Genomic DNA, 45,210 nt, shown 5'->3' with positions numbered 1-45,210 from the left:
AAGAGAAAGAGACGGAGGAATAATTCATGCAACAGATGCAATTGGCTGAAGCTTGCTCACGAATGCTGACAGCGAAGTGCAAGGGAGACGAACATACAGTCGTAACAGGACTCGCGATGGATTCACGCCATGTGGCGCAGGGGGATCTGTTCTTCTGTATTTCTGGTACGGCCGAAGACGGTCATCGTTATGCAGAGCAGGCGGTTCAAGCTGGTGCAGCTGCACTTGTGGTAGAACGTGAATTGGAACTGCCAGTTCCTCAATTGATTGTGAAGAGTGCTAGACATGCACTTGCAGTACTGTCAGATGCGTTCTATGGTTCACCTAGCCGCAGTATGAATCTAATTGGCATTACGGGAACGAACGGTAAGACAACAACCACGTATTTGATTGAAAAAATCTTGAATGATGCGAAGCGAAATGCAGGTGTCATCGGAACGATTCAAATGCGTTATGCAGGCAAGGTATTCCCAATGTCGCGTACAACCCCGAATGCCTTCGAACTGCAAAAGTCGCTTCATGACATGGTGAACGAGGGTGTAGATGCCGTGGCTATGGAGGTATCTTCCCACGCACTCGTACAGGGACGTGTACAAGGCTGCCGTTTCCGTACGGCTGTCTTCACGAACTTAACACAAGATCATCTGGACTATCACGAGACGATGGAAGCATATCGTGAAGCCAAAGGCCTGTTGTTCTCACGGCTAGGCAATACATTCTCTGACGCTGAGGAAGATCGCTCCTATGCGGTGCTCAACGCAGATGATCCGGCCTCTGAATACTTCGCAAGCATGACAACCGCTGAGACGATCATGTATGGCATGACAGAGCAGGCGGATGTTCGTGCCGAGAATATTCGGATTACGGCAAAAGGAACGAGCTTCACAGTTCATTCATTCAGAGGCTCGGCAGACATTCAGCTGCGTATGGTTGGTAAGTTCAATGTGTACAATGCATTAGCAGCGATTGCTGTAGGACTCATTGAAGGCATCGAACTGGATGCGATTCGTGTGAGCCTTGAAAGTGTTGCTGGGGTTGACGGGCGTGTAGAAGCTGTTGAGGCAGGACAATCCTTTGCCGTGATCGTGGACTACGCGCATACACCGGATGGACTGGAGAATGTGCTGCAGACGGTGAAGGAGTTCGCTGAAGGACGTGTCATCAGTGTATTTGGCTGTGGTGGAGACCGAGATCGTACGAAGCGTCCGCTGATGGCCAAAATCTCGGCGAAATACGCGGATTATTCCATCGTAACTTCCGATAACCCTCGTACGGAAGACCCTGATTTGATTATTAAGGATATTGTAGCGGGCCTTCATGAAGTGAACTTGGATCCAAGCCGTTATGAATGCATCGTTGATCGCCGTGCTGCCATCACGAAAGCTATTGAAATGGCAAGCCCGCACGATGTAGTATTGATTGCGGGGAAAGGCCATGAAACTTACCAAATCATCGGCAAGGAAACATTTGACTTCGATGACCGCTTGGTGGCCAAAGAAGCGATAAGGGGCAAAGTTCAGTGATTGAAACGACGTTACGAGAAGTAGCGGACTTGTGTGGAGGGACACTCTCTGATCCCTCCTATGGAGACCGCACGGTAAAAGGGGTTAGCACGAACTCGCGCAAGATCGATTCTGGTGTATTGTTCGTGCCGCTTCAAGGGGAACGATTCGACGGACATCTGTATGTGGATCAAGCCTTGAAGGATGGGGCAGCGGCTGCGATGTGGCAGTCCAATCATGATGATATGCCGCAAGGCTATCCGCTCATTATGGTGGACAACACATTAGAGGCGCTTCAGCGGCTGGCACAAGCTTATTTAGCCCAGCAGCAGGTTAAGGTTGTAGCCATTACAGGCAGCAATGGCAAGACGACCACGAAGGATATGATTGCTTCTGTTCTTGCGGAACGTTATCGTGTTCACAAGACGGATGGCAATTTCAATAATCATATTGGCCTTCCGTTAACGATATTGTCCATGCCGAAAGATACGGAAATTGCAGTTCTCGAAATGGGGATGAGCGGAAGAGGTGAAATTGAACTTCTGTCTTCCATCGCTCAGCCTGACGCAGCAGTCATTACAAACATCGGGGAAGCGCATCTGCTGCAGCTTGGTTCCCGGGAAGAGATTGCGCGTGCTAAGCTAGAAATTACTAGCGGACTACGAGAAAATGGAGTGCTCATCTGTCATGGAGACGAACCACTCGTTGACATGGCACTTTCAGAAGAAGCGACGAAGCGGCCTGAGCATATGTCAGTTATTCGCTTCGGTGCAGGTATGCAGTGTGATGTTCGACCAGAGCATATCGATCTTCATGAGGCGGGGACGACATTCACGGTTGCGGCATCAGGCAGTCAGAAGGCGTTGACTGTCGAGCTTCCGCTCTTAGGCAAGCACAATGTCATTAACGCGTTGGCTGCTATTGCAATAGGCCGCTTGTTCGGTCTGGCTGACGAGCAGATTGCGCATGGTCTTGGCAATGCACAAATAAGCGGGATGCGATTTGAACGGACGATTACGTCTGGCGGATGGGTGTTGTTAAATGATGCCTATAATGCAAGTCCGACTGCGACGAAGGCGGCGCTTGACGTGCTTGCTGGACTGCAGGGCGGCAAGCGGATTGCGATTCTTGGCGATATGCTAGAGCTAGGCCCTGATGAGGCGAGGCTCCACTATGAAGTAGGAGCATCCATAAGCCCGGGCAGCTTGGATCTATTGCTCACGTATGGCGAACTGGGCCGTGAAATTGGATCGGGTGCCCTGCAACATTTTGCAGAGAACGCCGTTTATTCATTTGATGATAAGGCAGCATTGAAGGCTTGCCTGCTGCAGCATGTTCAGGCGGGTGATACCGTGCTTGTGAAGGCATCCAGAGGAATGAAACTAGAAGAAGTTGTTAATGAATGGACTAGTGTCCATCATTAATGGGGTGTGTAACGGGAGGTGTAAGGATTGGACTTCAAGTTGATGTTAATGACAATCGGTGTATCTTTTCTCCTAGCCGTCATATTGGGCCCGTTAACGATACCGCTTCTTCGTAGGTTGAAGTTTGGTCAGCAGGTTCGTGACGATGGTCCGAAGGCTCATTTGAAAAAAGCAGGAACGCCAACGATGGGTGGCGCAATTATCTTACTTGCGTTTGCTCTCTCTTTCCTTAAATTTTCGGTGATGGATACCGATTTCTATGTGCTGCTTATCGCAACACTTGGATTTGGCTTAATTGGATTTTTAGATGACTATATTAAAATTATTTTTAAACGTTCGCTCGGTTTAACTGCAAAGCAGAAGCTGATTGGACAGCTCATATGTGCGGGACTCATTTGCTTCCTGTTGTGGCAGTCCGGTCACAGTACAGTTATTTCGATACCAGGGACGTCTCTAGGGCTTGATTTCGGATGGTTCTACTATCCGTTCATCGTCCTGATGATGCTTGCCGTGAGCAACGCGGTCAACTTCACAGATGGCTTGGATGGCTTGCTTGCCGGTACAAGTGCGATTGCCTTCTCGGCATTTGCAATCATCGCGATGCAGGCATCGGAAATATCGGCTGCGGTCAGCGCAGCAGCTATGGTTGGTGCAGTACTCGGGTTCCTCGTGTTCAATGCGCATCCAGCTAAGGTATTCATGGGCGACACAGGCTCGCTCGGGATTGGTGGAGCCATTGCAGCGGTAGCGATTCTAACGAAGACAGAACTGCTCATCATTATTATTGGCGGTATCTTCGTCATTGAAATGCTGTCGGTAATTATTCAGGTCGTATCCTTCAAGACACGCGGCAAGCGCGTGTTCAAGATGAGCCCGATCCATCATCACTTTGAACTGTGCGGATGGTCGGAATGGCGAGTAGTTATTACGTTCTGGCTTGCGGGAATCGTATTAGCCGGACTTGGATTATGGATCAACAAGGGGATGTAACGAATGAATCACCCAGAAACGTATCAAGGGAAGCGCGTCGTCGTACTTGGCTTAGCCAAGAGCGGCGTCAGCGCAGCGCAATTGTTCCACAAGTTCGGTGCGATTGTCACCGTCAATGATAAGAAGGATCGCGACAAGTGCCCCGAAGCCTCGGTATTAGAAGCTTTGGGCATTTGTGTTGTATGCGGGCATCATCCAGATAACTTGATCGATGAGCAGGTAGCGCTTGTAGTCAAAAATCCGGGAATCCCCTATACGGCTCCTCCAGTAGCCCGCGCTGTGGAACTCGGCATCGAGGTCGTAACGGAGGTGGAGGTTGCGTATCAGCTGAGTCTAGCTCCGATTATCGGGATTACGGGAAGCAATGGGAAGACGACAACGACAACATGGGTAGGCAAGACGTTGGAAGCTGCAGGAATGAAGCCGATTGTTGCAGGCAACATAGGCACTCCGCTTTGTCAGGCGGCTCAGGATGCGAACGAGGACAATACACTGGTTGTGGAACTCAGCAGCTTCCAGTTGAAGGGGACAAGCGCTTTTCGCCCTCGCATTGCATGCTTGCTTAACATTGCTGAGACACATCTTGACTATCATGGCTCGATGGAGGATTACGTCAATTCGAAGGCACGATTATTCGCCAATATGGGAAGCGAAGATATTGCGGTGCTGAACGCAGATGATGAGACTTGCTGTAGTCTTGCATCCGATATTCAAGCGACGAAGTGGTGGGTATCTTCGATGAAGCGCGTGGAGCGCGGCGTATTCGTAGAGCCATCCTATGAGGTTGAGGCGAAGGAAGAGGAGCGAATGATCGTCTATGCAGATGGCACAGGCCAAATGCATCGGATTCTTTCTGTCGTGGAACTCGGCATTCCAGGAAGATATAACGTGGACAACGCCTTGGCAGCGTGTGCCATTTCGATTGCAGCGGGTGTAGAGCCTTCAGCACTTGCAGAGCCTCTGCGTTCGTTCCAAGGGGTAGAGCATCGTCTTGAATTCGTATGCGAGCAGGACGGTGTGAAGTACTACAATAACTCCAAGGCTACGAATACGAAGGCTACCCTGATGGCATTGGGCGCATTCGAACGCAATATTATTCTTATTGCGGGTGGACTTGACCGAGGGCTGGACTTCCATGAGCTGATCCCCATTATGGGAGAGCGAGTAAAGGCAGTTGTTACGATGGGCCAAACACGTCACATTATGAAACAAGTTGCCGAGAAGGCAGGTTTAACGGATATATCTGTCGTCGACAATGTAGATCATGCAGCCGACGCAGTGAAGGAAGCTGTCGATATGGCGCACGCTTATGCGAAGCCAGGCGATATCATTCTCTTGTCACCAGCATGTGCAAGCTGGGACATGTTCCCGTCTTATGAAGATCGGGGACGCATGTTTAAAGCGGCGGTGCATAGTCTGTAGTAGGGGGGTGTTCAAGCCCCTACATTGTCCTAATAGAGGTGTACCGCATGGTCAAAGCACGCACTGCGCCCGATTTGTGGCTAATCGTCTCGGTACTGTCCCTGCTATCGATCGGTATGATTATGGTATACAGCGCCGGTGCTGTTCTCGCCTTCCGGGAATATGGAGATTCGTTCTACTTCGTTAAGCGTCAATTGCTGTTTGCTCTGCTGGGGATTGCTGCGATGTTCGTTACGATGAATACGGACTATCGCGTATGGAAGCGATATGCGAAGATTGGACTTCTTATTTGCTTCGTGCTCCTGATTGTTGTTCTCATTCCGGGAATCGGCAATGTTCGGGGTGGGGCGCGAAGCTGGCTAGGCATCGGTTCGTTTGGCATACAGCCGTCCGAGTTTATGAAGCTCGGGATGATTCTGTTCATGGCCAAAATGCTCTCCGAGGAGCAAACGAGCATTACGAGCTTTACAAAGGGGCTGCTGCCGCCGCTTGCGATTATGGGAACGGCGTTCGGACTTATCATGCTGCAGCCGGATCTCGGTACAGGAACGGTCATGGTTGGTGCGGTGCTGCTTGTTATTTTTGTGGCGGGAGCTCAGATGAAGCATTTGCTGTCGCTTGCTGCAGTTGGGGTAGCTGGGTTCGTTGGACTCGTGCTCGCTGCGCCCTATCGGCTTCTGCGGATTACCGCATTTCTTGATCCTTGGCAGGATCCGCTGGGGGCTGGATACCAATCGATCCAGTCGTTATTTGCTATAGGGCCAGGCGGTCTTATGGGACTTGGCCTCGGTGCAAGCCGCCAGAAATATAGCTATGTGCCTGAGCCGCAAACTGATTTTATCTTCTCGATTTTAGCAGAGGAACTAGGATTTTTAGGTGCAGTTACGGTTTTGATTTTATTTCTTATCTTAGTGTGGCGAGGTATGCGAACTGCTCTGACGGCGCCTGATAAATTCGGCAGCCTGCTGGCGGCAGGCATTGTTGGAATTGTGGCAGTTCAAGTGATCATCAATATTGGTGTCGTAATTGGACTCATGCCAGTTACGGGAATAACGCTGCCATTAATTAGTTATGGTGGCTCGTCGCTGACCTTAATGCTGACTGCACTAGGAATTTTACTGAATATATCACGTTATGCGAGGTGAAAGTCATGCGCGTCGTGCTCAGCGGTGGCGGGACAGGTGGACATATCTACCCGGCAGTCGCCATTGCAAGGGAATGCGAGAAGCAGTATCCCGGCAGCGCTTTTTTATATATCGGAACAGAGAAGGGATTGGAGAGCCGTCTCGTTCCTGAAGAGGGCTTGGATTTTCGGGCGATTGAAATTACAGGATTTCGCCGCAAGCTTTCAATGGAAAACTTCAAGACGATCATGCGTTTCATTCGCGGTGTAGGCAAGGCCAAAGAAATGCTGAGAGAATTCAAGCCTGATGTAGTCGTTGGAACGGGTGGATATGTGTGCGGTCCCGTTGTATACGCTGCAGCGAAGCTTGGAATTCCGACCGTCATTCATGAACAGAATGTGATTCCAGGCTTGACGAATACGTTTCTAAGCCGATATACGAGTACAGTTGCGGTTAGCTTCGAGCAATCGGCTCCGTATTTCAAGAAAGCAAAAAACGTAGTTTATTGTGGGAATCCGCGAGCAACGGCAGTGATGGAAGCGGAGAAAGCACGCGGCTTCGCGACTCTCGGATTGCCGAGCGACAGCCGAATTGTCCTCATCGTAGGCGGTAGCCGAGGTGCAAAGGCAGTGAACGAAGCGATGATCGGCATGGTGCCATTACTGAAGCAATTGCCGGATGTACACTTCGTGTATGTGACGGGGCAGAACTATTATGAAAATACACGGAAGGCTGTGCTGCAGACGAGTGATGCAGTTCGCAATCATCTGCATGTCCTGCCTTACATCAGCAACATGCCTGAAGTGCTTGCGGCAACAACGCTCGCTGTCAGTCGAGCGGGAGCTTCTTCACTTGCAGAGATGACTGCTCTCGGAATTCCTTCCATCTTGATCCCGTCGCCAAATGTGACGAACAATCACCAGGAAGCGAATGCGCGCTCCTTGCAGGATGAGGGAGCAGCCATTATGATTACCGAGAAAGAACTGTCGACAGAAGCTTTGTTCGGCCATATCAAGTCGTTGATGACTGATGAAGCGAAGCGAAAAAACATGTCTGACGCTGCCAAGTCTTTTGGACAGCCAGACGCAGCTGCAAGAGTAGTAGCTGAATTACAACGATTATCGGGCAAGTAAGCTTGCCCGATTTTTTTGTGCCTCATTTACGAGCTTAAGGGGTTTGATGCAGCTATTGTCCTGAAATTGTCAGGACGTCATATAGTAGAAGAATCGGGAATGGGCTCCTGTCACACAACGTTTCGCCCGAACATAATATACTCTATACATCGTGACAGATTCCCCCAGACCGCTGCCTCGTCGTACACTCTTCAAGATTGCACGGCTTGTGAATATGAACCTAAGTATAGCTGGCGGCAGCTCACAATCCTTGTGAGATGGTGTGGCGTGGCTTTGCCACGGAAGCGAGGAAGGCAAATTGGTATGCTGGAGCGACCCTCCATTCATGAAGATGGAGCTATCCACACACAGTGTAGAGCTGTCGAGGCTTGAATATGCTGAGCGCATTCATGAACGGTCTGAAGCGCCGTATCCATGAGTGCAGGAGCGAACGGGTCGGATGTGTCACGAATAATTGATACTGCTGAGATTGAACTGGGATAGGGAAATTGGTGAGTGAAATGACGGAAACTGTGCATTTTTCGCATACGGCCCTCTGCGCTGCTTAACAGGTTTGTCGGAAATGCGACGCTAAGCTCTTCAGCATAGGGGATGCCAATTTCATTGTTATCACCGGTCAAGCAACAGCGTCAGACGTGCTTGCCCTTATAGCGTGCATTCAACAGATGATTCAAGAGATACAATCATGCAGCGTTGGTGCCGAAAATCGAGTAGTGGGTGAGCGGTAATCTCGGAGGTGACACATTGGACAAATTGGTGATTGAGGGTGGAAGGCCTCTATCTGGTACGATTCGTATCCAAGGAGCTAAAAATGCCGCTTTACCAATTATGGCAGCCTCGATTCTAACCGATGGCATCGTTAGGCTAGAGAACGTTCCGCAATTGCTAGACATCGAAGTCATGCAGCACATTATGCGAAGTCTGGGCTGCAGGACGATCCAAGATGGAGGGACGGTCTCCATTGATACGTCAGGCGCTCATTCCACGCATGTGCCGGAGGATTTGATGCGCCAGATGCGTTCTTCTATTTTCTTGATGGGGCCGCTGCTTGCAAGGTTTAAGGAGGTTCACATCTATCAGCCAGGTGGCTGTGCAATCGGTGAGAGGAAGATTGATCTGCATCTGCGTGGACTGCAGTCATTAGGCGCAGAGCTGGAGCATTGCGGCAATCGAATCACATGCCGTGCAGAACGGCTCATTGGGACAGATATTCATCTTGATTTTCCAAGTGTTGGTGCCACGGAGAATGTGATGATGGCAGCCGTTCTCGCAGAAGGAACGAGTGTCATAACGAACGCAGCAAGAGAACCGGAAATTGTTGACTTGCAGCATTTTCTGAACAGCATGGGTGCACAGGTGTCAGGAGCCGGTACAGACACAATTGTCGTTGAAGGCGTTACGAAGCTAAGAGGAAGCCAATATGAAGTGATGCCTGATCGCATTGTAGCGGGTACGCTCATGATAGCCGCTGCGGCAACCCGAGGAGCAGTAACGCTGACCAATGCGCATGCGAGCCACTTGACTTCGCTAATCCATATCCTGCGCCGCGCCGGTGTTCAGATCGCAACGAGTGATGGTATAATCAACGTAACTAGCTTTGGTAGAGCGAAGGCTGTAGAGCGAATTGTAACGTCGCCATATCCTGCGTTCCCGACTGATTTGCAATCTCAGCTGATGGTGTTACTGTCACTTGCTGATGGGGTAAGTGTGATGAAGGAGACGGTATTTGAAGGCCGTTTCCGGCATGTCGAGGAACTCGCCAGAATGGGAGCAGATATTCGGGTTGATCTGAGTAATGCATTTATCAAAGGTGTGCCAGAATTGTATGGTTCGACAGTCGAGGCAACCGACCTGCGCGCAGGAGCGGCGCTCGTTATTGCTGGGCTTGCCGCAAGCGGTCGTACCGTCGTAGAGAATGTTCATCACATTGATCGCGGATACGACAGTATCGAGCATATGTTTACTAGGCTCGGCGCGAAGATTGAACGAATCACGTCTGTGCCTAAGCTTGATATTGCCAACGGATAATGCAATAATTTATACTCGGTCCCCTTCTTTGATACGGAAGGGGACTGTAGTAATTCTCATATTGATGTTTCTAGTTACTTTGAAATGTGTATTGATAGAAGGGGATGAATCCAGTGTCATTGAGAACGATACCCCCGCTGCCTGATAAGCCGGTGAGGAAGAAACGGATAGGTGTCAGAGTGAAATGGCTGCTCCTCTTCCTTCTAGTTGTGCTGCTTGTTGTCCTGTTCTTCAGGTCATCAATCAGTAAAATAAAAGAAGTTCGCTGGATTGGGAATCACCTCGTCAGTTATGAACAATTAAGCAGCAGCAGTGGTGTGAAGCCGGGTGAACCGTATTTCGGAACGAGTGAAAGTTCTGTTGCGGAACGAATCAAGGCGGAGTTCCCATTTGTCAAATCGGTTCAAGTGGACAAGCAGTTCCCAAGTGTCATTGAAATTTATATTCAAGAATATGCTCCAGTTGCTTATGAGTTGACGGAAGATGGGAGCATCCAAGCATGCTTGGAGAACGGTGCGGTGATCTCGCTGAAGGACAAGCAGAAGCTTGTACTGGAGAAGCCGGTTCTTACACAGTGGGAAGGTCAAGCCGAATTGAAGACCGAGCTAAGCAAAGCACTTGCGGCTACGCCAAGAGGGCTGCTGGCTGATATTTCGGAGATCCGCTACTACCCGTCCTCTTCTTATCCTGATCGGATTAAGATGTATACACGTTCTGGGTTCGAAGTGGTTACGACTGTGCCTCTACTTCCTGATAAGATAGCTTACTTGAGCGGTGTCGTGGAATCTCAGTCTCCTGGACGGATAACGATGCTGAAGGCAGACTCGTATATTCCGTATTCCAGCCTGCCAAATGACATCGAGGCTATCGAGGGAGCCAAAGAGGACAAGGGAGAAGCTGAAAGCTCAGAGCAGAATAAGGAAGGCACCGGCTCGGAGAATACAAATGAGAAAGTACGTGGATCTGAGCAGGAAAAAGGAGCTGACGCAGAGAATGATATAAAGGAACCTGAGAAAGGCCAAGAAACAAACAAGGAAACGGAATAAGACAATGGTTCATCCATGAATGAGCAAAATATGGAGAGATAAAAAAACTCTACTCAATAAACGGAAAAAATGCTAGAATAAAACTTATGGGTATTTCCGTTCTCTCCTTCTTTTTTCTTCACGTTTTTAAGAAAGAAGACGGTTACTGCTTATATGGAAGGAATTTGTCTTCAAAAAATTTGTAGAAAAAAGAGGGAATGACTAAACTTTGTTGAATACATACAAAGTGTCCGGGGATACAAACATACCAATTGATTGGGAACTAGGAGGTGCCACGGGTTGAGCAGCAATGACATCATTGTGAGTTTGGACATCGGTACATCCAAAGTGCGCGCTATCATCGGGGAAATTAACAACGGAACGCTGCAAATTATCGGCGTTGGATCTGCTGACTCAGAAGGTATTCGCAAAGGTGCGATTGTAGATATTGATCAGACTGTCCAGTCAATTCGTAATGCGGTGGAGCATGCGGAGCGAATGGTCGGCATTGAAATTACGGAAGTGTACGTAGGCATATCAGGCAATCATATCGGCTTGCAATCCAGCCATGGAGTTGTCGCGGTATCGAATGAAGACCGTGAGATTGGCGAAGAGGATATTGAGCGTGTGCTCAAAGCAGCAGAAGTTATTGCTTTGCCACCAGAACGTGAAATCATCGACGTGGTTGCAAAGCAATATGTTGTTGATGGACTGGAGGATATTCATGATCCTCGAGGCATGATAGGTGTTCGCTTGGAAGTCGATGCCACGATTATAACTGGGGCGAAGACAGCTGTACATAACTTGTTGCGTTGTGTGGAGAAGGCTGGCTTGCATGTCAAGGATCTAATATTAATGTCTCTTGCCGGAGGGCAGTTGGCATTGTCTAAAGATGAGAAGATGATGGGCTCCGTCCTTGTAGATGTCGGTGCAGGTGCTACAACTATTGCTGTGTTCCAAGATGGAACGCTTGCTGCTACGTCTACATTGCCTATTGGCGGGGACTTCGTTACGAACGATATCGCATATGGTCTTCGAACCATGTCTGACCATGCAGAGAAAGTAAAGCTGAAGTTCGGCTGTGCATGGATTGAGGACGCGCTAGAGGATCATGTGTTCAAAGTAACGCGTATCGGCAGCAATGTGGAGAAGGAATTCAATCAAGTATTCCTTGCCAACATCATCGAACCGCGTATGGAAGAAATATTCCAGCTTGTCAAAAATGAAGTGAAGCGACTAGGCTTCACGGAACTGCCAGGTGGATATATTCTGTCTGGAGGCACAGTATCTATGCCTGGAGTTCTGAAGTCCGCCCAAGCTGCCATGCAGACTTCGGTACGAATCGCGGTACCTGACTTTATTGGTGTACGCGATCCAGGATTCGTAAGCGGTGTTGGGGTATTGCATCATGTGTTGCGCTCCGTTCGTCCACGCAGTGCAGGTGGCGCCAAGAAAGCGGCAACTCGGAAGCCAACTCCAATGGAATCATCAAACAAACCTAGCTTCATTGATCGGTTAAAAAATATGTTTAGTGAATTCATTTAATAAAAGTTGACTTCAGGCCATCGGTGCACAATGAAGAGGAGATGGAGGACTCATGTTGGAATTTGAATTTGAGATGGAACAGTTGGCCCAAATTAAAGTTATTGGTGTCGGTGGCGGCGGTAGCAACGCGGTTAACCGAATGATTGATAATGGCGTTCAGGGCGTTGAATTTATTACAGTAAATACGGATGCGCAGGCGCTTCACTTTGCGAAGTCCGAGCACAAGCTGCAGATCGGCGACAAATTGACGCGCGGTCTTGGTGCAGGTGCGAACCCAGAAGTAGGGAAGAAGGCTGCAGAAGAATCCCGCGAGTTGATCAGCAATACGCTGAAAGGTGCAGACATGGTATTCGTTACTGCCGGTATGGGAGGCGGAACAGGTACTGGTGCTGCTCCTGTAATTGCTGAGATCGCGAAGGAATGCGGCGCATTGACTGTTGGTGTCGTTACGCGTCCATTCACATTCGAAGGCCGCAAGCGTTTTTCGCAAGCAGAAATCGGTATCGAAGCATTGAAGGAAAAGGTAGATACGCTTATCGTAATCCCGAATGACCGTTTGCTAGAAATCGTAGACAAGAAGACACCAATGCTGGAAGCTTTCCGCGAGGTTGATAACGTACTCCGTCAAGCTGTGCAAGGTATTTCTGACTTGATCCAGGTACCAGGTCTTATCAACTTGGACTTCGCGGACGTGAAGACGATTATGACTGAGCGTGGTTCTGCCTTGATGGGGATTGGTGTTGCGAACGGTGAGAACCGTGCTGCTGAAGCTGCACGCAAGGCGATCATGAGTCCATTGCTCGAGACTTCCATTGATGGTGCTCGTGGTGTTATCATGAACATTACAGGTGGCGCAAATCTGTCCTTGTATGAAGTCAATGAAGCAGCAGAAATCGTTACGGAAGCTTCCGATGTGGAAGTAAATATGATCTTCGGTGCGATCATCGATGAGAATATGAAGGACGATATTAAAGTTACGGTTATTGCGACAGGATTCGAGAGCAAGCCGGCTGCGCCAATTCCAGGACGTCGTCCAGCTACTGGCTCGACTAGTTCAAGCTCTGGCGAATCTCAGGAATCTCGTTCCTCGTCTACCTTGCGCCCGTTCGGCAATCAACCAGCGTCTGATCAGCTGGATATTCCGACGTTTTTGCGTAACCGTCCACGCAGCACAAATAACGAATAATACGTACTACTTTACTATAAGCGTCTGCCCGTTAAGGGCAGACGCTTTTTGCATTTTCCACAACTATCTCCGACGGCGACTAGCGCTGTTATCTAATGGTCCTTCCCGATGAAGATTGGAATGATCGACAAAAAAAGTGCCATTCCACACCCATCATTAGACAGACTTCGAATACATCACTCTTTATACTAATTAATAACTTCCCAATAGTTGGCGGCAGAAAAAGGAGGGAAGCGCATTGACCGTCATCTATGCCGATCTTCTTTTCGGCCTAAACTTAGTATTGGATTGGACGCTGCTGCGAATGACTGCGAAGATCCGCGGAATCCAGTTTTCGCGCTGGCGGATCGTTGCCGCAGCAGGCTTGGGTACTGCGTATGCAGCAGTGCTCTTTATTCCTTCTTATCCGATCCTCTATACGTATGTTGGCAAATTACTCTTATCTATTCTTATGATCATCTTGGCGTTTGGATTTCAGAATGCCGGATATTTTCTTAAAAATGTTGCTGTCTTTTATTTTTCGGCCTTTGTCATTGCTGGCGGGGCATTTGGGCTGCAATATTTGCTGCAGGATGCGCGGGCTTGGACAATATCCGATCGTGCGACACAATGGATGGATGCTCATCGCACTACCTTTCAAGCTGGAATCGGCTTTCTCGTAGTAGCTCTTCCTGCCTCTTACGCATTATTCCGTCTCGTATGGCGACATAGTACAAGACAGCAGCAGGTAGTGAAGCAGCTGGTGCAATTGGATATCTATATAGGCGATACAGTTCGACATTGTACAGGACTCGTAGATACGGGAAATCATCTGCGAGACCCACTAGGAGGAGCGCCTGTAGTGGTAACGGAGTCGAGGCTGTGGGAGGGCGTTCTGCCTTCTGAATGGTTGAAGAGGCTTCGGTCAGAGCAGCCATTTGATATGCTTCAGTCTTGGAAGGGAACAAGTGAAGACGGAGGAATGCTGGACGAATCCCGGCTACGGCTCATCCCTTATCGTGGGGTGAATCGTGACATGCAGTGGATGATGGGACTGCGTCCGGATTCGGTTCGGATAAGCACGGAGAACGAGACTTATCTATGTACGAAAGTAATTATCGGGTTGGATGGCGGGACATTGTCACATGATGGTGCCTTCCAAGCTATCGTGCATCCAGATTTGCTGCAAACTTCAGAGAATGAGTCTGCCTATCATGCTATGCCGGATTCTACTCACCGCGCTTCGTAAGCGGCCTGCTAGGATGAACATTGCTATTATTCTATCGATTATACTGATGTACCTATACGAACGACCCTGTCATCACTAAGTTGTAGGAGGATTGGCGATGCGTTTGCAATGGAAACTGAGGATGCAGCTTCACTATTATCGGCTGTTATTCTGGCTAGGACTGAAGCGGGATGAGATTTATTATATTGGCGGAAGCGAGGCGCTGCCTCCACCATTAACAAGGGAAGAAGAGGAATTTTTGCTGTCACGGCTGTCGACCGGGGAGTCAGCAGTACGAGCAATGTTGATTGAGCGTAATTTGCGTCTCGTTGTTTATATTGCGCGCAAATTTGAAAATACAGGCATCCATATTGAAGATTTGGTCTCGATCGGTGCTATTGGACTGATTAAGGCTGTTAACACCTTTGATCCAGAAAAGAAAATCAAGCTTGCTACGTACGCATCGCGCTGTATCGAAAATGAAATTTTGATGTATTTGCGACGTAACAGCAAGACAAGAACGGAAGTATCCTTCGACGAGCCGCTCAATATTGATTGGGATGGCAACGAATTGCTGTTATCGGATGTGCTCGGAACAGAGAACGATACAATTTATAAAAATATTGAAGAGCAGGTTGACCGCAAACTGCTGCACAAAGCCTTGGATAAGCTAAGTGATCGGGAACGAATGATCATGGAGCTGCGCTTCGGATTGACAGATGGAGAAGAGAAGACACAGAAGGATGTGGCCGATATGCTGGGCATATCCCAGTCGTATATTTCCCGGCTTGAGAAACGGATTATTAAGCGTTTGCGCAAAGAATTTAATAAGATGGTGTAAACGTTTCACTGCTTGAACGGGTGCGGAATACGGCTCAATCGGAACTAATCAGGCGCAGGAAACGCAGGAATAAAAAAGCACCCCGGGGAGATAATGTACATTAATGTTTCATCCCTGGGAGGTAATACGAATGACCCGAAACAAAGTCGAAATTTGCGGTGTCGATACATCGAAGTTGCCCGTCCTCACGAACGCCGAAATGAGGGAATTGTTCGTGTCATTACAGGAGCGAAATGAGCTATCGGCTCGGGAGAAGCTGGTAAACGGTAATTTGAGGCTCGTATTGAGTGTGATCCAGCGATTTAACAACCGAGGCGAATTCGTTGATGACTTATTCCAAGTTGGCTGTATTGGATTAATGAAAGCCATTGACAACTTCGACCTTGGTCAGAATGTTAAATTCTCTACATATGCGGTTCCGATGATTATCGGAGAAATTCGCAGATACTTGCGGGACAATAACCCAATCCGGGTGTCCAGAAGCTTGCGGGACATCGCGTATAAAGCATTGCAAGTGCGTGACTCCTTAACCAATCAGAATTCTCGTGAACCGACGATTCACGAAATCTCGGAGGCGTTGAATGTTCCGAAGGAAGATGTCGTGTTCGCACTTGATGCGATTCAAGATCCTGTGTCCTTGTTCGAGCCAATTTATCATGATGGCGGCGATCCGATTTATGTGATGGATCAAATTAGCGATGAGAAGAATAAGGACGTGTCATGGATCGAAGAGATCGTGCTGCGTGAGGCAATGCGGAAGTTGAACGAACGTGAGAAGATGATTTTATCGATGCGTTTTTTCGAAGGCAAAACCCAAATGGAAGTTGCAGACGAGATTGGCATTTCACAAGCGCAAGTATCTAGGCTAGAGAAATCCGCAATCAATCAGATGCAGAAGCATGTTCGCACGTAAATACCTAGTTTGAACAGATAAGCCGTCCGCGGTTAAGCGGCGGCTTTTTTTTATGTCTGTCAGGGCATTTTGCCCAATGCATTCATATACTAAGGTATGTACGCTGGCTACGGTCAAATTCCTAGTGGAATGGTGATTGCGATGAAAATTTCTGATTTTCAAACGAAGGATGTAATCAACATTATCGACGGCAAGAAATTAGGTCAAGTAAGCGATGTAGAGCTCGATATGAAACAGGGAAGAATTGAATCCATCGTTGTTCCCAATTACAGTAAGTTCATGGGGTTGTTCGGTGGCGGAAGCGAGTTGATCATTCCTTGGCGAAATATTGTTAAGATCGGCGCTGATGTCGTTCTGGTGAAAATGGAGGAAATGAAGCAGGCGCGAACTGAAGAATATGACAGCACTGCCTTTGTACAGAAACAATAGGCTTCACCGTTCGGTTTGTGGTAAACTGTACGGTGAGGTGATTATCGTCATGGAACCATTTCAATTACAGAAGCCTGAGGCAGCAGAAGGGCCTGTCCTATTGAATGTCAAGAAATGGACAGAGGCTTATCCAGAGTTGACGGCTGGTTTCACAACAAGAAATGGCGGCGTGAGCAGTGAGCATTTTAACTCATTGAATTGTGCGCTGCATGTACACGATAATGAGGCAGATGTCATCCATAATCGCGAGCTTGTCGCCAAAGCGTGCGGCATGCCATTTGAAGCATGGACATGTGGTGAGCAGGTGCATGGAAGTCATGTTCATGTCGTTACAGAGGAAGAACGAGGAAAAGGAAGGCTGAATCGTGAAGATGCGATTCAAAATACGGATTCTTTGGTTACTGATGTTACGGGAGTTCTATTGACTTCATTTTATGCCGACTGTGTTCCATTGATGTTCTTAGATCCGATCCAGCGCGTGGTCGGTCTTGCACATGCAGGGTGGAAAGGAACCGTCAGCAATATTGGCGCTGCAACGGTACATAAGATGCAGGATCAGTTTGGCTGCCGTATTGAGCATATTCAAGCAGCGATTGGACCATCGATTGGCTCCTGCTGCTATGAGGTGGACGAGCGCGTAATTGGCGAAGTGCGGCGTGTGCTCGCAGGCGATCCACAAGCGGAGCAAGTTCAGAATGATATCATCCGTCCGACAACATCTGGGCATGCTATGCTTGATTTGCGTGAATTGAATCGACATTTGTTGATCCAAGCAGGAATTTTGGCAACAAATATCGAATGTACTACACTGTGCACCGGCTGCAATATAGATATGTTCTATTCCCACCGAATGGAGGGCGGGACGACCGGTCGCATGATGAGTTGGATTGGCTGGAAGAAGGGATGACAGAATGACGCTGCAGCAACGAATCGAAGCTATAGGGCGGAACATTCGCTGCTTCATTCAGGTGAATATCTAGGGTGAGGAATCCAAGCATGGATTAGAACCGGAACAAGCCGCGGCATTTGTGGAGCAATTGCGCGCGTTTCCTCATATTGAGCCGATTGGACTAATGACGATGGCTCCATACGAAGCTGAACCGGAACAGACGAGACCCTTATTTCGCAGATTACGGCATATTACGTGAGTTGCGAGGCGAATTTGGATCATCGTTGTCCATATCATTGCCGCACTTATCGATGGGGATGCCCAATGATTTTGAAGTCGCTGTGGAAGAGAGGGCGACATGGCTGAGATTTGGATCCGTCCTAGTTGGGAAGGAAGGGGAAACGTAATGGGTGTAATGAACCGATTTATGAATTTTCTAGGACTTCAAGAAGAAGAAGAAATCATTGAGCGTGAGAAGGTAGTAACGGATATGAACGAGCAAGAGGTAGAAGCGCCGAATTTTGACCAGCGCAAATCCTCTAAGGCTGCTAATGTAGTGAGCATACACTCACAGAAGTCCTCCAAGATGGTGCTATATGAGCCGCGTTCTTATGATGAGGCCCAAGAGATTGCGGATCACTTGCGTTCACGGCGCTCGGTTATCGTGAATTTGCAAAGAGTTCGGAAGGATCAAGCTTTTCGGATTATTGATTTCTTGAGTGGCACGGTCTATGCATTAAGCGGAAACATATCCAAGGTTGGTGGAAATATATTCGTGTGTACCCCCGAGCAGGTTGAAATTCAAGGTTCCATCACAGAAATCCTACACGACGATTACGAAAACATGCAAACGAGGTGACCTTGTTGGAGTATCAGATAGCTGAATACGTGTATTACCTGTTCAACATATACAGATGGTTAATTATTGTTTATATTTTGATGTCTTGGGTACCTAATGTACGCGAGAGCTTTATCGGCGAAATTCTAGGCAAGATTGTTGAGCCTTATTTGGCTCCGTTCCGCCGTATTATCCCGCCAATCGGCGGGATGCTGGACATTTCCCCAATCGTGGCATTGTTCACGCTTGAGTTCGTGTACAGAGGTGTAATTGCTGTACTTCAGTATTTTATTTAGCAATAGGTGAGTGCTAGTGATGACAGCAAATGAAAATATTTATACGCACTTTCACCCTGATGAGCGTGTGTTTGTCGATCGCGCTGCGGAGTGGGTGGAACGTGCGGCGCAAGTCCACGAGATCCGTCGTACTGATTTTTTGGATCCGAGACAAGCTTTCATTGTGGCTACATTGGTCAATCGGAATGCTGATGTTCAGCTGCGCTTGGATGGAGGGCATGAGCAGGCCGAACGCAAGCGTGCGCTCATTGCTCCCGATTATGTATACGCAGACGGAGAAGAAATGGGGATGCAAGTCCTTCAAATTACTTCTTCCGACCGCAATTGGGGGCAGCTTGAGCATGGCGATTTCTTGGGAGCTGTGCTCGGGCTTGGCATAAAGCGAGACAAAATTGGCGATATTCACGTTAACGATGATCGTTGCCACATTGTGATCACAGAAGAAATTGGGGCTTTTCTCGATACACATCTGCGTCAGGTACATCGCGTGAATGTAATGACCGAGATTGTCCCATTATCCGAGCTTCGGACTGCTCATGCAGAGCTGAATATGATGTCCATAAGTGTTGCATCCCTTCGATTGGATGGCATTTCCAGCGATGTATTCAGACTTAGCCGAACGAAGATCGTAACCCCGATCAAGGCGGGGAGATGCAAGGTGAACTGGAAGGTAGAAGAAAATCCGTCCACCCAGCTCCAAGCGGGGGATGTTGTCTCCTTGCAAGGGTTCGGACGATTCAAAGTAATAGAAATTGAAGGCGTATCGAAAAAAGGCCGCATGCGTATTTCGGTAGGTACTTATACACGTTGAGCTCGCTGTAGTTTGTACGTTTGCAGCTAAGAGGGTTCGAAAAGACATGATTTGCCGCATGCTTTTGTAATTTTGAGGAGGTGCACACGATGCCATTGACACCACTAGACATACATAACAAGGAATTTAGCCGCAAGCTGCGCGGTTATGATGAGGACGCTGTTAACGAGTTCCTCGATCAGATTATTAAAGATTATGAAGCGCTAATTCGCGAGAACAAGGAACTGCAAAACCATGCAAACTCCTTGCAGGACAAGCTTGACCATTTCGCGAATCTTGAGGAAACCTTGAGCAAAACGATCATCGTTGCACAAGAAGCTGCGGATGAAGTGAAGAGCAATGCGAAGAAGGAAGCACAGCTTATCGTCAAAGAAGCTGAGAAAAATGCAGATCGCATCGTGAACGATGCACTGGCGAAGTCGCGCAAAGTTGCGTTGGAAGTTGAGGAGCTTAAGAAGCAATCCTCGATCTATCGTGCACGCTTCCGCACATTGGTTGAGGCTCAGATGGAGCTGCTCAATCAAGACGGCTGGGATGCGCTTGAGCGTGAAGAAGTGAAGGAAGTTAAAGAATTGTATTAGTCGTAGGGGCGGCTGATTGACATTTGCCGCAAAACACGATATAAATATGTATTAATAACGTGATATTCAATGACGGGAACGCACTGACACGCCCATCCGTTCTTCAGAGAGTCGGAGCAGGTGAGAACCGACGAACGAATCGTGTTCAGACATCATCCCAGAGAAGATATGCCGAATGCAGTTGGTTGGATTAAGGCTGGCGTAGTAAGCATATCCGGATCCCCTCCGTTATTGGGGGCTTGTATGCTTGGAGAAGCATGCATGATGAAGGTGCCGTACGACAATGTTGTAAGTCATTGTTGGACGGAACAAGGGTGGTAACGCGAGCAGAACCTCGTCCCTTTTTGGGAGGAGGTTTTTTTGTTTCCTCAATTATGTATCGAAGAAAGGAAGTATCACTGTGAGAAAAGTTGATGTCAAAGAACGCGCCCGGGAACGGGAGCTACGTGTATTGGCGAAATGGAACGCGGAAGATACATTTGCCAAGTCCATCGAGCATCGCGCAGACAAACCTAATTTCGTATTTTATGAAGGACCGCCTACAGCAAACGGAAAGCCTCATATTGGGCACGTGCTTGGACGTGTAATTAAGGACTTTATTTGCCGCTACAAGACAATGTCCGGCTATCGTGTCGTGCGTAAAGCGGGCTGGGATACACATGGTCTACCTGTAGAGCTTGGTGTTGAGAAGCAGCTTGGCATTTCTGGCAAACAGGAAATTGAGAACTATGGGGTAGAAGCATTCGTTAAAAAATGTAAAGCGAGTGTATTCGAATATGAGAAGCAGTGGCGTGAGCTTACGGAAGCGATCGGGTACTGGACGAATCTCGATGATCCATACATCACGCTTGATAACAACTATATTGAAAGTGTGTGGCACATCCTGTCCACGATTCATAAAAAAGGATTGTTGTACCGTGGGCACCGTGTAAGTCCATATTGCCCATGCTGCCAAACGACACTCAGTTCGCATGAGGTAGCACAAGGCTATGAAACGGTTAAGGATTTATCTGCAACTGTGAAGTTCAAGCTGCATGACAATGGCGAATATGTGCTTGCTTGGACAACCACACCGTGGACATTGCCAGCACACGCTGCACTTGCGATGAATCCGAACATGGATTATGTTCGCGTTCAGCAAGAAGACGGTGTATATATCGTTGCGAAAAATCTGGTTGAAGATGTGATGCAGGGCGAGTACAAGATCTTGTCTGAGCATAAAGGCTCTGAGTTCATTGGCAAGACGTATGCTGCTCCATTCCCATATGTTGTGCCCGAGAAGGGACATCTTATCGTCGCTGCTGATTTCGTAACAGATTCCAGCGGTACGGGTATCGTTCATATGGCCCCGGCTCACGGTGAAGACGACTACAAGAGTTGCCGTGAGAACGGAATTAGCTTCATCAGTGTTGTGAATGCCCAAGGCCGCTATAACGATGAGATTACTGATTTTGCAGGCCGCTTCGTGAAGGATTGCGATATCGACATCGTGAAGAAGCTGTCTGAGAACGGAACCTTGTACTCCAAAGAAAAATACGAGCACAGCTATCCATTCTGCTGGCGCTGCAAAACGCCGCTTCTCTACTATGCGACAGAATCGTGGTTCATTGAGACGACAGCGGTTAAAGATCAATTAATAGCAAATAACAGCAAGGTCGACTGGTACCCTGGTCATATTCGCGAAGGCCGCTTCGGCAACTTCTTGGAAGACTTGGTGGACTGGAATATTAGCCGTAACCGTTACTGGGGCACACCGCTAAACGTATGGGTATGCGGATCCTGTAAAGGTGAATACTCGCCAGACAGCCATCAAGACTTGCGCGATCGTGCGACGATGCCGGTAGATGAGAACCTGGAGCTGCATAAGCCATATGTGGATGAAGTTAAGCTGCACTGTCCGCATTGCGAACACGGTGTGATGGAACGTACGTCAGAAGTTATTGACGTATGGTTCGATAGTGGTTCGATGCCATTCGCTCAGCACCATCATCCGTTCGGAGATGAGAAGAAGTTCGAAGAACAGTTCCCTGCAGACATCATCTGTGAAGGAATTGACCAGACTCGCGGCTGGTTCTTCAGCTTGCTCGCTGTTGCAACACTGTATAAAGGCATAGCGCCATACAAGGCCGTTATCTCAACGGGTCACGTGCTCGATGAAAATGGACAGAAAATGTCCAAATCGAAGGGTAATGTTATCGACCCATGGGATATTATCAATGAGTACGGTACAGATGCATTCCGCTGGGCATTGCTGTCGGATAGTGCACCTTGGAACTCGAAGCGCTTCTCGAAGCAAATCGTAGCAGAAGCGAAATCCAAAGTAATTGATACGCTTGTGAACACGCATGCCTTCTATGCGTTGTATGCTTCCATTGATCAATATGATGCTAGTGCATATGAAGAGCGTCCGTCGAACAACAAGCTGGATCGTTGGATCTTGTCTCGCTTGCATACGCTGATCGCAAGTGTAAGCAAAGGACTGCAAGCGAATGACTTCTTGAATCCGGCAAAAGCTATCGAGTCTTACATCGATGAGTTGAGCAACTGGTACATCCGCCGTTCCCGTGACCGCTTCTGGGGCAGCGAGATGACAGAGGACAAATTGTCCGCCTACCAAACGCTTCGCCGTGTTCTGCTCACGTTGTCCAAACTTATCGCGCCATATGCACCGATGATTGCAGAAGACATCTACATGAATCTTGGCGGCACAAGCGAGAGTGTGCATTTAGCTGACTATCCTGTTGCAGATCAAGCCTTGATAGATGCCGAATTGGAACGCGATATGGAAACAGCTCGTGAAATCGTTGAGCTGGCACGCAACGTACGTAATGAAACAGGCATCAAAACGCGTCAACCGCTGTCTGAGCTTATCGTGTCCATGGATCGAGAGTTCCATCTGGAGGCTTATGAAGAAGTCATCAAGGAAGAGATCAATGTGAAGGAGATTCGCCTCGAGACAAGCGACTCCGGCTTTGTTGATTTCACATTGAAGCTTAACCTCAAAGTAGCCGGCAAGAAATACGGCAAAAATGTCGGTGTCCTGCAGGGCGCTCTGAAGTCGATGGCTGCTGAGGACACTCGTCGTATCGTCGAATCCGGTGTATGGAACTTCACGAACCAAGACGGTGAGAGCTTCGAGGTGACACGTGAGGAGCTTCTGATTGAGAAGCAAGCGAAATCTGGCTTCGCATCAGCATCAGGTTATCAAATTACAGTCGCATTGAATACGGAGATTACGCCGGAACTCGAGCAAGAGGGCTGGGTTCGCGAAGTTGTTCGCGGTATCCAAGACTTGCGCAAGAAGCTTGATCTGCCAATTGAGAAACGGGTCGATATCGTTCTGGATGTCGATGCGCAATTGCAAGCGGCGATTCAAGCGTTCGAGTCCACACTGCGTGATAACGTACTCGTTGCGAACTTGTCGTTTGGTTCTCAAGAGGGTATGGAATCCGTTGATTTGGGGCAGAAGACGATCCGTGTCGCAATTGCGTAACAGTTCCTGCGTATAGATGTTTCCAATTCAGGGGAATCTATAGTGGTCGTTAATCGCGGACGAGTATAAGAGGGGAGAGCGTTGACCTTGCAGATGGATAATCCATCTGTTCGGTCACGCTCTTTTTGCGATATAAGGGGATGCAGTACATCGGCTTTCACAGAGGAGGAAATGTCTGTCATGACAGAGCATGATTCGAACAATTCTACAAATCCGCATAACCCAAGTGCCGAGCGTGAACAAACAATAATTCAACAAGAGGATGATACTCGCATAACCAAGGGTAAGGAGCAACTGACGGATTCGAGTTCATTGGATACCCAGGGAGAATCGAAAGCAGGCAGCTCGATCACCTCTCCCCAAGATGAAGAAGATGCTAAAAAAATGATGAAGAGCATTCATGATTATACGCTGCAAATCGCACAAGCGATGGAGAAGTCTAGAATTTCAGAATACAATGAATTGCTGTTCAATCCGCGCAAGCTGATCTGGGTGAATCTCATGGGTGGAGCGGCCCGCGGTGTTGGAATTGCGATTGGATTTACGCTATTTACGGCTATCATTGTCTACATTTTGCAATATTTAGGGGCGCTCAATCTGCCTATCATCGGTGATTTTATCGCTGACATTGTACGAATTGTTCAACATCAGCTTGATGCGAAGTTCTATTGACTCCCATCGTAATCGGCATCATATTCTTGATCAGGCTCGAATAACCCGACGCCCTCTTGGTTATCCATATATTGACGATATTGACGATTGCGAACGATAGTTACATGGCGTCCTGTCATATCCGTAGCGACAAAGCTCTCATAGGCTTCAACACAGCCATCGAGTTCTTCGGATGCTTCGATGTAGAGATTGCCGTAATCATCGACGTCGCGTTCTTCATGCATGGCAGGTGTATTGGATGTCCCCCAGGACTCGACTATTTGCCAAGCATCTTCACCGTCGAAGCCATTTTGCGTATCTTCGTCAAGGCTAGTCCTCCCGAATGGAGGCATAAGAAACTGTTCTTCGACCGGCCGACGTTCGGACACAATCTGCTCAGGGGAATGCTCGACGCAATACATCGTGGAAGGGACGGCTTCAAGACGTTCATAAGGGATGTCTTTGCCGCATACAACACACTTGCCGTATTGTCCCATATCCATGCGGGATAGGGCAGTATCAATGCGTTCAAGCAATATTTCATCGTGCTCATTTAGTGCGATGTCCTTACCGCGCTCGAACATCTCAGTACCAACGTCCGCGGGGTGATTGTCCAGTGTGGACAGCTCTCCTGTGTTTTCACGTAAGGAATTGGACAGACCATAATGATCTCCGTGATGAAGACGGCGCTCGATCTGAGCCTTGGATTGCAGCAATTGTTGTTGCAAGCTGTTTAATTGTTCAGAGGATAGTCGATTCATTCGTGCAGAACGCTCCTTTCGAGTTGGCGTAACTTATGTCTAGCATGTGCAAGTTGAAGGACGTTCCTGCGTGGTAAATGGCGTAGGCGTTGGATTGGTTTGGGTTCGGCTCCTGTGATACAATGAGCACAGCTTCAAGTTCTTTCACACTTAATAAAAATTAAATGAGGTGACTGTGGCACGTGTGGTACTATATTATCGCCTTTATCGTTTTGCTGATTGATCAAGTAAGCAAATGGATGATCGCTACGAATTTGCAACTGAGAGAAAAAATTTCGGTAATCGGTAACTTCTTCTTGATTACGTCGCATCGGAATACGGGGGCGGCCTTCAGCATTTTGGAAAATCAGCGCTGGTTCTTCATTGTCGTTACGACAGTGGTAGTAATCGGACTTGTATGGTATATGCAGAAGATTAAACATCAGAGTGGGGTCATATTGCCACTGGGACTCAGCTTGATCTTAGGTGGGGCGATCGGCAATTTTATCGACCGTCTGCTTACAGGGGAAGTTGTTGATTTCCTGCAGTTCAATTTCGGGTCGTACACGTTCCCAATATTCAATGTAGCGGATATGGGAATCTGTATCGGTGTAGGACTGGTACTGCTTGATGCGCTCGTAACCGTGAAGCGGGAGAATCAATCCGGCACGGGTACACCTGCAGAACAACAAGATCATTCATCGAACCAAGCATAGGATTAGCATAGAGGGGATTGTAAGCAATGACAGAAGAACATCAAATGCAAGAACAAGCAGGGGACGAAGGTCGAGAGCCATACATATGGACGGTCGAGTCGGCTAATGCGAAAGATCGGATCGACAAATTTATTACAGAGTCAATTGAAGAAGAGGTTTCTCGGTCACAAGTACAACTATGGATACGTGATCAGCATGTGCTCGTGAATGGTAATCCAGTGAAGCCGAACTATAAAGTAGCAGCCGAAGATGTCATCACACTGACAATGCCTGAGCCGGAGTCTGCTGATATTGTAGCTGAGGATATTCCGCTGGATGTATATTTTGAAGACAAGGACGTTATTGTAATCAATAAGCCGCGCGGTATGGTTGTCCATCCAGCACCAGGACATACGTCGGGGACGGTTGTTAATGCATTGATGTTCCATTGCCATGATTTGTCTGGTATTAACGGCGAACTTCGGCCTGGAATTGTTCACCGCATTGATAAGGATACATCAGGCTTGCTGATGGCGGCCAAGCATGATCGCGCACATGTTCACCTTGCAGCACAGCTGAAAGAGCACTCGGTTACTCGGAAATATGTGGCGCTTGTGCATGGGAATGTGCCTCATGATCAAGGAACAATCGACGCCCCAATTGGGCGTGATACCCATGATCGGAAGATGTACACCGTAACCGAGAATAACAGCAAGCATGCGGTAACACATTTTAAGGTGATGGAGCGGTTCGGGGACGCGACCCTTGTTGAATTGCAATTGGAGACAGGCCGTACACATCAGATCCGTGTGCATATGAAATTCATTGGTCATCCTCTTGTCGGGGATCCAATGTATAGTCGAGGGACACGCGGTCTGACTATGAATGGACAGGCATTGCATGCCATGACGCTAGGATTCGTACATCCTACAAGCGGGGAGACGGTGGAACTTCATGCTCCGCTTCCTGAAGACATGGAAAACTTGCTTCATTCCATTCGCAATAGATAGTTGTTTTACAGTCGTAATTATGCAAATCAACCCATGATATTTAGTTGCAAAACAGTATATAATCTAATATTCGTGTAAAAAAAGTGCAAATTGTATTGAAGATCGTTCATTCCTTTCGTCGTCATTATCAAGCATAGTTAATACATTGGCATCATAACCGATATAAGACTGGTGCAGGAGAAGGGGCTGGATAAGATGACGACAGAATTTTATCAAAACACATATATTCAACATACATTTGCAGAGCGAATTGGCGGAGCCAATTACGGAAAAGACACGAATATCTACAAATTTGAAAAGATTAAACGAGCTAAGGCTGCTGCCAAATTACAGTTCCCTGATGTGGAATTGATCGATATGGGTGTCGGTGAACCGGATGAAATGGCTGACGCAGGTATCGTGGCTGCATTGGCAAAAGAAGCGTCCAAGCCCGAAAACCGCGGTTACGCTGATAATGGCATTGCAGAGTTTAAGCATGCTGCGGCAACCTATTTGAAAGAAGTATTTCAGGTCGAAGGGATTGATCCAGATACTGAGGTGCTTCATTCCATTGGTACGAAGCCAGCGCTTGCGATGCTGCCTTCCTGCTTCATCAATCCAGGGGACATTACGATTATGACGGTTCCTGGCTATCCGGTAATGGGTACGCACACGAAATATTTAGGCGGAGAAGTGTATAACATTCCACTTACGGCGGACAATAACTTTTTGCCTGATTTGGATGCTATCCCTGAAGAGGTGTGCCAACGGGCCAAGCTGCTCTATTTGAACTATCCGAACAATCCAACTGGAGCAGTAGCGAGTGTTGAGTTCTTTACCAAGGCCATTGCTTGGGCGAATCAGCACAAGGTCATCATTGTACATGATGCCCCTTACGCAGCGTTGACCTATGACGGCAACAAGCCGCTAAGCTTCTTGAGCGTACCTGGAGCGAAGGACGTTGGGGTTGAGCTCCATTCCTTGTCCAAGTCGTACAACATGACGGGATGGCGCATTGGCTTTATTGCCGGCAATCCACTTATTGTGAAGGCATTCGGTGACGTCAAGGACAATAACGATTCCGGCCAGTTCATCGCGATCCAGAAGGCAGCGGCATACGGCCTGGCTCATCCAGAGATTACGGAAGCGATCGCTGACAAATACTCTCGCCGTCATGACCTGCTGGTTGCAGCACTTAATGAAGCGGGATTCCGTGCCGTTAAGCCGCAAGGTTCCTTCTTCCTCTATGTTGAAGCGCCAAAGGCGGTGCAGGGCGGGCCAGAATTCAGATCGGCTGAGGACTTCTCCCAATATTTAATTCGAGAGAAGTTAATCTCGACAGTGCCTTGGGATGATGCAGGAAGCTTTATTCGGTTTTCGGTTACGTTCCAAGCCCGGGGCGAGGCGGAAGAGAAGCGTGTAATGAGTGAGCTCAAGCGCAGACTTACCGATGTTGAATATATTTTCTAAAATTTATGTGAGTACTATTGCTTGACATGGATCGTGAGAAGTGGGATAATCCAGTTAATCAAATAAGACCTTTAAATCAGTCCCGTGAGACTGGCAAGGTAACGCTCGTTTACGAGAAAGAACACGTGAAGAGCGGAAGGAAGAAGCATGTCCGTTAGATGCCGAGAGCTATGATGGATTGCGAAGAGCTTCTACTTCTGCGCTGTAGCTTCATGCAGCTTCTTTCGGCGCATATCGTGAATGCACACAACTCCTTGCCTACGGGCAAGGAGTTTTTTTGTATCTGCGCACACTATCGATATACAGCCTAGTCCTTACTCGAGTAAGGGCGGGAATACGGAAGGAGACAAAATCTAAATGAGCAAGACCGAATTCAATATCATTATGGATGAAGCAGCGATTCGACGAGCACTTACACGGATTGCACACGAAATTCTCGAACGAAATAAAGGCATTGAAAACTGTGTACTTGTCGGAATCCGGACAAGAGGGATCTTCTTCGCAAGGCGCATTGCTGAACGAATCCAACTGATTGAGAATGTGAACATTCAAGTCGGAGAGCTGGACATTACGAGATATCGCGATGATAAGAAGCGGGAAGAACGGGAGGCGGCAGACATTAGCGAGCCATTCCCAATACAGGATAAGAAAATTATCTTGTGCGACGATGTGCTCTATACGGGACGGACGATTCGCGCAGCAATGGATGCACTAATGGATCAAGGCCGACCGCAAATGATTCAGCTGGCGGTCCTGGCAGACCGAGGGCATCGGGAATTGCCGATTCGACCTGATTATGTTGGTAAAAATGTACCGACTTCACGCACCGAAGAGATTGAAGTTGCCTTGAAGGAATTAGACGGCATCGATGAAGTGAAAATCGTACACCACAGGGGGTAGCAGCAATGACAATACAGTTGGAACGTACGGTAAAAGACCGCAGCTTACTGGGCTTAAAGTCACTAAGCAGATTCGAAATCGAATCCATATTGAATCGAGCCGCACATTGGGATGGGCAGGGTGCTAAAGTACAAGATGCATTAAAAAATAAATTTGTAGCCAACATGTTTTTCGAGAACAGCACGCGCACCCGCTGTTCGTTCGAAGTAGCCGAGAAGCGTCTGGGTGCAGAGGTTATCAACTTCTCTGCATCCTCCTCGAGTGTAGAGAAGGGCGAATCAATCTACGATACGGTTCGAACACTCGAATCTATGGGTATGGATGCAGGGGTTATCCGCTTGAAGCCGATTGGGCTCTTGGAACAAATTGCGGAACGCGTCAAGATGCCGCTGATCAACGCAGGCGACGGGAATAATGAGCATCCCACACAGGCACTCCTAGACCTGTACACAATGCGCAAGCATTTTGGACAGCTAGATGGACTGAATGTCACGATAGTCGGAGATATTGAGCACAGCCGAGTGGCACGCTCTAATTTATACGCGCTTCGCAAGTTCGGAGCGAACGTAAGCTTCTGTGCACCGGATAATATGCGTGCTCATGATTTGGATGCACCGTATGTGACGATGGATGAAGCGCTGCAGTCAGATGTAGTCATGATGCTTCGCGTACAGCTTGAGCGTCATGAATCAGAAGTGATGCACTCGACAGCGGCGTACCGGTCAGAGTATGGCATGACGCTTGAACGCGTCGCATTGATGAAGAAACATGCGATTGTTATGCATCCAGCCCCTGTCAATCGCAATGTAGAAATTGATGACGAGGTCGTTGAAGCAGAACAGTCGCGAATCTTCGAGCAAATGGCAAACGGGGTTCCCGTACGGATGGCAGTACTGGAGCGAGCACTCTCATAGGAATCACTTCTTATATAGAAGAAATCGATAGATTGAAATTGAAAGATACCAACCAGATGGACGAACACTTCACAATTGCACCGTAAGGAGAGAGAAACCGATGATCGTATTAACAAATGCAAAGATATTAAATACCGAAGGCGAATTGGTGGACGCTAACATTTGGATGGAAGAAGGCGTCATCCGTCGGATTACGAATCGCGAAGAAGCAGCTCCAGCGGGAGCAGAAGTTCATGACATCGAAGGCAAATTCGTATCGGCAGGCTTCATCGACATGCACGTTCATTTGAGAGAGCCTGGCTTTGAACATAAAGAAACGATTGCAACAGGTACTCACTCCGCGGCAAAGGGTGGATTTACAACAATCGCATGTATGCCGAACACGCGTCCAGTCACAGACACACCAGAAACGGTACAACTTATTCTCGATAAAGCAGAGCAAGAAGGCTATGTGAAGGTCTTGCCTTATGGCTCGATTACGAAGAGTGAGCTGGGAAGAGAGCTTACAGACTTTGTAGCCTTGAAAAATGCTGGTGTTGTCGGCTTCACTGACGATGGGGTTGGTGTACAGAATGCCCAAATGATGAAGGATGCGATGAACTGGGCCAAGGAACTGGGCATGCCGGTTATCGCACACTGTGAAGATGATTCGCTAGTTAAAGGTGCGGCAGTAACAGATGGAGAGTTCGCCCGCAAGCATGGATTGAAGGGGATTCCGAATTAATCGGAAGCGATTCATGTAGGCCGGGATGTGCTGCTGGCAGAAGCGACAGGCGTACATTATCATGTGTGCCACGTTAGCACAGAACAGTCCGTTCGGCTTATCCGTCAAGCGAAGCAGTTCGGTGTGAAGGTGACTGCAGAGATATGTCCACATCACCTGCTTCTCTCAGATGAAGATATCCCGGGATTGGATGCAAACTGGAAGATGAATCCACCGCTTCGCTCGCCTCGCGATGTAGAAGCCTGCATTGAGGCGCTGGTAGATGGCACAATCGACATTGTCGTAACAGACCATGCACCACATAGTGAAGAAGAGAAAGCCAAAGGGATGGAGCTTGCACCGTTCGGTATTGTCGGATTGGAAACAGCATTCCCTCTCCTTTATACGAAATTTGTAGCGACAGGCAAATGGCCGCTATCTCTGCTCATCAATCGCATGACAAGCGACCCGGCAAGAACGTTCGGCTTGAATACAGGACGTCTTGAAGAAGGAGCGCCGGCAGACATTACGGTTATTGACTTGGAAACCGAGCATAAGGTGAATCCGGACGAATTCTTGACTAAGGGACGGAATACGCCGTTCACAGATTGGAGCTTGAAGGGATGGCCAGTGAAGACATTCGTAGACGGCCGTCTTGTATGGAGCAAGTAACAAGATTGATAGATAGTCCAATATAGATAGATAAGAATAGCAACGTGAAGTGCACAAGATAGAGAGCGAGGAGTGACGGACATGCAAGCAAGATTGTTGTTGGAAGATGGTACCCTCTTTACAGGAACGGGGTTCGGTGCAGACGGTGAGTCTGTAGGTGAGGTTGTATTTAATACAGGGATTACAGGATATCAAGAGGTATTGTCCGACCCATCTTACTGTGGACAAATTGTAACGATGACGTACCCGCTGATTGGCAATTACGGCATTACGCGCGATGACTTCGAATCCATTCGTCCTTACGTAAACGGGTTCGTCGTGCGCAGACATGAAGAAGTTCCTAGCAACTGGCGCGCTGAGTATTCGGTAGACCGTCTCCTGAAAGAATACGGCATCGTAGGCATCAGCGGCATCGATACGCGCATGCTGACTCGCAAGCTTCGTCACTTCGGTACGATGAAGGGATTGCTGACAACAGGCAAGCAATCAATAGAAGAATTGAAGGAAATGCTAGGTGTTGCGGAATTGATGCGGGATCAAGTAGCACGCACTTCAACGAAGCAGCTGTTCTCCAGCCCTGGTGACAAAGAACGCATCGTTCTTGTCGACTTCGGCGCGAAGAGCGGTATCGTGCGCGAGCTGACAAAGCGCGGCTGTGATGTGGTAGTAGTTCCACATGACACAACAGCAGACGAAATTCGACGCTTGCGCCCTGATGGAATTCAATTGTCCAACGGCCCTGGGGATCCGAAGGATGTGCCGCATGCTGTGAAGATGCTGCAAGAGCTTCTTGAAGAGTACCCAATCTTCGGTATCTGCTTGGGACACCAATTGTTCGCACTCGCTTGCGGAGCTGACACTGGGAAATTGAAGTTCGGCCATCGCGGTGGAAACCATCCGGTTAAAGAGCTCGCAACGAATCGCTGTTATATTACTTCTCAGAACCATGGATATACAGTTCTGGAGGATTCGGTGCAAGGTACGGAATTGAAAGTAACTCATATCAACAATAACGATAAAACAATTGAAGGACTTGCACATGCGAAGTACCCAGCCTTCTCGGTACAATATCACCCAGAAGCGGCTCCTGGTCCTCATGATAGCAGCTACTTGTTCGACCAATTCATTGATATGATTCGAGAGCATAAACGCAATCAACCTAAGACTCCGCGCCAAGCGGAGCTCGTAGCACAGCTGAAAGGGGAACTATAAAATGCCGAAAAATAACGACCTCAAGAAAATCCTTGTTATCGGATCAGGCCCGATCGTAATCGGTCAGGCAGCCGAGTTCGACTATGCAGGAACACAAGCATGTGAAGCACTGAAAGAAGAAGGCATGGAAGTCGTTCTCATCAACAGCAACCCAGCTACGATTATGACAGATACAAATATGGCCGATAAGGTGTATATCGAGCCGATTACTCTGGAGTTTGTAACACAGATTATCCGCCAAGAGCGCCCAGATGGATTGCTTCCGACACTGGGTGGCCAGACTGGCTTGAATATGGCTATGGAACTTGCTCGTGCAGGTGTGCTTGAGCAAGAGAACGTGAAGCTTCTCGGGACGCAGCTGGATTCCATTGAGCGCGCAGAAGACCGTGACTTGTTCCGCGACCTGATGCGTGAACTGGAGCAGCCGGTACCGGAAAGTGTTATTGTCAACTCGGTACAGGAAGCAGTTGACTTCGCAAATACGATTGGGTACCCAATTATCGTCCGCCCTGCTTATACGCTTGGGGGTACAGGTGGCGGTATTTGCGCGAACGAAGAAGAATTGCGCGATACGGTTGCATCAGGTATCCGCTACAGTCCAATCGGACAGTGCTTGATTGAGAAGAGCATCGCGGGCATGAAGGAAGTCGAGTATGAAGTTATGCGTGACGCGAACGACAACTGTATCGTAGTCTGCAACATGGAGAACTTCGACCCGGTAGGTGTCCATACAGGCGACAGTATCGTCGTAGCACCGAGCCAAACGCTGTCGGATCGCGAGTATCAAATGCTGCGCTCCGCATCACTTAAAATCATCCGCGCACTCAACATTGAAGGTGGATGTAACGTTCAGTTCGCGCTGGATCCACACAGCTATCAATACTACGTCATCGAGGTTAACCCTCGTGTCAGCCGCTCTTCTGCACTCGCTTCGAAAGCAACAGGCTATCCGATTGCGAAGATGGCAGCGAAAATCGCGGTCGGCTACACACTTGACGAAATCATGAACCCAGTTACGGGTCAAACATACGCATGCTTCGAGCCTACACTCGACTACATCGTATCGAAGATTCCGCGCTGGCCGTTCGATAAATTCACACAAGCGAACCGCAAGCTAGGTACGCAAATGAAAGCAACAGGCGAAGTCATGGCCATCGGACGTACATTCGAAGAGTCCATGCACAAGGCAATCCGCTCCCTGGAAATCGGCGTACATCGCTTGATGTTGAAAGGTACGGAAGAGCTGGACAAAGAAACATTGGAATATCGTCTGCAAACACCAGATGATGAGCGCATGTTCTTGCTGGCAGAAGCATTCCGCCGCGGATATACACTGCAGCAGTTGCAGGATCTCTCGAAAATCGACTGGTGGTTCCTCGACAAGCTGGAAGGCATGATCAAGTTTGAAGACCGCATTCGTGAAGAAGAAACACTGTCTGAGCAAACGCTCTACGAAGCGAAGCGCATGGGCTGCACAGACCGCGCGATTGCTGAACTGCGCAGTGAAGGCCAGCCTGGCGGCACTTACACGAAGGAAGCCGAGGTTCGTGACTATCGGGTACAACAAGGCTTGAAGCCTGTCTATAAAATGGTCGATACATGTGCGGCAGAGTTCGAAGCGACAACACCGTACTACTACTCGACCTATGAAGTAGAAAATGAAGTTATTGAATCCAATAAAGAAAAAATCTTAGTACTTGGCTCTGGTCCAATTCGCATAGGTCAAGGTATCGAATTCGACTACTCGACTGTACATGCGGTATGGGCGATTCAAGATGCAGGGTATGAAGCAGTAATCATCAACAACAATCCTGAGACCGTATCAACGGACTTCAACACATCAGACCGCTTGTACTTCGAGCCGCTCTTCTTCGAAGACGTAATGAATGTTATTGAGCAGGAGAAGCCGGTAGGGGTTATCGTCCAATTCGGTGGACAAACGGCTATCAACCTTGCAGCACCGCTGGCAGCTGCTGGTGTGCGGATTCTCGGTTCGAGCTTGGAGAGCATCGATGAAGCGGAAGACCGGAAGAAATTCGAAGCTTTGCTGTCGCGCCTTCATATTGCACAGCCGCAAGGCAGCACGGTAACATCTGTTGACGAGGCAGTAGGTACGGCACAATCGCTCGGCTACCCTGTACTTGTTCGTCCATCCTACGTTCTGGGCGGACGCGCAATGGAAATCGTGTACTCTGACCAAGAACTGTTGACCTACATGGAGCAAGCAGTGAAAATCAACCCTGAGCATCCGGTTCTCATCGACCGCTACATGCTTGGCAAAGAGGTTGAAGTCGATGCCATCTGTGATGGCGAGACGGTGCTTATCCCTGGTATCATGGAGCATGTTGAGCGCGCAGGGGTACACTCCGGTGACTCGATTGCGGTATATCCACCACAGCACTTGTCCGAAGAGCTGAAGCAGCAAATCGTGGATGTTACGATTCGCATCGCAAAGGAACTGAAGACGGTCGGCTTGATTAACATCCAGTTCGTCATCTACCATGACCAAGTATATGTGATTGAAGTGAATCCACGCTCCTCGCGTACGGTTCCATTCTTAAGTAAAGTGACGAACATTCCAATGGCGAATGTGGCAACGAAGCTTATCTTGGGTACGAAGCTGAGTGACCTTGGCTATCAAGAGGGCTTGTGGCCAGAAGATGACCATGTATCGGTTAAAGTTCCTGTGTTCTCGTTCGCGAAGCTGCGCCGCGTTGAACCGACACTCGGTCCTGAGATGAAATCAACAGGTGAAGTTATGGGACGCGACAAGCAATATGCGAAGGCATTGTACAAAGGCCTTATCGGTTCCGGTATGAAGATTCCTTCAACTGGCGCTATCATCTGTACAGTAGCAGATAAGGATAAGGAAGAAGCAGTTGAATTGATGCGCGGTTTCGTGGGCCTTGGCTACAAGATCATTGCGACAGGTGGAACAGCGGTTGCGCTTGAAAATGCAGGTCTGAGCGTGACAAATGTCAAGAAACTGACAGAAGGCTCGCCTAACATTCTGGATCTCATCCGCGGAGGAGAGGCGCACTTCGTTGTCAACACCTTGACGAAGGGCAAAACGCCAGAGCGCGATGGCTTCCGCATTCGCCGCGAAGCAGTAGAGAACGGCGTAGTCTGCATGACATCGCTGGATACTGTACGCGCGCTGCTGGGCATGCTGGAGCAAATCAACTTCTCATCCCGCGCAATGCCGGTTGTTCAGAAGTAATCACTGAAGAAATAGACGAGTATCGTCTCACAATAGAAGCAGAATCGAGGAGGCCGCAAGGCCTCCTCGGAGTATGAATAGGCTATGGACGAAGCTTGGGGCAAGGTACGAGAAAAATACGAAGAGGTGTCACGATGAACAAACGATGGAGCGAGGCAGAAGCGGCGGGCAGAATTATGGTCGCACTGGATTATCCGAATGCAGACGCAGCGAGAGAGCTGCTGCAGCAGCTGCAAGGAATCCCTTGTTATATGAAGGTAGGCATGCAGTTGTTCTATGTGGCGGGCCCAGCGTTTGTTCGCGAGCTGAAGGATAAAGGCTACAAAATTTTTCTTGATGTAAAGATGCATGATATCCCGAACACAGTTAAGGGTGGAGCGAACAGCATCACGAAGCTAGGCGTTGATATGTTCAATGTCCATGCCGGCGGCGGTGCAGCGATGATGGCTTCTGCTATGGAGGGTGTTGAAGCGGCACTGGCTGAAAATGCGGAATTGAAGCGACCCGTCGTGATTGCAGTCACGCAATTAACGAGCACGAATGAAACGGTCATGAATGAGGAACTCGGAATTCCTGGCAAGGTAGCTGACACTGTCGTACGTTATGCGAAGCTGACGAAGCTAGCAGGGCTTGACGGGGTTGTGGCATCGCCTCAGGAAGTAACTGCAATTAAGGCTGCTTGCGGAGAAGAATTCCAGACGATTACGCCTGGGATTCGTCCAGCAGGCAGTGCAAAGGGTGACCAATCCCGTGTCATGACTCCAGCACAAGCATTTGAGCAAGGAACAGATTATATTGTGGTCGGCCGCCCGATAACTGCTGCACCGAATCCACGCGACGCGATTCTATCTATTATGAAGGAGCTGTTGAACTAATGACTACAACGAACCTGGAACGCACAATTGCACAGCATCTATTAAATATCCAAGCGGTAGCGCTTCGTCCAAATGAACCATTTACGTGGACGTCAGGCATTAAATCTCCAATCTACTGCGACAATCGCTTGACGATGTCCTACCCAGAGATTCGAGATGCAATTGCAGAAGGATTTGCTTCCTTGGTGAAACAATACGCTCCTGATGCAGAAGTTATCGCAGGCACAGCTACAGCAGGCATTCCGCATGCTGCTTGGGTAGCGGACAAGCTTGGCTTGCCAATGGCTTATATTCGCGACAAGGCAAAAGGCCACGGAAAGCAAAATCAAATTGAGGGAATCATTCGTCCTGGACAGAAGGTTGTTGTCATAGAGGATTTGATTTCTACAGGTGGAAGCTCCTTGAAAGCCGCACTTGCCGTCAAGGAAGCAGGAGCTGAGCCATTGGCAGTACTGGCGATCTTCAGCTACCAATTGGAAAAAGCAACTTCTGCATTCGAGGAAGCAGGGATTCCACTTCGCACGCTGTCGAACTATACAGCACTGACGCAGACGGCATTGGACCATGGTGTTATTCAAGCCGAAGATATGGATGTGCTCCAAGCATGGCGTCATGATCCAACGACATGGGGCAACTAAGAAGAAAAGAAGGCGAATTTGAATTTGATTTTGAATTCTATTTCTATAGATAACATTTCTTGAAGACCTTTCCTGCATCATGAGGAAGGGTCTCTTTTTTGCTAGAGTCATGAACTGACAAAAGACTACCAAAAAATAATCAGAATATTTGTCATTTTTACAGAAAAACGGTTAAGAACATTGTAACTTTTCACGCAAAACTTTCGTTTATACTTGAGGAGAGTTTGACGTCATGTCCGAGAAAGGGGCAGATATAAGGATGAAATGGCTTCGCAAACGGAAGCAGGCTGACGAGGTCGAGGCTAACGAGGCAACCCCAAATCTCGCAGTGCATAATCAGGACGAGACAGTTGCGAATAATGAGGCGAAATACATAGACGACAAAAAAACATCTTCAGAATGGCCTGAACGTGCGGTTCCTGTCGCTACAGATGAACCTATCCTCGAAGTTCGCGGTGTGGAACGAACCTTCCAAGTGGGCAGTGAGAAGCTTCATGTCCTGAAAGGCATCAATATGCAGGTTAACCCAGGTCAGTTGGTAATGCTGAAAGGTCGTTCCGGTTCAGGGAAAACGACTCTTCTTAACATGCTCGGCGGTCTGGACCTGCCTACAAAAGGCGAGATTTATTTTCGAGGAGAGGAGCTCTCATCTTGGAGCGATAACAAGCGCACCTTTACAAGACGCAATGATATCGGATTCATATTTCAGGCGTTTGCTTTGATGCCGTTGTTATCTGCATATGAGAATGTCGAGCTGTCGCTGCGTATGGCGAACATTCCGCGTCATTTATGGAAGGAACGCGTACAGCATTGTTTGGAATTGGTTGGTCTCGGAAAGCGAATGAAGCACCGTCCGTTCGAAATGTCCGGCGGTGAGCAGCAGCGTGTTGCGATTGCGAAGTCGATCGCGCATAAGCCTCTGTTGCTGCTTGCAGATGAACCTACAGCAGAACTTGATTCACAGATGGGTGCACAGGTCATGGGAGTATTCCGGCAAATTATACGTTCTGAGAAGATCGCAATCTGTATGACAACCCACGATCCTACAATTTTGGAGGTAGCTGATCATGTTTATGAAATGGTCGACGGAAAATTCATCTCATAAGGCAGTAGATAAAAGGAAGAAATGGCGCCGCTCCGCGCTGATATTGATGTGCGGGGTCATGATGCTTACCTCTGCATGTTCCTTGCTTCCAGATGAGGAACAAGAAGAGACGCTGCCGACAATTACGCCGCCAGCAATCTCGAAGAAGCCCGAATATGATGTTATGAAGGGCGAATGGATATCTGATGTGAAGGCAACAGGGAAGGTAATGTCGGAGCAGGAAGAGACGTTCTTCTTCACGCTTGATAATAAGCCTGTCAAGGATGTAAAGGTCAAGAACGGTGACAACGTAAAGGCAGGTCAGGTATTGGCAGTACTTGATGTTGAAGAAATGCAAAGGGATCTGCGTTCGAAGCGGAGAGAGCTTCGCAAGTTGGAAGTGAAGATGAAAGAAACGCTCCGCCAGAAGGATGAGATGGATCCAATTCTATTCGAAGATGAGCAAATCGCATACGAAGAGGCTCTCGAAAAGATTGCGGAAGTAGAAAACGATATTGCAAAAGGATTGGTTACTGCTCCATTCGCTGGAACGGTCGTTAACGTCGCTGCGAAGAAAGGGAATATGACGAAGAAGTATGACCCTGTCGCGACAATCGCCAATACATCCCGATTGGTTGTTACGGTGGATGTACCGAAGGATGATTTGAAGAAAATTGCCCCTGGAATGGATGTTGAACTAAGCATTAATTCGACAGGCAAAATTTTAAAAGGAAAGGTTAAGGCGCTTCCTGCTCCTACATCAGACAAGGACAATGGAGGCAACAACAACAACAACAATCCGGGCGGGGGCAATATGCCTGAACAGGATCGGATTGATAAATATGTAACGGTGACATTGAATGATAAGCTGCCTTCTACAGTAACGCGTGGATCCATGCTTGGTGCGACCATTATTACGAAGAAACGCAGCAATGTTGTCTATATCCCGCCATCCGCACTTCGCACGCTTGGTGCTAGAACCTATGTTCAAGTCGTTGATGACAATGGAAAACGTGAGGTTGACGTGGAAATCGGTGAACAGGATGCAACGAGATTGGAAATCAAAAAAGGACTTGAGCCTGGACAGAAAGTAGTGGGTCGCTAATGGGCATTCCTTTGTTGCGGTTTCTATTCCGGAAAATGTGGAATACCCGCTGGCTTACGTTCAGCACACTTCTAGGGCTCATTGTGGCTGTATCCTTTACAGTCAGCATTCCGATGTATGCTGATGGCGCCTTGAAGCGGGTTGTCTCGAAGACATTGGAGGACAATAGTGCAGCGATGCCAGCCGGCTCGTTGTCAATCAAGTACCAGGCGACAGGTGGAACCAAGACGGATCCGAAAGAATTAAAGGAAGTTGATCGTTACATACGTGAGGATGTGAAGGCGCAGGTTGGGTTTCCAGCTCAAATCTTTGTCAATGCGCGTTCGCTCCGAGGAACAGAAGTTTACCCTGTAGATCCGAGCAAGGTTGATGCCAGCCGGGTTCGAACGATGACGCTTGGCTCTTTATCCGATTTGAACGACCGAGTAGAGTGGACACTGGGTAAGGAATATGAAGATGGCGAGCAGAATGGGACATTGCAGGTTGTCATGATGGAGGAAGCCATGTACCGCAATGATCTCCATATTGGTGACGAGCTTGAATACCCAGTAACCGGCACGGATACCGTGCTGAAGGTGAAGTTGGTAGGTACTTTTAAGCCGAAAGAAGATACGAGTGCTTATTGGTTCCAGGGCTTAGAAGGAATGATGAATTCCTTGTACGTCTCACCGGCAACGTTCGATCATTTGATGGAACAGAAAAAGCTGCCGATCTCTGTATCCAGCTGGTATTATGCGTTTGATCTGCGCGAGGTAAAGACAAGTCAGTTGTCCTCACTTAGCTCTATGCTGGAACGCTTGAATATTGATTTGTACCAGAAGCTGAAGGGAACGCAAGTGGAGATTTCCTTCGCGAAGGTATTGAATGAATTCCGCAGTCAGAGCGTACAGTTGCAAATGATGCTGTTCACGCTTGCTGCACCGATGATTGCAATGGTGTTCTATTATATTGCGATGAATGCAAGTCAATCGCTAGAGAAGCAGCAAAGTGATATTGCTGTGCTGCGAAGCCGTGGAGCAAGTACGCGGCAAATTATATGGCTTTATCTATTGGAAGGAATCATTCTCGGCCTGTTGGCTCTGGCATTGGCCCCTATATTCGGCTGGTTTATGGCGAAGTCAATAGGCTCGGCGAACGGCTTCCTGGAGTTTGTAAATCGGAAGTCTATTCCGGTAGGATTTACGACAGATGCTGTTTTGTTTGGCGTGGCTGCAGTTGTCATTGCCTTGTTCGCAAGCATTATACCAGCAGTAGTCTTCGCTCGTTCATCTATCGTGAACTTGAAGCAGAAGATGGCACGATCAGACCGCAAGCCTGTATGGCAGCGCTGGTTCCTTGATGTCCTGCTGCTGGGCTTGGCGGGTTATGGCTATTACCTGCTTAATGAGAGACAGTTGTTGACATTCCAATCAGGAGTGAGCTCTGATCAGCTGCAAGTACAGCCATTTCTATTTTTTGTGCCGGCACTCGCGATTTTTGCGTGCGGACTGTTCTTTTTACGATTGTTCCCGCTTATTCTTAAAATCGTGCAGTGGATTGGCGGCAAGCTGCTGCCAGTTCCGCTATATTTGACGCTTACGCAGTTGTCCCGTTCTGCCAAGACGTATTATCCGCTTATGATTCTGCTTATTCTTACACTTGGTCTTGGCGTATACAATGCGTCGGCAGCTCGCACGATTGACATTAACTCGACAGAACGCACCTTGTACAAATATGGTACGGACGTCATTGTCCAAACGGTATGGGAATCTGAACAAGAGATTATTAGAGATAAGGATAAAGGCAAAGGAAACAATGGAGGCGGCGGAGGCGGCAATCCAGGGCAAGGTGGTGGTGGCAACCAACCGCCGAAGGCGGGCAAGACGATTTATACGGAGCCGCCGTTCGAGCTCTTCAAAAAGATGCCGGGTGTTGAAGGAGCCGCACGAGTGCTGAAGACGAAGGGGAATGTAATCATTTCCGGACGTTCAATCGGTCAAGGTGAGATTATGGGAATCGACAATGTCGACTTCTCGAAGGTTGCCTGGTTCCGTCAGGACTTGTTCCCAAACCATCCGTTCCGCTATTTGGATGCACTAGGGAAGTATACGGAATCCGCTGTGATTATCCCGAGCAATGTCGCGAAGCAGTATCAATTGAAGGAAGGCGACATCATCTCCATCGGATTTGGGGAGCAGTTGGTTGAATTCGTAATTGTTGGGGTACTACCATATTGGCCGAGTATGTATCCAGACGAGAAACCGTTCTTTATTGCGAACTTAGATTATATTTATGATCAAGTACCAATCACACCGTATGAAGTATGGTTGAAAATGAAGGACAAAGCACCGCTAGGCCCTGTCATTACAGAACTGCAAAAGAAAGGGATAGAAATATTCAGCGTGACGGATGTACGAAGCGAGCTTGCAACACAGAGCAAGCATCCTACCCGGGGCGGCGTATTTGGCATTCTGAGTATGGGCTTCTTAATATCCGTCATTATCTCCTTGATTGGATATTTGTTGTTCTGGTTCTTTAACTTGACAAGACGTGTGCTTCAGTTCGGAATTTTGCGCGCAATGGGGTTGTCGCGCAGACAACTAACCGGTATGCTGCTGCTGGAACAGCTATTTACAGCAGGGCTTTCTATCCTGCTTGGCATTTTGCTTGGGAAGGTGGCGAGCCGCTTGTTCCTGCCATTCCTACAGACGGCAGAAAGCTCCAAGATGCAGGTGCCGCCATTCCGGATTGTATTTGAATCACGAGATACGATCCAGCTGTACATCGTCGTTGGCGTGATGATCTTTACTGGGGCGACCTTGTTGTTCATGCATATTCGTCGTCTACGTGTCCATCAAGCCGTGAAGATGGGAGAGGAGCGTTAATCGGTGATACATTGTGAAGGGCTAGTTAAAATTTTCAAAACAGATGATATTGAAGTTGTTGCCTTGCAAGGGCTGAACTTGTCTGTTAAGCAAGGCGAGCTGATGGCGATTATCGGCAACAGCGGCAGCGGGAAATCGACACTTCTGAACATACTCGGCGGGTTGGATCGGCCATCCGCCGGCTCCGTTCAGGTAGGGAAGTGGGATCTGCTTAAAATTTCGGATAAAGAGCTTGTTGAATACAAGCGGGATACTGTCGGATTTATCTGGCAGAACAATGCGCGCAACTTGCTTCCTTATTTGACGGCGTTAGAGAATGTTGAAGTGCCGATGATGCTGGCCGGCAAGATGGATCGCAAATATGCGAAGGAACTGCTTGAATGGGTTGGGCTAAGTCATCGCATGCACAATAAGCTGCAACAGCTATCAGGCGGTGAGCAGCAGCGGGTGGCCATTGCGATTTCACTAGCGAATCGCCCACAGATGCTGCTTGCTGACGAACCTACTGGATCTGTGGATACGCAGACATCAGATATGATCATGAATATTTTCCGCCGTATGAGTAGGGAATTAGGGGTAACAGTGGTCATCGTAACCCATGATTTGTCGCTTGCAGGGAAGGTGGATCGTGTCGTTGCGATACGTGACGGCTTAACTAGCACAGAATTCATCAAGCGTAATCCGAATTTGGATGCTGGTGGAGGTGAGGAAGGATTCGGGCTTCAGGATCATCATGAAGCCTACGTGGTAGTTGATCGAGTTGGTCGATTGCAAGTGCCAAAGGAGTATTTGGAAGCTCTCGATATTCAAGACAAGGCATCTATGGAATTAGACGGAGACAAAATTATTATCCGCACACCTAAGGAATTGGAGGAGTAACCAGATGAAAAAAAACTGGGTACGTAAATTATTGACGGTTACACTGGTATTGACGATGATTATCCCAATGCTGGCTGCTTGTACGAACAAAGATGAGGTTGTTCCAGGACAAGAGCGAGTATTGCGCATTGGCATGCAGTATGGAGGATATGATGATACCTACTTCCGTCAGCAGTGGACGGATACATTTGAAATTACGCACAAAGGAATCCGTATTGAACTTGTACCAGCACTTGATGGTGCAGATATGCGATATGATAATTCCGGAGATCCGAAGAAACAGCCGGATCGCTATGAAGCGATGAAAAAGCTGCTGAATTCTGCGAATCCAGTTGACATCATCGTCACGGATTCGTTCCAGTTCCGCAAGCTTGTGGAAGAAGGAATGTTGAAGCAGCTTGATCCACTTGTACAGAAGGACAGTATTGATTTGTCTGACTTTGTACCAACGGTTATTGATGGGATAAAAGCAATGGGAGACAACAGCTTGTATGGGCTTGCGCCTACATTCTCCTCAAATGCACTGTTCTTCAACAAGAAGCTCTTCAGTGATGCAGGCATTGCACCGCCAACTGATAATATGACATGGGATCAAGTATTTACGCTTGCGGCGAACTTGTCAAAAGGTGACGGAGCAGATCGTAAGTATGGTTTCAGCTTCAATCGTTATAATGGCTCCGATGTGTTTAGCGATATGATGAATTTATATATTCCGCCATTAAATCTTCGTATGTTCGATGAAAAAGGCGAGAAGATGACGGTAAACACGCCGCAATGGGAAAAAGTATGGACTACGGTAAGTGATCTGGCGATCAAGAAAATCGTCCCACCTGCCAACAGTACTGAAATGCCTGTTCAAACGCCGGAAAATGAAAATCCGTTCGGACATGATAACTTCCTGTCCGGGAAGGTTGCGATGGCGATCGGAGACTATAATTACATTAATACGGAATTGTCAGATGCCATGAAGAATGCTGACAAAATCAAAGGCTTTACGAAGTTTGATTGGGATGTTGTAACCATTCCGTCACATCCAGAATCTCCTGGAGTATCTGGCGGTTCTCAGCTGTATAATATTTTTGCAATCAATCAAAAAGCAGCGAACCCAGACGATGCTTGGGAATTCATGAAGTTTATTAATAGTGAAGATTGGGCTAAGCTTCGTTCCCGCAGCAGTTGGGAAATGGTATCTCGTCAAAAGTACATTAAGCCTAAGGATGGCACTAACATTAATGTCAGTGCGTTCTACAAAACAAAGCCGGTTCCTCCTACAAAGACAGATATGGAGAAGTTCATGATGGACGGAAGCTACTGGCAGATCAATCAGCTTGGTACGGAGTTGATGCAGCAAGTGATCGAGAAGAAGAAATCCGTTGCGGATGCCTTGAAGGAATGGGAAACAAAAGGGAACCAAATTTTGATTCAAGCGAAAAAGAATCCGAACGGTAATGATACTCCTCCAGGAAACGTATACAAGGGTTAATCATCGTAATGCAGGAAGAATCGGTGGCTCCAAGTGAGCTTGCCGGTTCTTTTTTGCACGATTGGGGAATAGTAGGGGAAGGGGAGGGAGCTGATGACAAGAAGAGGGTGATAAAGTGCACTGGGTCTATTGGGGCAAGTTGTACGATTCCAGATTTCAAGCTCGATGTTTGCAGCAGCGGCTGGAGCATGATGCTTGGATTTATGGATATGAGGCAATGAAGGAGATTGAAGTATATCGATCACGTAGAGGAAAATACGGGGTACGATTTCTTCCTTAGCCCATCATGTACAACTTATTCAAACATTTTTAATTTTTCTCTTGACTGAACATATGCAACTATTGTATAGTAATACTTGTCGCTGCTGAAGAAGTTCAGCTGTTGAATCGTATCGCGGGGTGGAGCAGTCTGGTAGCTCGTCGGGCTCATAACCCGAAG

Annotated in this window: 39 protein-coding genes and 1 pseudogene; 39 read left to right on the top strand and 1 reads right to left on the bottom strand. The window is 48.1% G+C overall.

Annotated features, from left to right (window positions below; all coding sequences use genetic code 11):
• The first annotated feature begins 35 nt into the window (after positions 1–35).
• The 23 genes from BBG47_RS17130 to BBG47_RS17030 all read left to right on the top strand — a co-directional run bounded on the left by BBG47_RS17130 (position 36) and on the right by BBG47_RS17030 (position 24,349).
• Positions 36–1,523 carry a UDP-N-acetylmuramoyl-L-alanyl-D-glutamate--2,6-diaminopimelate ligase gene (locus BBG47_RS17130; RefSeq protein ID WP_175400559.1) on the top strand — a complete coding sequence of 496 codons (1,488 nt, stop codon included), beginning with the start codon at positions 36–38 and terminating at the stop codon, positions 1,521–1,523.
• Positions 1,520–2,926: a UDP-N-acetylmuramoyl-tripeptide--D-alanyl-D-alanine ligase gene (locus BBG47_RS17125; RefSeq protein WP_065292693.1), complete on the top strand. Its 1,407-nt coding sequence runs from the start codon at positions 1,520–1,522 to the stop codon at positions 2,924–2,926. Before BBG47_RS17130 ends, BBG47_RS17125 begins: the two co-directional genes overlap by 4 nt.
• A gap of 27 nt (positions 2,927–2,953) precedes the next feature.
• Positions 2,954–3,916 carry a phospho-N-acetylmuramoyl-pentapeptide-transferase gene (gene mraY / locus BBG47_RS17120; RefSeq protein ID WP_065292692.1) on the top strand — a complete coding sequence of 321 codons (963 nt, stop codon included), beginning with the start codon at positions 2,954–2,956 and terminating at the stop codon, positions 3,914–3,916.
• Between the two features lie 3 nt (positions 3,917–3,919).
• Positions 3,920–5,338 (top strand): UDP-N-acetylmuramoyl-L-alanine--D-glutamate ligase, encoded by a 1,419-nt coding sequence (gene murD / locus BBG47_RS17115; RefSeq protein WP_065292691.1) that lies wholly within the window; start codon positions 3,920–3,922, stop codon positions 5,336–5,338.
• A 47-nt stretch (positions 5,339–5,385) separates the two neighbouring features.
• The gene (gene spoVE, locus BBG47_RS17110) at positions 5,386–6,483 is read left to right on the top strand and encodes a stage V sporulation protein E (RefSeq protein WP_021256754.1); all 1,098 of its coding nucleotides are present in this window, start codon (positions 5,386–5,388) and stop codon (positions 6,481–6,483) included.
• A 5-nt stretch (positions 6,484–6,488) separates the two neighbouring features.
• Positions 6,489–7,595, top strand: coding sequence for an undecaprenyldiphospho-muramoylpentapeptide beta-N-acetylglucosaminyltransferase (gene murG / locus BBG47_RS17105; RefSeq protein ID WP_065292690.1), 1,107 nt, complete (start codon positions 6,489–6,491; stop codon positions 7,593–7,595).
• 744 nt (positions 7,596–8,339) lie between these two features.
• Positions 8,340–9,623, top strand: coding sequence for a UDP-N-acetylglucosamine 1-carboxyvinyltransferase (gene murA, locus BBG47_RS17100; protein WP_065292689.1), 1,284 nt, complete (start codon positions 8,340–8,342; stop codon positions 9,621–9,623).
• Positions 9,624–9,736: 113 nt separating this feature from the next.
• Positions 9,737–10,669 (top strand): cell division protein FtsQ/DivIB, encoded by a 933-nt coding sequence (locus BBG47_RS17095; protein ID WP_065292688.1) that lies wholly within the window; start codon positions 9,737–9,739, stop codon positions 10,667–10,669.
• Between the two features lie 279 nt (positions 10,670–10,948).
• A complete protein-coding gene (gene ftsA / locus BBG47_RS17090; RefSeq protein ID WP_021256750.1) occupies positions 10,949–12,193 on the top strand; it encodes a cell division protein FtsA in 1,245 nt (414 codons plus the stop codon).
• A gap of 52 nt (positions 12,194–12,245) precedes the next feature.
• Entirely contained in the window at positions 12,246–13,379 is a 1,134-nt protein-coding gene (ftsZ, locus tag BBG47_RS17085; protein WP_065292687.1) for a cell division protein FtsZ, read from the top strand.
• Between the two features lie 238 nt (positions 13,380–13,617).
• The gene (spoIIGA, locus tag BBG47_RS17080) at positions 13,618–14,607 is read left to right on the top strand and encodes a sigma-E processing peptidase SpoIIGA (RefSeq protein WP_065292686.1); all 990 of its coding nucleotides are present in this window, start codon (positions 13,618–13,620) and stop codon (positions 14,605–14,607) included.
• A gap of 97 nt (positions 14,608–14,704) precedes the next feature.
• Entirely contained in the window at positions 14,705–15,427 is a 723-nt protein-coding gene (sigE, locus tag BBG47_RS17075) for an RNA polymerase sporulation sigma factor SigE (protein WP_028531271.1), read from the top strand.
• Between the two features lie 130 nt (positions 15,428–15,557).
• On the top strand, positions 15,558–16,340 hold the full coding sequence (sigG, locus tag BBG47_RS17070; protein WP_005548072.1) for an RNA polymerase sporulation sigma factor SigG: 783 nt from the start codon (positions 15,558–15,560) through the stop codon (positions 16,338–16,340).
• Between the two features lie 141 nt (positions 16,341–16,481).
• Positions 16,482–16,769 (top strand): YlmC/YmxH family sporulation protein, encoded by a 288-nt coding sequence (locus tag BBG47_RS17065; RefSeq protein WP_036592529.1) that lies wholly within the window; start codon positions 16,482–16,484, stop codon positions 16,767–16,769.
• A gap of 49 nt (positions 16,770–16,818) precedes the next feature.
• The gene (gene pgeF / locus BBG47_RS17060; protein ID WP_065292685.1) at positions 16,819–17,676 is read left to right on the top strand and encodes a peptidoglycan editing factor PgeF; all 858 of its coding nucleotides are present in this window, start codon (positions 16,819–16,821) and stop codon (positions 17,674–17,676) included.
• Positions 17,677–17,797: 121 nt separating this feature from the next.
• On the top strand, positions 17,798–17,917 hold the full coding sequence (locus BBG47_RS31400; RefSeq protein ID WP_397376487.1) for a hypothetical protein: 120 nt from the start codon (positions 17,798–17,800) through the stop codon (positions 17,915–17,917).
• Positions 17,918–18,064: 147 nt separating this feature from the next.
• Positions 18,065–18,517, top strand: coding sequence for a cell division protein SepF (locus tag BBG47_RS17055; protein ID WP_021256744.1), 453 nt, complete (start codon positions 18,065–18,067; stop codon positions 18,515–18,517).
• Positions 18,518–18,519: 2 nt separating this feature from the next.
• Positions 18,520–18,792: a YggT family protein gene (locus BBG47_RS17050; RefSeq protein ID WP_036592436.1), complete on the top strand. Its 273-nt coding sequence runs from the start codon at positions 18,520–18,522 to the stop codon at positions 18,790–18,792.
• A 19-nt stretch (positions 18,793–18,811) separates the two neighbouring features.
• Complete coding sequence (locus BBG47_RS17045; RefSeq protein ID WP_065292684.1) at positions 18,812–19,603, top strand: YlmH family RNA-binding protein; 792 nt, start codon at positions 18,812–18,814, stop codon at positions 19,601–19,603.
• Positions 19,604–19,692: 89 nt separating this feature from the next.
• On the top strand, positions 19,693–20,184 hold the full coding sequence (locus BBG47_RS17040) for a DivIVA domain-containing protein (protein WP_021256741.1): 492 nt from the start codon (positions 19,693–19,695) through the stop codon (positions 20,182–20,184).
• A gap of 120 nt (positions 20,185–20,304) precedes the next feature.
• Positions 20,305–20,505 (top strand): hypothetical protein, encoded by a 201-nt coding sequence (locus BBG47_RS29495; protein ID WP_139070715.1) that lies wholly within the window; start codon positions 20,305–20,307, stop codon positions 20,503–20,505.
• Positions 20,506–20,584: 79 nt separating this feature from the next.
• On the top strand, positions 20,585–23,677 hold the full coding sequence (gene ileS / locus BBG47_RS17035; protein ID WP_065292683.1) for an isoleucine--tRNA ligase: 3,093 nt from the start codon (positions 20,585–20,587) through the stop codon (positions 23,675–23,677).
• Between the two features lie 348 nt (positions 23,678–24,025).
• A complete protein-coding gene (locus BBG47_RS17030) occupies positions 24,026–24,349 on the top strand; it encodes a DUF5665 domain-containing protein (RefSeq protein WP_414813124.1) in 324 nt (107 codons plus the stop codon).
• On the opposite strand, the gene BBG47_RS17025 is transcribed toward BBG47_RS17030, so the two are convergent.
• On the bottom strand, positions 24,343–25,089 hold the full coding sequence (locus BBG47_RS17025) for a TraR/DksA C4-type zinc finger protein (protein ID WP_065292682.1): 747 nt from the start codon (positions 25,087–25,089) through the stop codon (positions 24,343–24,345). The two genes, BBG47_RS17030 and BBG47_RS17025, sit on opposite strands and share 7 nt — an antisense overlap.
• A 182-nt stretch (positions 25,090–25,271) precedes the next feature.
• Here BBG47_RS17025 and lspA point away from each other — a divergent pair, with 182 nt between their 5' ends.
• The 16 genes and pseudogenes from lspA to BBG47_RS29970 all read left to right on the top strand — a co-directional run bounded on the left by lspA (position 25,272) and on the right by BBG47_RS29970 (position 45,051).
• Complete coding sequence (lspA, locus tag BBG47_RS17020) at positions 25,272–25,784, top strand: signal peptidase II (protein WP_065292681.1); 513 nt, start codon at positions 25,272–25,274, stop codon at positions 25,782–25,784.
• Between the two features lie 26 nt (positions 25,785–25,810).
• Complete coding sequence (locus BBG47_RS17015; RefSeq protein WP_065292680.1) at positions 25,811–26,773, top strand: RluA family pseudouridine synthase; 963 nt, start codon at positions 25,811–25,813, stop codon at positions 26,771–26,773.
• A gap of 195 nt (positions 26,774–26,968) precedes the next feature.
• Complete coding sequence (locus BBG47_RS17010; RefSeq protein ID WP_065292679.1) at positions 26,969–28,222, top strand: LL-diaminopimelate aminotransferase; 1,254 nt, start codon at positions 26,969–26,971, stop codon at positions 28,220–28,222.
• A 357-nt stretch (positions 28,223–28,579) separates the two neighbouring features.
• Complete coding sequence (gene pyrR / locus BBG47_RS17005) at positions 28,580–29,122, top strand: bifunctional pyr operon transcriptional regulator/uracil phosphoribosyltransferase PyrR (protein ID WP_065292678.1); 543 nt, start codon at positions 28,580–28,582, stop codon at positions 29,120–29,122.
• 5 nt (positions 29,123–29,127) lie between these two features.
• Positions 29,128–30,036: an aspartate carbamoyltransferase catalytic subunit gene (locus tag BBG47_RS17000; protein WP_065292677.1), complete on the top strand. Its 909-nt coding sequence runs from the start codon at positions 29,128–29,130 to the stop codon at positions 30,034–30,036.
• 100 nt (positions 30,037–30,136) lie between these two features.
• Positions 30,137–31,411 (top strand): annotated as a pseudogene (locus BBG47_RS16995) (dihydroorotase).
• A gap of 81 nt (positions 31,412–31,492) precedes the next feature.
• Positions 31,493–32,623, top strand: a complete 1,131-nt coding sequence (carA, locus tag BBG47_RS16990) for a glutamine-hydrolyzing carbamoyl-phosphate synthase small subunit (protein WP_065292676.1) — start codon at positions 31,493–31,495, stop codon at positions 32,621–32,623.
• A gap of 1 nt (position 32,624) precedes the next feature.
• Positions 32,625–35,843, top strand: coding sequence for a carbamoyl-phosphate synthase large subunit (gene carB / locus BBG47_RS16985; RefSeq protein ID WP_065292675.1), 3,219 nt, complete (start codon positions 32,625–32,627; stop codon positions 35,841–35,843).
• Between the two features lie 134 nt (positions 35,844–35,977).
• A complete protein-coding gene (gene pyrF, locus BBG47_RS16980) occupies positions 35,978–36,718 on the top strand; it encodes an orotidine-5'-phosphate decarboxylase (RefSeq protein ID WP_065292674.1) in 741 nt (246 codons plus the stop codon).
• Positions 36,718–37,356: an orotate phosphoribosyltransferase gene (gene pyrE / locus BBG47_RS16975; RefSeq protein ID WP_065292673.1), complete on the top strand. Its 639-nt coding sequence runs from the start codon at positions 36,718–36,720 to the stop codon at positions 37,354–37,356. Before pyrF ends, pyrE begins: the two co-directional genes overlap by 1 nt.
• Positions 37,357–37,588: 232 nt before the next feature.
• A complete protein-coding gene (locus tag BBG47_RS16970) occupies positions 37,589–38,461 on the top strand; it encodes an ABC transporter ATP-binding protein (protein WP_021256726.1) in 873 nt (290 codons plus the stop codon).
• Positions 38,424–39,545, top strand: coding sequence for an efflux RND transporter periplasmic adaptor subunit (locus tag BBG47_RS16965; protein WP_021256725.1), 1,122 nt, complete (start codon positions 38,424–38,426; stop codon positions 39,543–39,545). Before BBG47_RS16970 ends, BBG47_RS16965 begins: the two co-directional genes overlap by 38 nt.
• Positions 39,545–42,409 carry an FtsX-like permease family protein gene (locus BBG47_RS16960; protein WP_065292672.1) on the top strand — a complete coding sequence of 955 codons (2,865 nt, stop codon included), beginning with the start codon at positions 39,545–39,547 and terminating at the stop codon, positions 42,407–42,409. Before BBG47_RS16965 ends, BBG47_RS16960 begins: the two co-directional genes overlap by 1 nt.
• 3 nt (positions 42,410–42,412) lie before the next feature.
• Positions 42,413–43,288 carry an ABC transporter ATP-binding protein gene (locus BBG47_RS16955; protein ID WP_021256723.1) on the top strand — a complete coding sequence of 292 codons (876 nt, stop codon included), beginning with the start codon at positions 42,413–42,415 and terminating at the stop codon, positions 43,286–43,288.
• A 4-nt stretch (positions 43,289–43,292) separates the two neighbouring features.
• The gene (locus tag BBG47_RS16950; protein ID WP_065292671.1) at positions 43,293–44,771 is read left to right on the top strand and encodes an ABC transporter substrate-binding protein; all 1,479 of its coding nucleotides are present in this window, start codon (positions 43,293–43,295) and stop codon (positions 44,769–44,771) included.
• Between the two features lie 115 nt (positions 44,772–44,886).
• On the top strand, positions 44,887–45,051 hold the full coding sequence (locus BBG47_RS29970; protein ID WP_175400557.1) for a hypothetical protein: 165 nt from the start codon (positions 44,887–44,889) through the stop codon (positions 45,049–45,051).
• Positions 45,052–45,210 lie beyond the last annotated feature (159 nt).

The organism is Paenibacillus sp. KS1, assembly GCF_001680695.1.
Classification (GTDB): domain Bacteria; phylum Bacillota; class Bacilli; order Paenibacillales; family Paenibacillaceae; genus Paenibacillus_B; species Paenibacillus_B suaedae.
Note: the sequence above shows the minus strand (reverse complement) of the source record. Positions and strands in the feature narration are given on the sequence as shown.

What these genes read in the sequence shown, in the direction of transcription:
- BBG47_RS17130 (WP_175400559.1), top strand. Translation starts at nt 36, where the DNA reads ATGCAATTGGCTGAAGCTTGCTCACGAATGCTGACAGCGAAGTGCAAG.
- murD (WP_065292691.1), top strand. Translation starts at nt 3,920, where the DNA reads ATGAATCACCCAGAAACGTATCAAGGGAAGCGCGTCGTCGTACTTGGC.
- spoVE (WP_021256754.1), top strand. Translation starts at nt 5,386, where the DNA reads ATGGTCAAAGCACGCACTGCGCCCGATTTGTGGCTAATCGTCTCGGTA.
- murG (WP_065292690.1), top strand. Translation starts at nt 6,489, where the DNA reads ATGCGCGTCGTGCTCAGCGGTGGCGGGACAGGTGGACATATCTACCCG.
- ftsZ (WP_065292687.1), top strand. Translation starts at nt 12,246, where the DNA reads ATGTTGGAATTTGAATTTGAGATGGAACAGTTGGCCCAAATTAAAGTT.
- sigE (WP_028531271.1), top strand. Translation starts at nt 14,705, where the DNA reads ATGCGTTTGCAATGGAAACTGAGGATGCAGCTTCACTATTATCGGCTG.
- sigG (WP_005548072.1), top strand. Translation starts at nt 15,558, where the DNA reads ATGACCCGAAACAAAGTCGAAATTTGCGGTGTCGATACATCGAAGTTG.
- BBG47_RS17065 (WP_036592529.1), top strand. Translation starts at nt 16,482, where the DNA reads ATGAAAATTTCTGATTTTCAAACGAAGGATGTAATCAACATTATCGAC.
- pgeF (WP_065292685.1), top strand. Translation starts at nt 16,819, where the DNA reads ATGGAACCATTTCAATTACAGAAGCCTGAGGCAGCAGAAGGGCCTGTC.
- BBG47_RS17055 (WP_021256744.1), top strand. Translation starts at nt 18,065, where the DNA reads ATGGGTGTAATGAACCGATTTATGAATTTTCTAGGACTTCAAGAAGAA.
- BBG47_RS17045 (WP_065292684.1), top strand. Translation starts at nt 18,812, where the DNA reads ATGACAGCAAATGAAAATATTTATACGCACTTTCACCCTGATGAGCGT.
- BBG47_RS17040 (WP_021256741.1), top strand. Translation starts at nt 19,693, where the DNA reads ATGCCATTGACACCACTAGACATACATAACAAGGAATTTAGCCGCAAG.
- BBG47_RS17025 (WP_065292682.1), bottom strand. Translation starts at nt 25,089, where the DNA reads ATGAATCGACTATCCTCTGAACAATTAAACAGCTTGCAACAACAATTG.
- BBG47_RS17015 (WP_065292680.1), top strand. Translation starts at nt 25,811, where the DNA reads ATGACAGAAGAACATCAAATGCAAGAACAAGCAGGGGACGAAGGTCGA.
- BBG47_RS17010 (WP_065292679.1), top strand. Translation starts at nt 26,969, where the DNA reads ATGACGACAGAATTTTATCAAAACACATATATTCAACATACATTTGCA.
- pyrR (WP_065292678.1), top strand. Translation starts at nt 28,580, where the DNA reads ATGAGCAAGACCGAATTCAATATCATTATGGATGAAGCAGCGATTCGA.
- BBG47_RS17000 (WP_065292677.1), top strand. Translation starts at nt 29,128, where the DNA reads ATGACAATACAGTTGGAACGTACGGTAAAAGACCGCAGCTTACTGGGC.
- carA (WP_065292676.1), top strand. Translation starts at nt 31,493, where the DNA reads ATGCAAGCAAGATTGTTGTTGGAAGATGGTACCCTCTTTACAGGAACG.
- carB (WP_065292675.1), top strand. Translation starts at nt 32,625, where the DNA reads ATGCCGAAAAATAACGACCTCAAGAAAATCCTTGTTATCGGATCAGGC.
- pyrF (WP_065292674.1), top strand. Translation starts at nt 35,978, where the DNA reads ATGAACAAACGATGGAGCGAGGCAGAAGCGGCGGGCAGAATTATGGTC.
- pyrE (WP_065292673.1), top strand. Translation starts at nt 36,718, where the DNA reads ATGACTACAACGAACCTGGAACGCACAATTGCACAGCATCTATTAAAT.
- BBG47_RS16970 (WP_021256726.1), top strand. Translation starts at nt 37,589, where the DNA reads ATGTCCGAGAAAGGGGCAGATATAAGGATGAAATGGCTTCGCAAACGG.
- BBG47_RS16965 (WP_021256725.1), top strand. Translation starts at nt 38,424, where the DNA reads ATGTTTATGAAATGGTCGACGGAAAATTCATCTCATAAGGCAGTAGAT.
- BBG47_RS16960 (WP_065292672.1), top strand. Translation starts at nt 39,545, where the DNA reads ATGGGCATTCCTTTGTTGCGGTTTCTATTCCGGAAAATGTGGAATACC.
- BBG47_RS16950 (WP_065292671.1), top strand. Translation starts at nt 43,293, where the DNA reads ATGAAAAAAAACTGGGTACGTAAATTATTGACGGTTACACTGGTATTG.